43 protein-coding genes, 3 tRNA genes, 1 pseudogene and 1 riboswitch (1 of these 48 cut by a window edge) are annotated in these 50,234 nt (G+C 74.8%); of the genes and pseudogenes, 25 read left to right on the top strand and 22 right to left on the bottom strand.

From position 1 onward, the window contains the following. Window positions 1–459 precede the first annotated feature (459 nt). Window positions 460–1,752: pseudogene (locus ACWDBB_RS03955) on the bottom strand (SpoIIE family protein phosphatase); the annotation flags it as partial. 170 nt (window positions 1,753–1,922) lie between these two features. Beyond that, complete coding sequence (locus ACWDBB_RS03950) at window positions 1,923–3,296, bottom strand: NAD(P)/FAD-dependent oxidoreductase (RefSeq protein WP_449788108.1); 1,374 nt, start codon at window positions 3,294–3,296, stop codon at window positions 1,923–1,925. Window positions 3,297–3,849: 553 nt separating this feature from the next. Between ACWDBB_RS03950 and ACWDBB_RS03945 the strand changes: the two genes are divergently transcribed. Together ACWDBB_RS03945 and ACWDBB_RS03940 are read left to right on the top strand one after the other, a co-directional pair. Next, window positions 3,850–4,740, top strand: a complete 891-nt coding sequence (locus ACWDBB_RS03945) for a TetR/AcrR family transcriptional regulator (RefSeq protein WP_449788093.1) — start codon at window positions 3,850–3,852, stop codon at window positions 4,738–4,740. A 338-nt stretch (window positions 4,741–5,078) separates the two neighbouring features. Beyond that, on the top strand, window positions 5,079–7,349 hold the full coding sequence (locus tag ACWDBB_RS03940; RefSeq protein ID WP_449788092.1) for a sigma-70 family RNA polymerase sigma factor: 2,271 nt from the start codon (window positions 5,079–5,081) through the stop codon (window positions 7,347–7,349). 99 nt (window positions 7,350–7,448) lie between these two features. On the opposite strand, the gene ACWDBB_RS03935 is transcribed toward ACWDBB_RS03940, so the two are convergent. From ACWDBB_RS03935 to ACWDBB_RS03925, 3 genes are all read right to left on the bottom strand, one after another. Beyond that, window positions 7,449–8,153 (bottom strand): DsbA family oxidoreductase, encoded by a 705-nt coding sequence (locus ACWDBB_RS03935; protein WP_392881916.1) that lies wholly within the window; start codon window positions 8,151–8,153, stop codon window positions 7,449–7,451. A gap of 87 nt (window positions 8,154–8,240) precedes the next feature. Then, entirely contained in the window at window positions 8,241–8,762 is a 522-nt protein-coding gene (locus tag ACWDBB_RS03930; protein ID WP_449788091.1) for a universal stress protein, read from the bottom strand. 154 nt (window positions 8,763–8,916) lie between these two features. Then, a complete protein-coding gene (locus tag ACWDBB_RS03925; RefSeq protein WP_449788090.1) occupies window positions 8,917–11,070 on the bottom strand; it encodes an asparagine synthase-related protein in 2,154 nt (717 codons plus the stop codon). Window positions 11,071–11,898: 828 nt separating this feature from the next. On the opposite strand from ACWDBB_RS03925, the gene ACWDBB_RS03920 reads away from it, so the two are divergent. From ACWDBB_RS03920 to ACWDBB_RS03885, 8 genes are all read left to right on the top strand, one after another. After that, the gene (locus ACWDBB_RS03920; RefSeq protein WP_402415666.1) at window positions 11,899–13,326 is read left to right on the top strand and encodes an MFS transporter; all 1,428 of its coding nucleotides are present in this window, start codon (window positions 11,899–11,901) and stop codon (window positions 13,324–13,326) included. 180 nt (window positions 13,327–13,506) lie between these two features. After that, window positions 13,507–13,570, top strand: a tRNA-OTHER gene (locus ACWDBB_RS03915). 427 nt (window positions 13,571–13,997) lie between these two features. Next, entirely contained in the window at window positions 13,998–15,575 is a 1,578-nt protein-coding gene (locus tag ACWDBB_RS03910) for a TROVE domain-containing protein (RefSeq protein ID WP_449788089.1), read from the top strand. Window positions 15,576–15,807: 232 nt separating this feature from the next. Beyond that, entirely contained in the window at window positions 15,808–16,638 is an 831-nt protein-coding gene (trmB, locus tag ACWDBB_RS03905) for a tRNA (guanosine(46)-N7)-methyltransferase TrmB (RefSeq protein ID WP_449788088.1), read from the top strand. Between the two features lie 115 nt (window positions 16,639–16,753). Further along, the gene (locus tag ACWDBB_RS03900; protein ID WP_449788087.1) at window positions 16,754–18,082 is read left to right on the top strand and encodes a PrsW family intramembrane metalloprotease; all 1,329 of its coding nucleotides are present in this window, start codon (window positions 16,754–16,756) and stop codon (window positions 18,080–18,082) included. A gap of 50 nt (window positions 18,083–18,132) precedes the next feature. Then, window positions 18,133–18,206, top strand: a tRNA-Met gene (locus ACWDBB_RS03895). Window positions 18,207–18,402: 196 nt separating this feature from the next. Next, window positions 18,403–19,191 carry a hypothetical protein gene (locus ACWDBB_RS03890; RefSeq protein WP_449788086.1) on the top strand — a complete coding sequence of 263 codons (789 nt, stop codon included), beginning with the start codon at window positions 18,403–18,405 and terminating at the stop codon, window positions 19,189–19,191. A gap of 478 nt (window positions 19,192–19,669) precedes the next feature. After that, window positions 19,670–20,818, top strand: a complete 1,149-nt coding sequence (locus ACWDBB_RS03885; RefSeq protein ID WP_449788085.1) for a hypothetical protein — start codon at window positions 19,670–19,672, stop codon at window positions 20,816–20,818. Here ACWDBB_RS03885 and ACWDBB_RS03880 read toward each other — a convergent pair. The 3 genes from ACWDBB_RS03880 to ACWDBB_RS03870 all read right to left on the bottom strand — a co-directional run bounded on the left by ACWDBB_RS03880 (window position 20,815) and on the right by ACWDBB_RS03870 (window position 22,959). Next, complete coding sequence (locus ACWDBB_RS03880) at window positions 20,815–21,267, bottom strand: GNAT family N-acetyltransferase (RefSeq protein ID WP_449788084.1); 453 nt, start codon at window positions 21,265–21,267, stop codon at window positions 20,815–20,817. The genes ACWDBB_RS03885 and ACWDBB_RS03880 overlap by 4 nt on opposite strands. A gap of 250 nt (window positions 21,268–21,517) precedes the next feature. Continuing rightward, a complete protein-coding gene (locus tag ACWDBB_RS03875; RefSeq protein ID WP_449788083.1) occupies window positions 21,518–22,258 on the bottom strand; it encodes a sensor domain-containing protein in 741 nt (246 codons plus the stop codon). 113 nt (window positions 22,259–22,371) lie between these two features. Then, window positions 22,372–22,959 carry a GNAT family N-acetyltransferase gene (locus ACWDBB_RS03870; RefSeq protein WP_449788082.1) on the bottom strand — a complete coding sequence of 196 codons (588 nt, stop codon included), beginning with the start codon at window positions 22,957–22,959 and terminating at the stop codon, window positions 22,372–22,374. Between the two features lie 42 nt (window positions 22,960–23,001). On the opposite strand from ACWDBB_RS03870, the gene ACWDBB_RS03865 reads away from it, so the two are divergent. Then, window positions 23,002–23,877: a hypothetical protein gene (locus tag ACWDBB_RS03865; RefSeq protein ID WP_449788081.1), complete on the top strand. Its 876-nt coding sequence runs from the start codon at window positions 23,002–23,004 to the stop codon at window positions 23,875–23,877. A gap of 59 nt (window positions 23,878–23,936) precedes the next feature. Here ACWDBB_RS03865 and ACWDBB_RS03860 read toward each other — a convergent pair whose 3' ends face one another. Then, window positions 23,937–24,785 (bottom strand): M23 family metallopeptidase, encoded by an 849-nt coding sequence (locus ACWDBB_RS03860; protein ID WP_449788080.1) that lies wholly within the window; start codon window positions 24,783–24,785, stop codon window positions 23,937–23,939. A 12-nt stretch (window positions 24,786–24,797) separates the two neighbouring features. Then, window positions 24,798–24,956, bottom strand: a riboswitch (cyclic di-AMP (ydaO/yuaA leader). Window positions 24,957–25,151: 195 nt separating this feature from the next. On the opposite strand from ACWDBB_RS03860, the gene ACWDBB_RS03855 reads away from it, so the two are divergent. From ACWDBB_RS03855 to ACWDBB_RS03815, 9 genes are all read left to right on the top strand, one after another. Beyond that, on the top strand, window positions 25,152–25,442 hold the full coding sequence (locus tag ACWDBB_RS03855) for a YiaA/YiaB family inner membrane protein (RefSeq protein ID WP_449788079.1): 291 nt from the start codon (window positions 25,152–25,154) through the stop codon (window positions 25,440–25,442). Window positions 25,443–25,517: 75 nt separating this feature from the next. Then, window positions 25,518–26,399, top strand: coding sequence for an alpha/beta fold hydrolase (locus ACWDBB_RS03850; RefSeq protein ID WP_449788078.1), 882 nt, complete (start codon window positions 25,518–25,520; stop codon window positions 26,397–26,399). 126 nt (window positions 26,400–26,525) lie between these two features. After that, window positions 26,526–27,092: a TetR/AcrR family transcriptional regulator gene (locus ACWDBB_RS03845; protein ID WP_449788077.1), complete on the top strand. Its 567-nt coding sequence runs from the start codon at window positions 26,526–26,528 to the stop codon at window positions 27,090–27,092. Between the two features lie 305 nt (window positions 27,093–27,397). Further along, window positions 27,398–28,660, top strand: a complete 1,263-nt coding sequence (locus tag ACWDBB_RS03840) for an ATP-binding protein (protein WP_449788107.1) — start codon at window positions 27,398–27,400, stop codon at window positions 28,658–28,660. Further along, complete coding sequence (locus tag ACWDBB_RS03835) at window positions 28,644–29,057, top strand: roadblock/LC7 domain-containing protein (RefSeq protein WP_392881869.1); 414 nt, start codon at window positions 28,644–28,646, stop codon at window positions 29,055–29,057. The genes ACWDBB_RS03840 and ACWDBB_RS03835 overlap by 17 nt, the downstream gene beginning before the upstream one ends. Beyond that, entirely contained in the window at window positions 29,054–29,401 is a 348-nt protein-coding gene (locus ACWDBB_RS03830; protein WP_449788076.1) for a DUF742 domain-containing protein, read from the top strand. Before ACWDBB_RS03835 ends, ACWDBB_RS03830 begins: the two co-directional genes overlap by 4 nt. Then, window positions 29,379–30,014, top strand: a complete 636-nt coding sequence (locus tag ACWDBB_RS03825; protein ID WP_449788075.1) for a GTP-binding protein — start codon at window positions 29,379–29,381, stop codon at window positions 30,012–30,014. The genes ACWDBB_RS03830 and ACWDBB_RS03825 overlap by 23 nt, the downstream gene beginning before the upstream one ends. 1,321 nt (window positions 30,015–31,335) lie before the next feature. Further along, on the top strand, window positions 31,336–32,553 hold the full coding sequence (locus ACWDBB_RS03820; protein WP_449788074.1) for a cytochrome P450 family protein: 1,218 nt from the start codon (window positions 31,336–31,338) through the stop codon (window positions 32,551–32,553). A 43-nt stretch (window positions 32,554–32,596) separates the two neighbouring features. Beyond that, window positions 32,597–32,857 carry a hypothetical protein gene (locus tag ACWDBB_RS03815; RefSeq protein ID WP_449788073.1) on the top strand — a complete coding sequence of 87 codons (261 nt, stop codon included), beginning with the start codon at window positions 32,597–32,599 and terminating at the stop codon, window positions 32,855–32,857. 130 nt (window positions 32,858–32,987) lie between these two features. Here the strand turns inward: ACWDBB_RS03815 and ACWDBB_RS03810 are convergent, their stop codons facing one another. Together ACWDBB_RS03810 and ACWDBB_RS03805 are read right to left on the bottom strand one after the other, a co-directional pair. After that, entirely contained in the window at window positions 32,988–33,812 is an 825-nt protein-coding gene (locus tag ACWDBB_RS03810) for an isocitrate lyase/PEP mutase family protein (RefSeq protein WP_449788072.1), read from the bottom strand. Then, entirely contained in the window at window positions 33,809–34,309 is a 501-nt protein-coding gene (locus tag ACWDBB_RS03805) for a carboxymuconolactone decarboxylase family protein (RefSeq protein ID WP_449788071.1), read from the bottom strand. The genes ACWDBB_RS03810 and ACWDBB_RS03805 overlap by 4 nt, the downstream gene beginning before the upstream one ends. A 141-nt stretch (window positions 34,310–34,450) precedes the next feature. On the opposite strand from ACWDBB_RS03805, the gene ACWDBB_RS03800 reads away from it, so the two are divergent. From ACWDBB_RS03800 to ACWDBB_RS03790, 3 genes are all read left to right on the top strand, one after another. Then, complete coding sequence (locus ACWDBB_RS03800) at window positions 34,451–35,233, top strand: NRDE family protein (protein WP_449788070.1); 783 nt, start codon at window positions 34,451–34,453, stop codon at window positions 35,231–35,233. 108 nt (window positions 35,234–35,341) lie between these two features. Continuing rightward, the gene (locus ACWDBB_RS03795; protein ID WP_449788069.1) at window positions 35,342–35,557 is read left to right on the top strand and encodes a hypothetical protein; all 216 of its coding nucleotides are present in this window, start codon (window positions 35,342–35,344) and stop codon (window positions 35,555–35,557) included. 98 nt (window positions 35,558–35,655) lie between these two features. Then, window positions 35,656–36,573 (top strand): undecaprenyl-diphosphate phosphatase, encoded by a 918-nt coding sequence (locus tag ACWDBB_RS03790; RefSeq protein ID WP_449788068.1) that lies wholly within the window; start codon window positions 35,656–35,658, stop codon window positions 36,571–36,573. Here the strand turns inward: ACWDBB_RS03790 and ACWDBB_RS03785 are convergent. Further along, a complete protein-coding gene (locus tag ACWDBB_RS03785) occupies window positions 36,558–37,268 on the bottom strand; it encodes an alpha/beta fold hydrolase (protein WP_449788067.1) in 711 nt (236 codons plus the stop codon). The two genes, ACWDBB_RS03790 and ACWDBB_RS03785, sit on opposite strands and share 16 nt — an antisense overlap. Window positions 37,269–37,399: 131 nt before the next feature. Here ACWDBB_RS03785 and pdxR point away from each other — a divergent pair, with 131 nt between their 5' ends. Then, complete coding sequence (gene pdxR / locus ACWDBB_RS03780) at window positions 37,400–38,830, top strand: MocR-like pyridoxine biosynthesis transcription factor PdxR (protein ID WP_449788066.1); 1,431 nt, start codon at window positions 37,400–37,402, stop codon at window positions 38,828–38,830. A gap of 96 nt (window positions 38,831–38,926) precedes the next feature. On the opposite strand, the gene ACWDBB_RS03775 is transcribed toward pdxR, so the two are convergent. From ACWDBB_RS03775 to ACWDBB_RS03730, 10 genes are all read right to left on the bottom strand, one after another. Then, a complete protein-coding gene (locus ACWDBB_RS03775; protein WP_449788065.1) occupies window positions 38,927–39,109 on the bottom strand; it encodes a DUF6126 family protein in 183 nt (60 codons plus the stop codon). A gap of 32 nt (window positions 39,110–39,141) precedes the next feature. Beyond that, complete coding sequence (locus ACWDBB_RS03770) at window positions 39,142–39,777, bottom strand: helix-turn-helix domain-containing protein (RefSeq protein ID WP_449788064.1); 636 nt, start codon at window positions 39,775–39,777, stop codon at window positions 39,142–39,144. Between the two features lie 80 nt (window positions 39,778–39,857). Further along, complete coding sequence (locus ACWDBB_RS03765) at window positions 39,858–41,570, bottom strand: pyruvate dehydrogenase (protein WP_449788106.1); 1,713 nt, start codon at window positions 41,568–41,570, stop codon at window positions 39,858–39,860. A 136-nt stretch (window positions 41,571–41,706) separates the two neighbouring features. Further along, entirely contained in the window at window positions 41,707–44,112 is a 2,406-nt protein-coding gene (locus ACWDBB_RS03760) for a glycoside hydrolase family 65 protein (RefSeq protein ID WP_449788063.1), read from the bottom strand. Beyond that, a complete protein-coding gene (locus ACWDBB_RS03755) occupies window positions 44,109–44,855 on the bottom strand; it encodes an HAD family hydrolase (protein WP_449788062.1) in 747 nt (248 codons plus the stop codon). Before ACWDBB_RS03755 ends, ACWDBB_RS03760 begins: the two co-directional genes overlap by 4 nt. 144 nt (window positions 44,856–44,999) lie before the next feature. Then, entirely contained in the window at window positions 45,000–45,800 is an 801-nt protein-coding gene (locus ACWDBB_RS03750; RefSeq protein WP_449788061.1) for a VOC family protein, read from the bottom strand. Window positions 45,801–46,050: 250 nt separating this feature from the next. Further along, the gene (locus ACWDBB_RS03745; RefSeq protein ID WP_449788060.1) at window positions 46,051–46,560 is read right to left on the bottom strand and encodes an SRPBCC family protein; all 510 of its coding nucleotides are present in this window, start codon (window positions 46,558–46,560) and stop codon (window positions 46,051–46,053) included. A gap of 131 nt (window positions 46,561–46,691) precedes the next feature. Then, window positions 46,692–48,389, bottom strand: a complete 1,698-nt coding sequence (locus ACWDBB_RS03740; RefSeq protein WP_449788059.1) for an LCP family protein — start codon at window positions 48,387–48,389, stop codon at window positions 46,692–46,694. A gap of 534 nt (window positions 48,390–48,923) precedes the next feature. Next, window positions 48,924–48,999 (bottom strand) — tRNA-Lys (locus ACWDBB_RS03735). Window positions 49,000–49,046: 47 nt separating this feature from the next. Then, window positions 49,047–49,817 carry a nucleotidyltransferase domain-containing protein gene (locus ACWDBB_RS03730; RefSeq protein WP_449788058.1) on the bottom strand — a complete coding sequence of 257 codons (771 nt, stop codon included), beginning with the start codon at window positions 49,815–49,817 and terminating at the stop codon, window positions 49,047–49,049. 124 nt (window positions 49,818–49,941) lie between these two features. Here ACWDBB_RS03730 and ACWDBB_RS03725 point away from each other — a divergent pair, with 124 nt between their 5' ends. Beyond that, window positions 49,942–50,234, top strand: the 5' end (the start) of a protein-coding gene (locus ACWDBB_RS03725; RefSeq protein ID WP_449788057.1) for a DNA glycosylase AlkZ-like family protein. 1,015 nt of this gene lie beyond the right edge of the window; the window shows 293 of its 1,308 coding nt (coding positions 1–293); its start codon is at window positions 49,942–49,944; its stop codon lies off the right edge, out of view.

Genomic DNA, 50,234 nt, shown 5'->3' with positions numbered 1-50,234 from the left:
AGGCCGGGGATGTCAACATATCTGGCGTTGACTTTTGGCACGCTGTTGAGTTCTCAAGGAACGGACGCTTCCTTCGGACCGCCTTCCAGCGGGCCCTCCGGGCTTCGTTCTTTCGTGTTTCCAGCTTATCAGATGTTTTCCGCTCCGTTTCCGGGGCTTCGTCATCCAACTCGCCGGTGTCTTCCGGGGCTTGACGCCCTGTCCGACGTTTCAAACTCTAGCCGATCTCCGCTCCGAAAAGCGAATCCGGCCGCAACCCGATAAAACGAGCACGCCAAATAAGCGCTCAGCCGCGACGCGGAAATGCCGACGCGACCCAGCCCGAACCTGGGAAGTGGTGTTTCAGAGGATTGGCCGCCCCGGGACCGTCCGCGCCGATGCGTGTCCGGTGCTCCCTGCCAGGCAGCTCGAAGAACACTAGACCTCTGGACTCTCCGGGTCAAGTGGCGCAAGCGGATTTCCGGCTCTCTCTTCCGCCGGCAGCTGGAAGGCCAGGACGGCGACGTCGTCGTCGTGCTCGGAGGTCACGCCCATCGCCCGCAGCAGCCTGGCGCAGACCACCTCGGGGGCGCCGATCGCACCGGTCAGGGTGCGGGCCAGGAGATCGAGGCCCTCGTCGATGTCCTCGTCGCGGCGTTCGACCAGTCCGTCGGTATAGAGGACGCCGGTCGTGCCGGGGAGCAGGCGCAGGGTGTGGGAGACGTGCAGGCCGCCGCCGGTGCCGAGCGGCGGGCCGTTCTGTTCCTCGCTGCGCAGGATGGTGCCGTCGGGGCAGCGCAGCAGGACGGGCAGGTGTCCGGCGGAGGCGTAGGAGAGGGTGCGGCGCTGCGGGTCCCAGACGGCGTAGGTGCAGGTGGCGATCTGGTTGGCGTCGATCTCCATGGCGAGCCCGTCGAGCAGGCGCATCACCTCGTGCGGGGGCAGGTCGAGGCGGGCGTAGGCGCGGACGGCGGTGCGCAGCTGGCCCATGACGGCGGCGGCGCGCAGGCCGCGGCCCATGACGTCGCCGATGACGAGGGCCGTGCGCCCGCCGTCGATGGCGATGACGTCGTACCAGTCGCCGCCGACCGCGGCCTCGGCGCCGCCCGGTTGGTAGGTGGCGGCGACCCGCAGGCCGGCCGGCTGGTCGAGCTTCTGCGGGAGCAGGCTGCGCTGGAGGGTGACGGCGGCCTCGCGCTGGCGGCGTTCGGCTTCGCGCAGGCGGGCGGCGGCGAGGACCTGGTCGGTGACCTCGGCGGCGAAGATCAGCACTCCGGCGGGTTGGCCCTCCACGGGGGTGTCGCCGTTCTCCCCGGCGCCGAGCGGGACGCAGGAGACGTTGTAGTAGCGGTTGCCGGTGAGGCCGAGGATGCAGCGGGCCTTGACGCTGCGCGGGCGGCCGCCCCGGATGACCTGGTCCATCAGGGGCAGGACGCCCATGGTGGCGAGTTCGGGGAGCGCCTCCGCCGCCGGCAGGCCGGTGGGGCGTTCGCCGAAGAGTTCGCGGTACGCGCGGTTGGCGTAGCCGAGCTGGTGGAGCGGGCCGTAGGTGACGGCGACCGGGGCGGGGATGCGGTTGAGGACCTCGCGCAGGTTCTGCGGCTTGTGCGGGTCGAGGAGCTCGGCGGTGGCGGCGGGACCGGTCGGGTCTCGAGGGCTGGGCACGACGACGCCGTCGGGGCAGGGCGCACCGTCCTCGGTGCCGGTCCCGGTGGGCGGGAGGGCACGCCAGGGGACTCCGGCGAGCCGGGCGCTCCAGCGCATGAGGTTCAAACGACGGCCGCTTCCTCGTTTTCCAGGCATATCATCACTTTTTGTGTGCGCAGCACCACAAGGGGTAATGACCAGGTCGGGCTGATCCTGTCAGGCGGAGGCCCGGTTCCGGAAGTCGCACGCCCGGCGTGGCCGTCCGGACGACTGCCGGGCCGGGTCGGCGGGCGCGTTCACCGGGGAGCATCCGGGCCGGCGTCGGACCGCCGCCCGGACTTCGGGCCGAACCCTCCCTCGAAGGCCGAACGCGGGTGCTCCGTCGCTCCCAGCGAGACCACCTCGCGGGAGAACACCCCGCCGAGTACCCAGTCCATCAGCACCCGCACCCGGCGTTCGGCGCTCGGCAGCCGCCTCAGGTGCCGGGCCCGGTGCAGCCACCAGGCCCGGCGGCCGGTGAGCGTGCCGCCCCGCCGGGTGTGCGCGACGGCCCGGCGCGGGCCGAGCGAGGTCGAGCAGGCGGCGGGGCCCGGCCGGTAGTCGGCCAGGCGGGGGTCGTGCGGCCCGCCGTCCAGCGCCACCACGACGTTGCGGGCGAGCAACTCGGCTTGGGCGAACGCGTGCTGGGCGTTGGGGGCGCAGGGGGCGCCGTCCGCGTTCGGGTCGGGTACGGCGGCGCAGTCGCCGGCCGCCCAGACCCCGGGCAGGGCGCGTCCGTCCGGTCCGACGGCCTGCAGGGTCGCCAGGCACCGCACCCGGCCGAGGGTGTCCAGCGGCAGGTCGGTCTCGCGCAACAGCGGGGACGGCCGAACGCCCGCCGTCCAGACCAGGGTGCGGGCGCCGAAGCGGCTGCCGTCGGAGAGTGCCACGACCCGGTCGGCGGCGGACTCCAGGGTGGTGCGCAGCCGGATGTCGACGCCCCGCTCGCGCAGTTCGCCCAGGGTGTGTTCGGCGAGTTCGGGCGACTCCCCGGCGAGGATCCGGCCGGTCGCCTCGACCAGGACCCAGCGCAGGTCCTCGGCGCCGACGTTGTGGTAGCCGCGCACGGCGGTTCGGGCCATGTCCTCCAGCTCGGCGAGCGCGCCGACACCCGCGTAGCCGGCGCCGACGAAGACGAAGGTGAGCGCGGACTGGCGCAGCGCCGGGTCGCGGGTGGCGGAGGCCAGGTCGAGCTGCTCCAGGACGTGGTTGCGCAGGCCCACCGCCTCGCCGACGGTGGAGAAGCCGAGGCCGTGTTCGGCGAGTCCGGGCGCCGGAGCCGTGCGGGAGACCGAGCCGGGGGCCACCACGAGGATGTCGTAGGGCAGTTCGACCGGGGCGGGGGGTTCGCCGGGGCCGGCGGCGTCGGCCAGGGCGCGCCGGGCTGCGTGTTCGATCCGGGTGATCCGGGCGGTGAGCACCCGGCAGTCCGGCAGGACCCGACGCAGCGGCACGACCACGTGTCTCGGGTCGATCGAGCCGGCCGCCACCTCGGCCAGCAGCGGGTGGTAGGTGAAGTAGGCCTGGGGCTCGACGACGGTGATCTCCACCTCGCCGCGCCGCAGCCGTTCCCGCAGGGCGCGCTGGAGGTGGAGGGCGGCGGCCGTTCCGGCGCAGCCGCCGCCGGCGATCAGGATCCTGATGGTGCGCCTCCTGCCGATGCGACGTTTCGTCCCCGGCCGCCCCGCGGCCGGGTGTGTCCCCCCATCACGCCCCTATGAAGGACCGGCGGAGGCGGTCTTGTCCACAGTCCGTACGGGGCGGGTTGCGACACGAGTGACCGCCGTGGCCAGTTGTGCCTACTGGGCGACTTTCTGACGCACTTTCGGCCTCGGAGACTGGTGAACTATGGTCGGATTGTGTACCGGGGCGGCCGTCGCCATGACAATCGGCGGCGACGCACCGTGGAGCGGCCACTACGGCCAGTTCCAGCGTTGGCGTGTAAACCCGACTGGGGGCCGGTCATCCGGGGAAGGGTAGTTCCCGGACAGGGCCCCGGACGGTGCCGACGCGCCGAGCCGGACGTGGACCCGGCACGGCGGCACGAACCGTGGTCACCGGATCGGGACGGGCGGCACGAGCAATGGGTCATCGGGTCATTTCTGACGGGCTGAGCTGCACCGGGGGGTGCAGGGGCGGGCGACGACAGGGTCCGGTTTCGGACGCCTGCGGGGGAGAGTTGGGATGATGGATCAGGAGCAGGTGTTGGGGCGGGCGGTCGCACCGCAGGCCGGGCCGGGCGTGGTCCCCGAGCAACGCGGCCCGGTGGAGCTGCCGTCGCAGAGCGGGCTCGCGCAGGTCGGCATGGTCCAGGCGGCCGTCCCGTACCGGGCCGAGCCGGCGGCGGCCGCCGCGGCGGTGCCCGGGGCCAGGCTGCGGGTGGACGCCCGGCGGAACCTGGAGAGCGTGCTGCGGGCGGCCCGCGAGGTGTTCGGCGAGTTCGGCTACGGCGCGCCGATGGAGGAGGTCGCGCGCCGGGCCGGGGTCGGGGTCGGCACCGTCTACCGGCGCTTCCCGAGCAAGGAGGTGCTGGTCCAGCGGATCGCCGCCGAGGAGGTGGCGTGGCTGACCGCGCAGGCGCGGGAGTCGCTGTACGGCGGTGACGGCGCCTGGGACGCGCTGGCAGGCTACCTGGCCCGCGCGGTGAGCAGCGGTGCCGGGCGGCTGCTGCCGCCGGAGGCGTTCCGTTACGCGGAGGAGCTGGGCCGGGTGCCCGAGCAGCGGACGGCGGAGCAGCCCGCGGCGGTCCGCTTCGACCTGCGGGGCGAGGAGGCCCGCTCCGGCGGGGTGGTCGAGCCGTCGGCGGCCGACGCCGACCCCCGGCTGCTCCTCCAACTGCTGGCCGCCCTGGTGGCGCGGGCCGGTGCCGCGGGCGAACTGCGGCCGGGCGTCACGGTGTCGGACGTGGTGCTGGTGCTGACCGCCTCGGTGCCGGTGCACGCGGTCCGTCCGTCGCTCTCCGCGCCGGCCGCCGGCGGTTTCTCGCCGATTTCTTCGCAGACGGACGGTCAACCGGCGGCCGGGCCCTCGGACCGGCTGCTGCAGATACTGCTGGACGGCCTGCGGGAGCGCTGACGCCCGCCGGTCGGCCGGTCCGCCACGCCCGGCGGGCAGGGGAGTTGGAGGAAGGACCGGCGCGCGGCCCGGGTGCGCGCGCCGGGTGTGGGAGTCGCACACCCCACCGCCGCACGCTGGGCGAACACTCCCGCGACGGCCCCTCGGAGGGGTGGAAGGCGGTCGCTCCGGCTACCGCCCGCCCCTGCGCTATGCCATCCTTTGCCCGTGGTTGGAGCCAATGTCCCGATGCGCGCCGTTCGCGCGCCGTCGGCGCCGTACGCCGGGGAGCCGTGCGCCCGCGCACGCCCGCGCGCCCTGCCACGCTACGGGGGCTGTCGTGGAATCTGGGGTCCGTTGTGAGCGCCGAGGAACAGAACGACTACGGGTACGGTCTCGACTTCGGAGGCCTCTCCGGTGACGGCGCCGAGGGGTCCGTCACGGGCCCCTGCAGTCTCGGCAAGGCCGGCGGGGCGGCCCAAGTGCCGGGCTCCGCGCCGGGTGCGGCCGCCGGACACGTCCCCGACCAGGCCGGGATGCCCAGCCGCGAGACGCTCTCCGCCTCCGCCGCCGCGCTGCCCCCGGGCCGGGTGCCCGGGCAGGCCCCGGCGGGCCGCGGCGGTGTCTCCCCCGAGGCGTTCGTCGGGGAACCGTTCACCGGCGACGGCCGGACCGCCCGGCCGACCGTGCCCGCCCCCGCCGATCCGGTGGACGGCGAGCGCCCCGCCTCCGACGCCGAGTTGACCGCCCGGGTGCGGGCCGGCGACGACGCCGCGTACGAGGAGATCTACCGCCGGCACGCCGACTCGGTGCGCCGCTACGCGCGCACCTGCTGCCGGGACAGCTTCACCGCCGAGGACCTCGCGGGCGAGGTGTTCGCCCGCACCCTGCAGGCGCTGCGGGCGGGCAAGGGCCCCGAGTTCGCCGTCCGCGCGTACCTGCTGACCGCCGTGCGCAACGTCGCCGCCGCCTGGCACCGCAGCGAGCGGCGCGAGCAACTCGTCGACGACTTCGCCGTGTTCGCGCAGACCTCGGCCGCCGTGGTCGACGTCGACCTCGCCGACCCGGGCGCCGACGCCTGGGCGATGGCGATGGCCGACCAGCGGATGGTCATGCAGGCCTACGCCGAACTGCCCGAGGACGACCGGGTGGTGCTCTGGCACACCGAGGTCGAGCGGGAATCCCCCAAGACCGTCGCGGTGATGCTCGGCAAGACCGCCAACGCCACCGCCGTCCAGGCCCACCGGGCCCGGGACCGGCTCGCCGCCGCGTTCCTCCAGGCGCACGTCTCGGGCAGCCAGGACCGGGCATGCGAGGCGTACGCCAACCGGCTCGGGGCGTACGCGCGCGGCTCGCTGCGCAAGCGGGCCTCGGCGGAGGTCGGCCGGCACCTCCAGGAGTGCGACCGCTGCACGGCGGCCTGCCTCGAACTGACCGAGATCAACACCGGGCTGCGCGCCCTGCTGCCCGGCGGGGTGCTCGTCTGGATCGGCGTCGGCGGGTTCGGCGCCGCCGCGGCCGCCGTGGGCGGTGCCGCCGCCGTCGGCGGTGCGGCAGCGGCCGGGACGGCCACCGCGGCCTCCGGGTCCTCGGGGGCGGCGGCCGGTGCGGCCGCCGGTGCGGCCGCCGGTACGGCCGCCGCCGGCTCGACCGGGGCGGCCTCCGGCGGGGCCGGTGCCACCGCGGTCGGCGAGGGCCTGGGCACCGCGGCCAAGGCCGGGATCGTCGCCGCCATCGCGGTGGCCGCGGCCGCCGTCGCCGCGTACGCGTTCACCGGCTCGCCCGAACCGAAGCCCCCGGCGGCCGCTCCCCCGGCCCCCAGCGCGCCGACCGCCGCCACACCCGGGGCGCCCGCGGCCTCGCCCGCGCCCGCGCCCACGGCGGCTCCGGCCCCGGCGTCCAGCGCCGCCGCCGCGGCCCCGGAAGAGCCCGCGGTGAGCCCCGCGGCCAAGCCGACCACCAAGTCCACGCCGGTTCCGCCGGCCGCCACCGACCAGGCCCCGCAGCCCGGAACGCCCGCACCCGGCGGCCCGAAACCGCCGACGCCGAGCTTCACCCCCCCGGTCGTCACCGTGCCGACCCTGCCGCCGCTGCCCACGCCCGACGTGCCGGTCATCCCGACGCCGACCCTGCCGCCGCTGCCGACCCCGACCGTCAGCCCGCCGGTGCCGCCGGTGCTCAGCGACTTCTGGGGCGACTCGCTGCCCGTACTGAAGCCCGGCAACAACCGGGTGCCACCCCCCGAGCCGAGCATCCGGCAGAAGGGCAGCGACAACTTCTGGCAGCGTGACGGCGGCTGGATCGGCGGCGCCCACCACCCGCACGCGATCACCGTGCACGCCCCGGCGAGCACGGTGATCGACCTCAACCGCACCTGCACGTCCTTCGACGCGGTGGCCGGGGTGGACGACGCGACGCTCTCGCCGGGCCGGGTCGTCTTCACCGTCCACGGTTCCGACGGCAGCACCCTGTGGCGCTCCCGCGCGCTGGCCGTCGGCGACGACGCGGTGCCGGTACACGTGCCGCTGGCCGGGCAGAAGTCGATCAAGCTGACGGTCACGCCGGTGAACGGGATCTGGTCGGCGCTGAACGTCGCGGACTGGGCCCAGGCCCGCTTCCGGTGCTCGTGACCGCCCGGACGCGGTCCGGGCGGTCATGACCCGGGGCCCGCTCCAGGGCGTCCTGGAACGGGCCTCGGGCCGACGGTGACCGTCGGGTGGCCTTGACCGTCAGATGGCGCAGGAGCCGTCCGCGCAGGCCTCCCCGGCCGGGGCGACCTGCACCGGGGCGGGGCGGCGCTCGCCGATCTCGGTGGCGACCTGCTCCAGCACCTTGCGGAAGGTCGCCGCGTCCTGGCCGCCCTGGACGGCCCACTTGCCCTCGAAGACGAAGGTCGGCACGGCGCTGATGCCCAGCTCCCGGCCCTCGGCCAGCTGGGCGTCGACCTCGGCGGTGCCCTCGTCGCCCGCCAGGTAGGCGGCCACCCGGTCGCGGTCCAGGCCGGCCGAGACGGCGACGTCGGTCAGCGCGGCGCGGTCACCGACGTCGACGCCGTCGGTGAAGTGCGCCTTCAGCAGCGCCTCCTTCAGCCGGCCCTGGACGGCCGGTCCGTACTCGACCTCGGCGAGGTGCAGCAGGCGGTGGCCCAGGAAGGTGTTGGCGTGCAGCGCGGCGTCGAAGTCGTACGTGATGCCCTCGGCGAGGCCCAGCTCGGCCACCCGCGCGTCCATCGCCACCGACTGCGGGCCGTAGCGCTCGGCCAGCCAGGCGCGGTGCGGGCTCGCGGTTTCGGGGGCGTCCGGGACCAGCTGGTACGGACGGTAGACGACCTCGACCTGCTCCCGGCCCGGGAAGTCCGCCAGGGCCTGCTCGAAACGGCGCTTGCCGATGTAGCACCAGGGACAGGCGATGTCGGACCAGATCTCGACCTTCATGCGGGGGGCTCCAGGGGGCGTCTTGTCAGGTGTGGACAAGACGGGTGAACGGTGAACCATCTCGGTACATTCCCGGCACCCCGCCGATCAGGCCGCGGGCGGCGCCGGGACCACCAGCACCGGGCAGGCCGCGTGGTGCACGACCGCCGAACTCACCGAGCCCATCAGCAGCCGGGCGAAGCCTCCGTTGCCCCGGGTGCCGACCACCAGCGTGTGCTGCCGGGTCGCCGCCTCCAGCAGCACCTCGATCACGTTGCCCAGCACCACGTGCAGCGACAGCTCCCCCGCGTACGGCGCGGGGCGCTGGCGCTGAACGGCGGCCACCGAGCGGCGCAGCCCGTCCGCCATGCTCTCGACCAGCGTCTCCACGCTCTCCTGCACCAGCTCCGTCATGCCCGGCGGGTAGCCGGCCGGCGCCGGATTGACGACGGCGAGCACGTACAGCGGCAGCCCGAACAACTCGGCCTCCGTCATCGCCCGGTCCAGCGCCCACAGCGACCCGTCCGACCCGTCACACGCCGCCAACACCCCCGGCGGCCGCCCCGACGGCGGACGCCCCAGCACCGACAGCACGACCGGCACCTCCCGCCCCGCGCTCCCACCGGCCACCGCACGTCCTCCTCGCCCCGGACCCACACCCCCGCCATCATCACCGCCCCGTCCACCAGGGCCCGGCAACCGCGCCGCAGACCGGGGCCGACGGACGGGAGGGCCGGGGCCCGCAGGCGGCAGGCCGGGGGACCGGCGGGAGCAGCCGGTGGTGTCAGGACGTGAGCGCGGGTTGGCGGGGGGCGGGCAGGCCGGTCCAGCAGGCGCCGTGGCGGCGGGCGCGGACGCGGCGCAGCCACAGCTCGGTGGAGACGAGGTCCGCGAGGCCGGCGAGGGCGGCCGGGGAGAGCGGGGTGGCGGGGTCGGCGGAGCGGGCGAGGTCGGCCCGGACGGCGGGGAGGTCGATCAGGCCGGCTTCGGCGAGCAGCGGGGCGTCGAAGAGTTCGGCGAGTCCGTCGGCGGCGAGGCACAGGCCGGCGCGGGTGGGGGCGGTGCGGTCGGGGCGGGGGCTCCGGCCCCAGTCGGGGGGCAGGTCGGTGCGGCCGGCGCCGGTGAGGACGGCGTGCAGGAGGGCGTGCCGGGCGCCGGGTTGGAGGCGGACGTCGTCGGGCAGCAGCCGGGCGGCGCGCACCACCTGGTTGTCGAGGAAGGGCGCGTGCAGCCGCTGGCCGGGCTGTTCGGCGGCGTGCACGAGGGTGCGGAAGGAGCGCGCCTGCCGGTAGAGGGCGTGCCGGGCCCGGTGCGCGCCGGGGTGTTCCTCGGGCGCCGGTCTGCGCGCCGCCAGGCGCAGCCGCAGCGCGACCGAGGAGAGCGCCTCGTCGGAGAGCCAGCGGGCGGCCGGGCCGGGCACGCACCAGGCGAGGTCGACGGCCGAGCGGGCCCCCGCCGTGCCGTCGCCGTCCGGGACGTGGCGGGCGGTCAGCCTGGCGGCCGCCTCGTCCAGCGCCTCCGCGTAGCGGACCCGGGAGAGCCGGTGGGCGGCCCGGAGCACGGTGAGCGGGGTGCGCAGCGTGCCGGTGAGGACGCCCGCGGCCGCCCGGTCGGCGCCGGCCAGCGCGACGACCGGGGGCAGGAGTTCGCGTGGCCGGCCGGCCCGGATCAGGTCGGCGAGCCGGGCCGGGTGCCCGTCCAGGACCTGGCGGGCGCCGTAGCCGGTGAGGTGGTCGGTGCCGCCGGCGTCGAAGCGGGCCTCGGCCCGGGCGGCGGCGACGAGTTCGGGCCCCGGCTCGTCGGTGAGCCGGCCGGACCGCGGGTCGGCGTCCAGCCCGGCGTACGGGAGGGTGTCCGGGCCGGGGTCGAGCACGGTGTGCCGCAGCCGCGGGGTGTCGGGGGCGAGCACGAGGCCGGCCGGGGGCTCGGTCTCGCCGAGGGTGACGGCGGCCAACTGCTCGGGGGCGGCGGGTTCCCGGGCGGTGGCGCGGGCCCAGGAGCCCTTGACCGCGCCGCTCCTGGCCCCGGCGGTGGCGGCCCGGGCCGCCGGGACGGACGCCGTGGACGCGGCGGCCGTCGGCGCCGGCGGCAGCGGGACGGCGGCGGCGAGCAGCGCGACGGTCGCGGAGGCCGTCCCGTACGAGAGGTCGACGCCGAGCCGGGCCCGCCCGGCCGGATCGAGGGCCGGGGTGGTGGTGCGGACCCGGGAGCGGACGGACTCCAGCAGGGCGCGGGTGAGTTCGCGGACGGCGGGCGCCTCGTCGCGCGGCTGCTCGGCGCCGGCCGGGTCGTCGTAGCCGGACAGGTACGGGCGGCCGCCGCGGATGCCGAGCACGTGGCCGGGCGGCACCCGCTGGACGCCCAGGTACGGGGTGCCGGTGCCGAGCGCCTCGGGGGACTCGGGGCAGGCGAGCCGGGCGGCGAGGTGGCCGGTGTCCAGCGGGGCGCCGACCAGGTCGGCGAGCGGCAGGGCGGCGGTGGCGTACGCGGTGCCGCCGGCCCACGGGGTGTGGAAGACGGGCCGGGCGCCGGCGAGGTCGGTGAGCAGCAGGGTGGAGCGGGTGCCGGAGCGCAGCACGACGGTGTAGCTGCCGGGCCAGGCGGTCAGGTGGCGGACGGCGCCGCCGCGGGCGGCGGCGAGGCCGGCGGCGAGTTCGGCGTCGGTGGCGCCGCAGTGGCCGAGGACGGCGAGCCGGGAGGTGGCGGGGGTGTCCTCGACCTGGTCGGGGGCGGTGGGGCCGGTGCTGACCACGGCGGGGGCGCCGGGGCGGAGGGTGACCAGGCGGATCTCCCCGGGGCGCCAGTCGCCGACGGCCCAGAGCGGGTCGGGCCCGGCCCACAGGGGCCGCGCGGCGATCGGCTCGACCCTGCCGAGCGTCTCGTGCGCCGGGGTGCCCGCGCTCGGCGCGCCCGTGCACCAGCCCGTCAGCCACCGCATCGCGCCTCCACCGGACGAGGACCTGCATCCGTACGACGCGTTCGCCGCCGCCGGGCGGCCGGGTGGGGTGCCTGACCGGCCCGCGCCGTCCCGGCGTGCCCCGCAGCTCGACGCGCCGTCAGGAGACATCGTGCCACCGCGGGGCGCCGCCGTGGTCGGTGTTCCGGGTTCCGTTTCCGTTCGAACCGGCCGTTCGACGGCCGACGCGGCCACGACGGCGGACGGGGGTGGGCTCCCGGTCGCGCCCGCCGGACCGCTCCGGAGCCGGGGGGCTCCCACGCCGCCTCGACCGCTCCGGGTGAGCAAGTTCCGCGCGCCGGAGGCGAGTTCGATCCGTCCGGCATTCCCGGGGGCGGGCGGGCCGGGCCTCCCCCTCCCCGGCCCGGAACCACCCGCGAACACCTTTGACATGGGCATCGCGAGATGGCCGAAAGGTGTCGCCCGGCCCGGGAGGGCATCCGCATGCCCTCCCGGACTTCACCGCCACCCGCGGGGATTGAGGCGGCGGCTTCCCCCGGCCCGCCGGGTCCTCGACGGCAGGCCGACCCACGACCACCAGCGAATCGCCGACCTGCCGGTCGGGCCAGGGAGCACGGCCGGGCGCACGTGAACACGGGACCGGAGCACGAGGCTCCGGAGCGCCGCGCGGTCGGCCGGATCCGAGTGGTCCGGACCAACTCCGGTGCGGCACCGCCGAGTGCGCGATCCCGCCATCCGGAATGCGACCTCTTAACCGTCGGAACGCGTCCGACTACGCTAGGTACTGCAGCTACGACCCGGTGCCGCCCGGGCCCCGCGCACAAGGCCGCAGGAGGTGCAGCCGCCACCATGACCGTCAGCCCACGTGGACCGAACGAACGGCTCGGCACGCTCCTGACCCTCGCCCAGATCAGCAACGCCGGGCTGGCCCGCAGGGTCAACGACCTCGGCGCCCAACGCGGGTTGACCCTGCGGTACGACAAGACCTCGGTGGCCCGCTGGGTCAGCAAGGGCATGGTGCCGCAGGGGCCCGTCCCGCACCTGATCGCCACCGCGATCGGCGGCAAGCTCGGCCGGCCCGTCCCGCTGGAGGAGATCGGCCTGGGCGACACCGACCCGGCGCCCGAACTCGGCCTGGCCTTCCCGCGCGAGGTCGCCGACGCGGTCCGCTCCGCGACCGACCTGTGGCGGGTCGACCTCGACCTGCGCCGGGGCCCCGGCGGCGGCCGCTGGAGCGACAGCCTGGCCGGCACCTTCTCGGTCGCCGCCTACGCGACCCCCGTCTCCCGCTGGCTGATCAACCCGGCGGACGGCTCGGTGGCCCGCGAGGTCCCGCGCTCCCCCACCGACACCTCCTCCTACCGGGTCGGCCACTCGGACGCCGCCAAGCTCCGCGAGGCCGCCCAGGAGGCCCGCCGCTGGGACTCCAAGTACGGCGGCGGGGACTGGCGTTCGTCGATGGTGCCGGAGTGCCTGCGGGTGGAGGCGGCGCCGCTGCTGCTCGCCTCGTACAGCGACGCCGTCGGCCGGGCGCTGTTCGGCGCGACCGCCGAACTGACCAGACTGGCCGGTTGGATGGCCTTCGACACCGGGCAGCACGAGGCCGCCCAGCGCTACTACATCCAGGCGCTGCGGCTCGCCCGGGCCGCCGCCGACGTGCCGCTCGGCGGCTACGTGCTGGCGTCGATGAGCCTCCAGGCGGGCTACCGGGGTTTCGCCGAGGAGGCGGTGGACCTCGCCCAGGCCGCGCTGGAGCGCAACCGGGGCCTGGCCACCGCCCGCACCATGAGCTTCTTCCACCTGGTGGAGGCCAGGGCCCAGGCCAAGGCACGCAACGCGGCGGCGTGTGCGACGGCGCTCGGCGCGGCGGAGAGCGCTCTCGAACGGGCGCGCGCCGGGGACCCCGATCCCGCGTGGATCGACTTCTACGCCTACGACCGGCTCGCCGCCGACGCCGCCGAGTGCTTCCGCGACCTCGGAGTGCCCTCCAAGGTCCGGCAGTTCACCCGCGAGGCGCTGGCCACGCCCACCGAGGGCTTCGTCCGCTCGCACGGCCTGCGGCTGGTGGTCTCGGCGATGGCCGAGGCGGAGGCGGGCAACCTGGACGCCGCGGTCGCCGCCGGCGAACGCGCCGTCGAGGTGGCCGGCCGGATCTCCTCGCAGCGCAGCAGGGAGTACGTGGTGGAGATGCTGCGGCGGCTGGAGCCCTTCCAAGGTGAACGCCGGGTAAGGGAGTTGACCGAGCGGGCCCGGGCGGTGATCGTCGCTCCGGCCTGAGCGGCGTCCGCGCCCGGCCTGCGGGCCCGGTGTGCGGGCCTGGCGTGCGGGCCTCGCGTGCGGGCCCGGTGTACGGGCCTGGCGTGCGGGCCCGGGGCCACGATCCGGGCCCGCCGGTGGATCCCGACGGTAAATGGAGTGCGGCGGCGGGAGGGGCCTGGCTAGGGTTTCTCCCGTCCAGGTGCGCAGGCAGAGGTTACTTCCACTCCAAATGGGCAGGTCGCGGGTTCGAATCCCGTCATCGGTGCTCCGTGCCGGTGTAGCTCAGTCGGCCAGAGCAGCTTCGTCACCTCAGCCGCCTTCGATCTCTGGACACCTACACGTGAACAGATTCCGCACCTCCCGGTGCGACGGCAGCGGTTACTTCTTGGTGAGGCGTCCGCAGGACGCCGCGGTTCGAGCCCGCGAAACACCGCCGCCATCCTTGATCTCGGGAGGCAACGCGTTCCGGAGTGCCCGGTGCGCAGGCGGGGGTTACTTCGGATCTTGCGGTTCCGGGTTCGAGTCCCGGGCGTGCCGTGCGCGAGCGCGGCCGCCGGCTCAAATCTGACAGAGCACAAGGCATACACCTCCGCCGACGTCGGCCGCCCGCGGCCGGCACGAACTCGGGCACCCCTGGCCGCGGCATGCCTCCCTCCCCACTGACACCAGCAGGCCGAGGGGGCTGCCGCATGTCCAGGTTCAACTTCCGCAGGACCAAGGCGAGTCCGAGCTCGCCGGTGGCCACCACCGGCCTGCGCACCGTCAACCACAACGGCGGCACCGGATTCGTCCGGGACCGCAAGTCCGAGCTCTTCCTGCTCGCGGTGGCCAACATGGTCGGCCAGGACACCTTCCACGAGCGCGGCGGCGAACGCGACGACCGCTACACCGCGCTGGTGCGCGAACTCGCCGTCACCGAGCCGGAGTGGACCCTCGGGCTGCTGCGCTGGCTGCGCCACGGCGCCCAGATGCGCACCGCCGCCCTGGTCGGCGCCGCCGAGTTCACCCGGGCCCGGCTGGACGCGGGCGCCCACGGCCACTCCCGGCAGGCCGTCGCGGCGGTGCTGCGGCGCGCCGACGAGCCCGGCGAGCTGCTCGCCTACTGGACCTCGCGCTACGGCCGGGCGCTGCCCAAGCCGCTCAAGCGCGGCGTCGCCGACGCCGTCCGGCACCTGTACGACGCCCGCGCGCTGCTCAAGTACGACACCGCGGGCAAGGGCTACCGCTTCGGCGACGTGATCGAGCTGACCCACCCCTCGCCGGCCCCCGGGAAGGAGTGGCAGGGCGCCCTGTTCGCGTACGCGCTGGACCGCCGCCACCGGCCGGAGGAGGCCGTCCCGCCGGCCGCCGACCGGATGCTGACCGCCAACCGGGCGCTGCTCGCGCTGCCCGTCGAGGAACGCCGGGCGGCGGTGACCGCCGAGGGCGGCGCCGAGCGGCTGGCCGCCGCCGGGCTGACCTGGGAGGCGCTGGCGGGTTGGCTGCAGGGGCCGCTGGACGCCGCGGTCTGGGAGGCGGTCATCCCCTCGATGGGACCGATGGCGCTGGTGCGGAACCTGCGCAACTTCGACCGGGCCGGGATCTCGGACGCCGTCGCGGCCGAGGTGGCCCGGCGGATCTCCGACGGGGGCGAGGTGCGGCGCTCGCGCCAGTTCCCGTTCCGGTACCTGGCCGCGCACCGCAACGTGACCTCACTGCGCTGGGGGCACGCGCTGGAGACCGCGCTCGGCCACTCGCTGGCCAACGTGCCCGAACTGCCCGGCCGGACACTGGTCCTGGTGGACCGCTCCGGATCGATGTTCGACCGCTCCGGCGGGCCGACCGAGCTCAACCGGGCCGACTCGGCGGCGATCTTCGGCACCGCGCTGAAGGTCCGGGCCGCCGAGGCGGACCTGGTCGAGTTCGGCACCACCAGCCGGGTGGTCGAGGTGGGCCGGGGCGAGGCGGTGCTGCGGGTGCTGGACCGTTTCTCCGACCTCGGCGGCACCAACACCGCCGACGCCGTCCGCACCCACTACCGCGGCCACGACCGGGTGGTGATCGTCACCGACGAGCAGACCGGCCCGAACCACCGGGGCGGCGACCCGCTCGCCGCCGTCCCGGCCCACGTGCCCGTCTACACCTGGAACCTGGCGGGCTACGCCACCGGCCACGGCCCCAGCGGCGGCGCCCACCGGCACACCTTCGGCGGCCTGAGCGACGCGGCCTTCCGGCTGATCCCCCTCCTGGAGGCCGGGGCGAACGCCCGCTGGCCCTGGGAGGAGTAGCGGAACGCCGGGGAGAGGGGGGAGCCACCGAAGGGGACGGCTCCCCCTCTCTCCCGAGGCCGGAGCGGCGGCGGCCGGACCGGGCGACGGGAAGCGGCGGCCGGACCCGGCGACGGGAAGCAGCGGCCGGACCGGGCGACGGGAAGCAGCGGCCGGACCGGGCGCTCGGGCGGATGAGCCCGGTCACAGGCCCCGCCGGAGCGCCCCGACAGCCCCGTAGACTCGGGTGATTGTGACTGCCACCGCCCCGATCCCCCAGCCCTCGCCGTCCGCCCGGCTGTCCGCCGCGCCGGCCGCCTACCCCGCGCCGATGTACCCGCACAAGGCCACCGAGGCCCAGCACCGCGAGCGTCGCATCCGCAGCTTCCAGCCGCGCCGGGGCCGGATGACCAACGCCCAGGCGAGCGCCCTGGACCGGAGCTGGGAGACGTACGGCATACCCATCGACGGCACCCCGCTGGACCTGCCGGAGCTGTTCGGCGGCCTGCCGGTGACCCTGGAGATCGGCTTCGGCATGGGCGAGACCACCGCCGCGATGGCCGCCGCCGACCCGGACATGGGCATCCTCGCCGCCGACGTGCACACCCCCGGCCACGGCAACCTGCTCGGCCTGCTGGAGCGCGACGGTTCCCGGAACGTCCGGACGGCCGCCGGCGACGCGGTGATCCTGCTGCGCGACATGCTCCCGGACGCCTCGCTGGCCGGTCTGCGGGTCTACTTCGCCGACCCGTGGCCCAAGCCGAAGCACCACAAGCGCCGGCTGGTCCAGCCCGCCTTCCTCGACCTGGTGCTGCCCCGGCTCGCCCCGGGCGCCCTGGTGCACTGCGCCACCGACTGGGAGCCGTACGCCGAGCAGATGCTGGCCGTGCTGTCCGACTCCCCGGAGCTGGAGAACCTGCACCCCGAGGGTGACGGGACCGGCTGGCTGGAGCCCGCGGACCACCCGGACGGCAGCATCCCCGGCTACGCCCCGCGGCCGGACTGGCGTCCGGTCACCAAGTTCGAACGGGCCGGGATCGCCAAGGGCCACGTCGTCCACGACCTGCTGTTCCGCCGCCGCTGACCCACCGGCGCCGTTCGAACGGGCGCCCGTGCGGCGGCCGTTCGGGCCGGCCGGGGACGGCCGGCCCGGCCCGATTCCTCCCGACGGGCCGCCACCGTGGCCTACCCTGTGCCGCATGGGCAGCCCGTCCGGCGGCGGGTTCCGGACGAACGGCCGGACGACGGTCAGCGCCGCCGCCGACGCACCGGAGACGGTCCCGAGCACCGGCGGCACCCGGACCATCCCGGGGCCCCGGAGGCGCCGGGCCCACCGCCTGCTGTCCCGGCCGGGTGCCGCCGCCGGACCGGTCCCGGCCTTCGGCCCGGGGGAACGGCGCCGGAGGCCGGCCGGGGCCCCGCCGGGCCGCGGCCGCTCGATGGCGCTCTCCTCCGTCACCGCGACCACCGTGCTGACCCTGATCGGCTGCGGGGTACTGATCCTCCACCTGGTCCAGCGGCAGACCGGCACGGTCGGCCTGCTGGTCGGCCTGGGCCTGGCGATGGTGCCGCTGCCGTTCGTCCTCGGCGGCCTGGCCTGGCTCAACCTCACCGCGCGGGTGCCACTGCGGCACACCGTGTTCTGCCTCGGTTGGGGCGCCTGCGCGGCCACCACCGTCGCGATCCTCGCCAACAACTGGACGGCGAGCTACGTGACCCGGCACCGGGGCCCGTTCGGGGAGCTGCTCGGCGCCGGGATCGCCACCCCGGTGATCGAGGAGACCGCCAAGGCCACCGCCCTCCTGGTGCTCCTGCTCCCGCTCGGCCAGCGGCTGCGCTGCCGCGGCCGCCACACCGGGCGCCCCTGCGCGCCGCTGCTGCGCCGGTCGCCAGCGCCCCGGAGCCCGCGCCCGTACCCGCGCCACCCGGTCGGACCGCACGCCCGCGGCCGGCTGCGGCTGCGCCCGTACCTGCGGCCGCTGCCCTACCTGCGCCCCGCCCCGCCCGGCGGCGGGCCGCACCAGCGCTCCCGACCGCGCACCCTGGCCGCCGGGATGGTGCTCGGCGGGATGGCCGCCTGCGGCTTCGCCTTCACCGAGAACGCCCTCTACCTGGGCCGGGCCTTCACCAGCGACCAGCGCCAGCGGCTGGACAGCATCGGCCTCGGCGACCCGCCCAGCCTGCGCGACTTCGACAGCACCGTGCAGACCTTCGTGCTGCGCGCCCTGCTCTCCCCCTTCGCGCACCCGCTGTTCACCGCGCTCACCGGTATCGGCCTGGCCGTCGCCCTCACCACCGCGCGGCGCTGGCTGGCTCGGTTGGCGGCGCCGGCCGGGCTGCTGCTGGCGATGGCGCTGCACGGCACCTGGAACGCCGCCGCCGACCTCGGTACGGACGGCTTCCTGGTGGTGTACGGGGCCCTGATGGTGCCCTGCTTCGCCGCGCTGGTCTGCTTCGCGGCCTGGGCGAGATGCCGCACGGCCCGGCATCCGCTGCCCGGCCGGGTGCCGGGCAGCGGGGCGTCCTGAGGAACCGATTTCCCATCTCGGCGACTTCCCCGTATCGTTGTGTTCACCGACGCGGGGTGGAGCAGCTCGGTAGCTCGCTGGGCTCATAACCCAGAGGTCGCAGGTTCAAATCCTGTCCCCGCTACTCAGTAGCCGGAAGGCCCGGAGGATTCGTCCTCCGGGCCTTCCGCGTTTCCGGGTACGGGCAGAACACGGTCCTGCCACGAAGCTGTAACAGCGGCCGATCCCATGATCCGCTGTCGGAGGCCTGAACCATACTGATGAAAAATTCATCACATTTGGGGCGGGCTGTTCGGGCCGCCCCGGACAGGAATCACCTCATGCTGTCGAAGCGACTGGTCAGCACCGCCGCGATCTGCCTCGTCCTGGCCGCCGGCACCGCCGCGTGCGGTAGTGAGAAGAGCGACGGGAAGGGCGGCGACGCCAAGGCGGGCGCCTCGAAGAAGCTCGACACCGACAAGCTCAGCGCCCAGGACATCATGAAGCAGGCCAAGGACGCCCTGGCCTCCGCGACCTCCCTCAAGATGGCCGGCACCATCGACGCCGGCGAGGGCAAGATGGAGATGAACCTGTCGCTGGACAACAAGAGCCAGTGCACCGGCACCATGGCGATGCCGGGCATGGGCAAGTTCGAGATCATCAGCGACGGCAAGACCTCCTACGTCAAGCCGGACACCGCCTTCTGGACCAACGTGGGCGGCCCGAACGGCGCCAAGGCCGCCGAGCTGTTCAAGGGCCGCTACCTGACCGGCTTCGAGAACGACCCGTCGATGGGCTCCCTCACCAGCGTCTGCAACCTGGCCGAGTTCAGCAAGAAGATCACCGAGGACAAGAGCACCAACGAGAAGGCCGAGAAGGGCTCCGCCGGCGAGGTCAACGGCGTGAAGACCTTCAGCCTGAAGTCCACCGACCCCAAGGGCGGGGTCTCGACCATGCAGATCGCCACCGAGGGCAAGCCCTACCCGGTGCGGGTCGAGCACTCCGGCGGCGAGGACGGCAACGGCAAGATGGACTTCAGCGACTTCGACAAGCCGCTGACCATCCAGGTCCCGTCGCCCGACAACACGGTCGACTTCACCAAGTTCAAGGACCAGCTCAAGAGCGCCTGAGCGACGGCCGCGGCAACCCGCGAAATAAATCCGTTGCCCTCCGACCGGGGTGCTGCCTACGCTGGCAGCACACTGAAGGGAGGTGATCCTGAGTTGAGTTACATCAGGATGCGTGAGGTGGCTGCTCGCTAGAGCCGCCCCTGCCTGCGCAGGGTGAGGCCCTCGGCCTCCGGCAGGCGAAATCCAAGCAGTCACCCGGCCCGCGGGCTCACCGGTACATCCCCGGTGCCTCGGCGCCTGGCCAGTGCACGGGCCGGCGCGGAGGAGCAGCCCGCGGGCCGTCTGCGTTCCCGGGGAGCTTCCGGCATCGGTTCCGGAGGCTCCCCGCGGCGTGTCCGGGGTCAGCCCGGGGCGTGGCCGGCGGGGCTGCCCGGGATGCGGCCGGGAGCCACCAGGGGCGTGGCCGCGGCTGCGGCGCCGCGGCGCTAGAGTCGGCCCGGATTCCGGGGCGGAGCGGCGCGGACACAGGGGGTAGGCGATGGCGAAGGCGCGACGGCTGGGCGGCGGGGCGACCGTGCTGCGGAAGGCGCGGTGGGGCGCCGCCGGGGCGCTGGCCGGGACGGGGCTGGTCGGGCTGCTGCTGTTCGCGCTCGGCCGGGAGCACCTCTGGCAGGCGCTCGGCGGCGGGCTGGTGGTGATCGGGGCCTCGGTCGCGCTGGGCGGCGGGCTGGGCTTCCTGTTCGGGGTGCCCCGGGTGCGCGGCGGCGCCGGCTCCGAGGAACCGCCGGGCTCGTACGCGCCGAACACCAATTTGGAGCAGGTCTCGGACTGGCTGACCAAAGTGCTGCTGGGCGTCGGGCTGACCCAGCTCGGCTCGCTCGGCGAGCGGCTGCACGACCTCGGTACGGCGCTGGCGCCCGTGCTCGGCGGGGGCGAGGCGGCGGTGCCGTTCGCGGCGGCGCTGGTGCTGTACTTCCTGGTCTTCGGCTTCCTGGCCGGCTGGCTGGTGACCCGGCTGGCGCTTCCCCAGGCGCTGACCGAGACCGACCAGGCGCTGGACCTCTTCCTCGCCGGACAGGACCGCGACCGGCACGGCGACAAGGTGGGCGCGGACGACCTGCGGGTCCGCGCGATGCAGCAGCTCGGACTGCTGGGCGGTACCACGCAGCGCCCGGCCGCGCTGGCCGGGCAGCTGCCGCCCGCCTCCGGCACGCCGGCCGGCCCGGAGGGCGTGGTGGCGGAGGTCCGCTCGACCGCGCGGCGCTCGGCGCTGACCGCCGAGCAGGTGCGGGCCCTCTTCGCGGACGGCTCCGAGGGCCGGCGGATCCAGGCGCTCGCGCTGATGCAGGGCGATCCGGCGCTGGCGGACCTGCCGAGCGTGCTGGACGCGATCGAGCACCCGCGCTCCGACTTCGAGCAGTACCACGCGCTGCTGGCCGCCCGGGGACTGCTGTCCCGGCTGCCCGCCGCCGGGGCGCAGCGGCTGCGGGACGCGGTGGCGCGGCAGCTGGTCGACCCGCGGGGCATTCCGTACGGGTCGGACCGCAGCTGGCTGGCGGAGAAGATCCTGTCCCGGCTCCCGGCGGCGGCCGTCCTGCCGGAGCAGCAGTCGGCGCCGCCGGCCGCGCAGGCCGTACCGGCGGTGCCGGACCGGCCGGGCGGGCCGTCCGCCGAGGCCGCCTCCTAGGAGCCGACGGTGAAGCGCAGTTCGGGCCGGTCCCAGGTGATCCTCCCGCGCGCGGGGAAGGTGCCGACGCGTTCGGCGCCCACCCGCAGGTAGAAGTGCTCGGCGCGCGGATGGGAGACCACGCGCACGCTGGTGACCCCGGCCGCGCGGGCCTGCTCCAGCATGTGGGCGATCAGTTCGCGGCCGGTGCCGCGCCCCTGGGCCTCGTCGGCGACGAACATCAGGTCAAGTTCGGCCGGTTCGCGGATCAGCCCGTAGAAGCCGAGCAGCCGGTCGGTGGCCGGGTCGGTGGCGAGGAACACCTCGTGGCCGGCGATGTACTCGGGTGTCACCCGGTAGCCGTCGACCATCGGCGCGTACTCGCCGTGGTAGGCGGAGGAAGCCTGGATCAGGTCGGTGAGCCGGTCGGCGTCGGTCTCGTCGGCCCGCCGGATCGTCGTCTCGGTCATGCGGGCGAGTATAGGGGCGCTCCGCATTGATGACTATTACATAACCTGGTCGTCGGGCCGCCCGGCGGCGGTGGTCGGCAGCCCGGCTCGCGCGCCTCGGCGGCCAGGACGTCCGAGGGAGCGGGGGGAATGCCGGCGGCGGCCACCCGGTCATCCGGACACGCGGCGGCCCCGGCCGCCTCCGGAAGCGTCCGGGGTGCGGGCGGGGCCTGGGCGGGTGTGGCCGGGGAACCGGGCGGGGCCTGGGCGGTCAGCGGCCGAGCAGGCCCTGGGCGGCGGCCCGGTTGACGTTGGTCAGGCCGCGGACCAGCTGGGTGGTGAGGAAGACCAGCACCAGCCCGAGGACCGCGAGCCCGGCGATCTGCCACGGCGCCTGGACCTCGTACACGTGCCGGACGCCCTCGTCGTCGGTGAAGTCGAACAGCCGGTACCCGTTCCAGGGGGTGTAGGTCGGGAAGACCCAGTGGTACAGCGGGTAGAGCGTCAGGGCCCAGCCGAGCACCAGGAACACCAGCGTCATCGAGAAGCTGAACACCGCCCAGGGGAACATCACCACCTGGTACAGCACGGCCTTCCAGCCGGCCCGGTCCGCCAGCCGCGCGGTGACGGCGCCCCAGCCGCCCGGGCGGACCTGGCGCACCGGCTCCGGGCCGGGGACGTCCAGGGCCAGCATGCCGCGCACCCGGGCCCGTTCCAGCCGGCCGAAGCCGCGGGCGAGGCCGGTCAGCGCGCCCAGGACGGGCAGGCCGATGACGGTGGCGAAGGTGCCGAGGCCGAGGCACAGCAGGGTGATCGAGGAGGCGAACCCGGCGATCGCCAACGGCAGGCCGCTGAGCGCGAAGCCGACCTCGCGGTAGTAGTAGGCCGAGAACGGCGCCCGCCACAGGGCCGGCCGCCGCTCGGTCCACCGGGCCCGGAGGGGGCGCGGGTCGTCACCGTAACCGCCCGGGACGTCCCAACCCCGGTCCTCCATGCTGCGGCTGCTGCTCATGCTCCCGGCCCCCGGCCCCTCGTACTGTCGGTCGTTCGTCCCGCTGACGAGGTCCAGTCTGGTGGACGCGCCGGCCGGCTGGGATCCGGAGGCCTGGCGGATCCGGGGTGGGGTTAACCCCCCTCCGTCCGGACGGCCGGGCCGCGCCACTCGTCGGCGAGCAGCGAGTAGAGGTAGGAGTCGGACCAGACGCCGTCCTCGAACACGTCGTGCCGCAGCCGCCCCTCCAGTCGGAAGCCCAGCCCGGTGAGCACCTTGACGGAGGCCGTGTTGGCCACGGCGACCCGGGCGGCCAGCCGGTGCAGGCCCAGCGGGCCGAAGGCGAGGTCGCAGAGCAGGCCGACGGTCTCGCCCGCGTAGCCGAGGCCCCAGCACCCGCGGGCCAGCACGCACCCGAGCCAGGCGGCGCGGTGCCCTTCGAGGGTGAGCGAGGCCTGCCCGATCGGCGTCGCGTCGTCCGGCTCCTCGGCGTCGGCGAGCCTGGTGACGGCGAGCCGGTAGGTGTCCCGCTCCTCGGCCATCGCCTCCTCCAGGTAGAGCTCGACCTGGTCGGCGCAGTCCTCCCGGTCGCTCGGCCCGAAGGGCAGGTACCGGGTGACCTCCGGGTCGCCGAACAGCGCGTGCAGCGCGTCCACGTCGCCCTCGGTGTGGTGGTACTCGCGGACGGCCAGTCGCGGGCCGGTGAGTCGTACGGGGACCATGGCTGCCGACCCTATCCCCGCCCGGCGGCTACCGTTCGGACTATGAACGACGAAGACCTGCGGCTCGCCCCGCGCACCAAGGCCGCCGACCTGCTCGCCTGGGCGGCCGAGCAGGACCGCGCGCCGGTGGCCGAGGGGCCGCTGCGCGCGGTGCTGGCGCTGCTGGAGCTGGGCGAGGGCAGGATGCACGACGGCTGGCCCGAACTGACCTCCGACGCGGTGGAGCACCTGCTCCACGAGCGGCTCCACCTGTACGTCCAACCCGCGCCCGAGGAGGACCCGCTCGCCTACGGCGACGCCGTCCGGCTGCTGGTCGACCACCAGCGGGCGGCCCGCCGGCTGAACGCCAAGCGCCAGGAGCGGCTGCACGAGGAGGCCGAGTGGCAGGGGGAGGTCGCGGCCGGGCTGCTGCGCCGCGCCGACCTGGTGACCTGGCCCCGGCTGTACGCGCTGCTGCTGCACGCGCACGGGGCGGACGTCACGGACCCGGAGGCGGTGCGGGAGTGGCTGGCCGGCTTCGGGGAGTTCGCCGAGGAGGAGCGGCTGGCGGCGTTCGAGGCGCTGGCGTCGGCCGGCTGGCTGGACGAGCCGGACGAGCGGGGCTGGGGCCCGGGCCGGGTGCTCTCGGTGGGCATGGCCACGGACGGCGCGCGTCGGCTGCTGGAGCAGGGCCTGATGCGGCGCAGCTACCGCAACCTGGCGCGGCTGACCGCGCTGGGCCGGCCGATGCCGGACGAGTTGGCCGGGGACTTCGGGAGGTTCGAGGAGGCGGCGGTGGACGCGGCGCTCGACCTGTTCGGCGCCTGGACGGTGCCGGGGCTGCCGCGGCTGCTGGTGACGGAGTTCCCGGAGCTGGCGCCGGAGCCGGGCCCGGAGGAGATCGACGCGTACCTGGCGCAGCTGCCCGTCGAGGAGTGAGGCGCGGCGCGGGAGGCCCCGGTCCAGGGCCCTCCCGCGGGTGCGTCGGTGGGCGTGCGTCAGGGGTTGAGGCCGCGCTGCTGGAGCCAGGGCTCCGGGTCGACCGGGGCGCCGCCGCCGGGGCGGACCTCCATGTGCAGGTGGGGGCCGGTGACGTTGCCGGTCGCGCCGACCTTGCCGATCTGCTGGCCGGTGGCGACGTTGCCGGAGCCCTTGGTGATCGAGGAGAGGTGGCAGTACCAGATCTCGGTGCCGTCGGGCAGGGTCTCGACGATCCGGTAGCCGTACGAGCCGGCCCAGCCGGCCGAGGTGATGGTGCCCTGGCCGAGCGCGTGGACGGGGGTGCCGGTGTCGGCGGCGAAGTCCAGGCCGGTGTGCAGGTTGGCCCAGTAGCGGGCGCTCTGGCCGTAGTGGGCGGAGAGCCGGTAGTCGTTCACCGGGAGGGTGAGGGCGGCGGCCTTGGCCCGCTCGGCCTCCTCTGCGGCGCGCTTGGCCTCGGCCTCCTTGGCGGCGGCCTTGGCTTCCGCCTCCTGGGCGGCCTGCAGCCGGGCGGTCTCCTCGGCGGCGGTGCGCTGGCTGTCGGCCTGGTGCTGGATGCGGGCGGCGAGCGCGAGGCCGGGGTCGGCGGAGAGGGCGACCGGGGTCTCGTCCGGGACCTCGACGGCGGGGGCGGCGGCCGGGGTCGCCGAGGCGAAGCCGGTGGCGCCCAGCGTGGCGGCGACGGCGGTGACGCCGAGCAGCGGGGAGGCCCCGCGGGTCTGACGCGGCATCCGGTGGCGGTTGGTGTCGGCCTCCGCGGCGAACGCCTCCGGGCCGAAGGCCTCGGGGCCGTCCGGGCCGGGGTGGTCGAGGAGCTGGGTACCGGCTGCGGGGCCGGCCGGGTGTGCCGGGGTGTGCGTCGACGCCACGGAGGCGCGCTCCTTTCCTTCCTTCGCGCCTACCGGGTTAGCTGACGGGTTCGGAGCAGGAAGGTCTCCTACGGCCGGGCCGGAGCCCCGCCGATTCACCCCAAGGAACGTGGTTCCCCGGCTCCCTGACCTGCCCGGGGGCGGGTCGGCGGGATTAGGCGACGGCGCACGGTGCCGTCTGGGTACGGCGTTGACAACCGCGCTGCGTTATCAAACGTTAATCCTAGGAGGCTCTGATTCCAAGCCATCCGTTTCGGGCCGCCCGATCCCAGGTGAACGGACGTCAACGAACGACCCCTCACGCACGGCCCCATCTGAGTACCCCTACTCATGTGCGGCCCGGCCGGGCGGCCGCATCCTGACGCCATGAGCGCACCGATGCAGACCCGCACCACGGCCGCGTACCACATCCAGGCCGTCCTCTCCTTCGCCCTGTCGGGCATCGCCCTCGCCGCCGGGATCGCCTACTTGCCGGTCGGCGGGTGGACCCGGGCCTTCCTCGGGATCGGCCTCCTCTACACCGTCACCTCCGCGTTCACGCTGGCGAAGGTGGTCCGGGACCGGCAGGAGTCCAACGAGATGGTCACCCGGGTGGACCAGGCCCGGCTGGAGAAGCTGCTCAGCGAGCACGACCCGTTCAAGGTGGAAGGGGTCTGACCGCACCCGTCCGACCGCGCCCCTTCCCCCCGGCCCGCCGACCGCTTGACGGCTAAGGCTATTAGCCTTAGCTTTATGGCTATCGGCAGTACCGCCGATGCCCAGCACCCGCGGCCCGAGGAGGACCCCGTGAACGGCACCATCACTCCGAGCACCCAGTACCTGAGCGTTCCCGGCGGCCGGATCGCCTTCGACGACACCCGGCAGGGCGACGGCACCCCCGTCGTCCTGCTCCCGGGCATGCTCGACAGCCGGGCCGCGTACCGGCACCTGCGCCCGCTGCTGGTCGCCGCCGGCCACCGCGTCGTCACCATGGACCTGCGGGGCTTCGGCGAATCCTCGATCAGCTGGGACGACTACAGCCCGGCCGCCATCGCCGACGACGTCCTCGCCCTGCTCGACCACCTCGGCATCGAGCGCGCCGTCCTCGCCGGCAACTCGTACACCGGGGCGACGGTCGTGAAGGCCGCCGGGGACGCGCCCGAGCGGGTCGCCGGGATCGTCCTGATCGACGCCTTCGTCGAGAGCCCGCCGCCGGGCGCCCTGATGCGCGGCGTCATGGCCCTGATGGGCCCCGCCCTCGTCCACTGGCCGGCCTCCTGGGGCTTCTACCTGCGCCGGATGGCCTTCCCCGGCGCCAAGCCCGCCGACTTCGACGCGTACGTGGACGGGCTGGTCGCCGCGCTGCGCACGCCGGGACGGAAGACCGCCACCCGCGGGTACGTCCACGGCGACTCGGCGCCGGTCGGCTGGACGGCCGCGGTGCGGTGCCCGGCGCTGGTGGTCATGGGCGACAAGGATCCCGACTTCCCGAAGCCGGAACTCGTCGCCGACCGGCAGGCCGCCGCGCTCGGCGCGCGGAAGGCGATGATCGAGGGGTCCGGGCACTACCCGATGGCCGACAACCCGGCGGCCACCGCGGACGCCCTGCTGCCGTTCCTCGCCGAACTCGGCTGAGCGCCGCCGCCGGCCCCCGCCCGACCCTGCCCCTGCCTGCCCCTGCCCGCCCCGCCGACGTCACCGGCACCCGCCCGGCAGCGCCCGACGTCACCCGACTTCGACCCGTACGGAGAGCCCGAACCCATGCCCCGCGTAGGACTGACCCCCGACCAGGTCGTCGACCACGCCCTCGCCCTCATCGACGAGCAGGGCGCCGAGGCCCTCACCCTGGCCTCCGTCGCCGCCCGGGCCGGGGTCGCCACCCCCTCGCTGTACAAGCACGTCAGCGGCGGCCTCGCCGAACTGCGGCGGCTGATCGCCGTCCGGGTCACCGGGGAACTGGCCGACCGACTGGCCGAGGCGGCCGTCGGACGCAGCGGGGACGACGCCGTCGCCGCCGTGCTGCGCGCCTACCACGCGTACGCCACCGAGTACCCGCACCGCTACACCGCCCTCCCCCAGGCCCCGCAGCCGGACGACGACCTGGCCCGCGCGGCGGCCCGGCTCGTCGGCGTGATCGTCGCCGTCCTGCGGGAGTACGGCCTCGACGGCTCCGAGGCGATCCACGCCGCCCGCACCGTCCGCTCCCTCGCCCACGGCTTCGCCTCGCTCACCACCGCCGGTGCCTTCCAGCTCGCCGAGGACCTCACCACCACCCACGACCGCCTCGTCGCCACCCTCACCACCGGCCTGCGCGCCTGGCCCGCGTAGCGGCCCGGCACCGTAGCGGCCCGGCACCGCAGCGGACCGGCACCGAATCGGCCCGGCCGCGCCCCTTCCGAACAGCGTGAGCACAGACCCCACACATCGTGGAACGCGATCCGGCCACCCGGCTCGATTCCGACGCTGCCCGCCGGTGCCGGTCGGGCAGGTCCGGGCCCTCGTCAGGCGGTGGGATCGGGGTCGAACGAGTGCCGATTGCCGCCGAATTGACTCGATATTGACGAGATCCGGTCACTTGGCGAGATCCGTTCACACCTTCGTAGGATCATCACCCTAGAATTCGCCGCGTGACGATGACTCAGTGGTCCGTAACGGCAACCGGCGTGCTCGCCGTCCTCGCCCTCGTGGCCGCCGCGCGCTACCGCGCCGTGTCCGTCACCCAGCGCGGCCGCGCCGACCGTCTGCAGGGCGAACTCGCCGCCGTCCAGGAACAGCTGGCCGCCGAGCTCTCCCGCCGCGGCGCCGACCTCGCCGCCGTCCAGCAGGAGCAGGAGCACACCGCCTCCACCCAGCGGGCCTTCCTCAGCGTCGCCCGCCGGATCCTGGTGATGGCCCACGACCAGCAGGCGCTGCTGGACGAGATGGAGCGCACCCACGACGACCCGGCGCTGCTGGAGGGCCTGCTCAAGGCCGACCACGCGGCCGCCCAACAGGCCCGGCTGGCCCAGACCCTGGCCGTGCTGTGCGGCGCGCGGGCCGGCCGGCACTGGCCGGAACCGGTCTCCCTGGAGGACGTCGTCCGCGGCGCCCAGTCGCGCATCCTGCCGTTCCAGCGCGTGGTGGTGCGCAGCCGGATCGAGACCGCGGTGGTCGGCGCCGCCGCCGAGGCGCTGATCCACGCGATCGCCGAGCTGCTGGACAACGCCACCCGCTACTCCCCGCCCAGCACCCAGGTGTTCGTCACCCTGGTGCCCGTGCACAACGGCGCCGTCATCGAGATCGACGACGGCGGCGTCGGCATGCCGGAACAGGCCGTCGCCAAGGCCGCCGCCGCACTGGCCGGCGGCAGCACCCTGGAGGTCTCCCGGCTCGGCGAGGTGCCGCAGCTGGGCCTGGCCGCGGTCGGCCGGCTCGCCGAGCAGTACGGCTTCCGGGTCACGCTCAGCTCGGCGCCCTCGCCGTACGGCGGCGTGCGCGTCGTCCTGCTGCTCCCGAACGCGCTGCTCACCGAGCCGCTGCCGCCCACCGTCCCCGGCCTCGGGCCGGACGACCGCGCGTTCAACCCCGGCCCCCCGCCGGCCTCTCCCTCCGGCCACCCCCTGGTGGAGACCCCACCGACCGGCCGGCACGCCGCCGACGGCACCCCTCCCCCGCTGCCCCGCCGGAGCCACCGGCGCGACCGCAACAGCCGCCCGGCCCAGCACGCCGCTCCCCCTCCGCCGCCCGCGCCGCCCTACCGCTCGGCCCGGGACGCGCAGGCGTTCATGGCGATGTTCCAGGCCGGAACCGCCAGCGGCCGGTCCGCCGCCCGGGCCCAGGCCCAGTTCGACCCTTCCCCGCCCGTTTCCCCCCGACTTCCCCAGCGCTCCGGAGAGTTCCATGACCACCACCCCTGATCTCGGCTGGCTGCTCGCCGACATCATCGCCGTCCCGCAGGTCCAGCACGCCGTCGTCGTCTCCAACGACGGCCTGGAGATCGGCCGCAGCGAGGGCATCGGGCGCGACGACGCCGAACGGCTCGCCGCCGCCTGCTCCGGACTGCAGTCGCTGGCCCGCGGCGTCGCGACGGGCTTCGGCGGACCGGGCAGCGCCACCCGACAGATCATCATCGAGTACGGCGGCGGCTACCTCTTCGTCGTCGCCGCCGGTGCCGGCGCCCACCTGGCCGTGGTGACCAGCGAGGCGGTCGACGCCGGCCTGGTCGCCTACCAGATGCAGGTCCTGGTCGAACGGATCGGCACCCACCTCACCAGCCCGCCGCGCGTCGACCACGCGGCGGGGGGCCACCGGTGAGCGGGCCGGTCCGGCCGTACGTCATCACCGGTGGCCGCAGCCGCTCCACCCGGGCCGAGCTGGCCGTGGAGAGCCTGGTCAGCGCGTCACCCGAACCACCGGACCTGCCCGAGCACGAGCTGCTGAACCGCGAACACCGGCGCATCCTCGACCTCTGCCACAGCCTGCTGTCCATCGCCGAGGTGGCGGCCCACCTGAGGCTGCCGCTCGGCGTCGTCAAGGTGCTGGTCGGGGACCTGTGGGACCTCGGTGCCGTGCAGGTGCTCCCTCCCGTCCCGCAGGCCGAACGCCTGCCCGCAACCCTCCTGGAAGAGGTGCTCGTTGGCCTCCGCCAACTCCGCTGAAGCCGTCCCCGGGGCCGCCGGGTCCACCGACGGGCCGCAGTACCTGCCCTCCTCGGTGCAGGGCGCGGTCAAGATCCTGGTCACCGGTCCTTTCGGGGTCGGCAAGACCACCCTGGTCGGTTCGCTGAGCGAGATCACCCCGCTGCGCACCGAGGAGACCATGACCGCCGCCAGCGCCGGCGTGGACGACCTCACCGGGCGCCCCGGCAAGACCACCACCACGGTGGCGCTGGACTTCGGCCGGATCACGCTCAACTCCCGGCTCGCGCTGTACCTGTTCGGCACGCCCGGGCAGCAGCGGTTCTGGCCGCTCTGGGACGACCTGTCGCGCGGCGCGCTCGGCGCCATCGCCATGGTCGACCTGCGCCGCCCGGACGAGAGCTTCGACGTGCTCGGCCGGCTGGAGGAGCAGCGCATCCCGTTCGCGGTCGCGGTCAACACCTTCCCGAACACGCCGAGTTACCCGGAGGAGGAGCTGCGCTCCGCGCTGGACCTGCTGCCGGAGGTACCGATCCTGCACTGCGACGCGCGCGACCGCCGGCAGTCCTACGACCTGCTGATCGACTTCGTCGACCACCTGCACCGCAGCTCGATCCTGGAGCTCCAGCGATGACCGCTCCCGAACACCCCGTGCCCCCCGGCACCTCCGGCGGGTGCCCCGTCGCCCACGGCGGCAGCCTGCCCGGCGGGCTGCCCGTGGGCGTGCCGCTGACCCCGCTGTACGGCCCGGCCCTCGCCGAGGACCCGCACGGCCTGTACGCCCGGCTGCGCGAGCGCTACGGGCCGGTCGCACCGATCGAGCTGGAGCCCGGGGTCGAGGCCTGGCTCGTCATCGGCTACCCCGAGCTGCTCGAACTCACCCGCAACGAGGCGCTGTTCTCCAAGGACTCGCGGCGCTGGCGGGTGCCCGCCGAGGGCCGGCTGGCGCCCGACTCCCGGCTCCAGCCGATGACCGCCTGGCGCCCCACCGTGCTCAACCTGGACGGCGCCGAGCACCAGCGGCTGCGCACCGCCGTCGCCGACACCCTCGCCCAGATCGACCACCGGCAGCTGCGCGGCACCACCGAGGCCGCCGCCAACGGGCTGATCGACAGCTGGGGCCCGGACGGCACCGCCGACCTGGTCACCCAGTACGCGAACCGGCTGCCGCTGCTGGTCTTCACCCAGCTGCTCGGCCTGCCCACCGACGCCGGTCCGCACCTGATCCGGCTGATCAACGACATCTCCGACAGCGGCGCCGAATCGGTGCGCGCCAACGAGGAGTTCCACGCGATCCTGGTCGACCTGGTGCGCCGCCGCCGGACCGAGCCCAGCGCCGACCTCACCTCCTGGCTGCTGGCCCACCCGGCCGCGCTGACCGACGAGGAGGCGGTGCACCACCTGGTGGTGATGATGGTCGCCGGGAACGAGACCACCATCGGCTGGACCGGCAACACGCTGCGGCTGCTGCTCACCGACCGGCGCTTCCGGGCCACCCTCACCGGCGGGCGGCTGACCGTCTCCGACGCGCTGGAGGAGGTGCTCTGGCGCGACCCGCCGACGCAGAACTTCCCCGGCCGCTGGGCCACCAGCGACACCGTCCTCGGCGGTCAGTACATCAGCGCCGGCGACCTGCTCGTGCTCGGTCTGGCCGCGGCCAACGCCGACCCGGCCGCACAGGGCGCCTCGGCCGCCGCGCAGGGTTCGCTGGGCGGCAACCGGGCCCACCTCGCCTGGGGCGCGGGCAAGCACGTCTGCCCGGCCCAGCAGCCGGCCAGGATCATCGTCGAGACCGCCGTCGAGACCCTGCTGCACCGCCTCCCCGACCTCCAACTGGCCGTACCGGCCGGTGACCTGACCTGGCGCCCGTCCCCGTGGGCGCGGGCCCTGAACGCCCTTCCGGTGCTCTACAGCGCCTTCACCCCACCCCGTCCGCCAGCCCCCGAGAGGCCCGCATGGACACCACCGACGACGGAACCCGCGCCGAGCCCGTCAGGCTCGACCCCTTCGGCCGCGACCAGCACGGCGAGAACGCCCGGCTCCGCGCGGCCGGCCCCGCGGTCCTGGTGGAGCTCCCTGGCGGGGTGGTGGTCTGGGCGGTAACCCACCACGACACCCTCCAGGCTCTGCTGGCCGATCCCAGGGTCGGCAAGGACGCCCGGCTCTGGAACACCTTCCGGGAGGGACGGCTGCCGGAGGGCTGGCCGCTGCTCAACTTCATCGCCGTCCCCGGCATGGTCACCGCCGACGGCGAGGACCACCGGCGGCTGCGCGGACTGGTCTCCCAGGCCTTCACCCCGCGCCGGATAGCCGGCCTGGCCCCCGCCATCGAGGCCCGGACGATCGCGCTGCTGGACGAGGTCGCGAAGCTGGAGGGCGAGTTCGACCTGCGGCGGCACTTCGCCTACCCGCTGCCGATGCAGGTGATCGGCGAGCTGCTCGGCCTCGCGCTGGAGCAGCAGGACGAGCTGCACGAGCTGTCCGACACCATGGTCTCCAGCTCGGCCACCCCGGCGGCGGCCGTCGCCGCGCAGCGGGGCCTGAACGCGCTGCTGGCCAAGGTCGTGGCGGCCAAGCGGGCCGAGCCCGGCGACGACCTGACCTCCGACCTGATCGCCGTCCGGGATGAGGGCGACCGCCTCAGCGAGGCCGAGCTGGTCGGCACCCTGCTGCTGATGCTGGTCGCCGGGCACGAGACCACGCTCAACCTGATCACCAACGCCGTCCGCGCCCTGCTCGCGCACCCGGACCAGCTGCGGCTCGTCCTGGACGGGGAGCAGCCGTGGTCGGCGGTGGTCGAGGAGACGCTGCGCTACGACTCCCCGGTCGGGCAGTTCCCGCTGCGCTACGCGATCGAGGACATCGAGGTCGGCGACGTGGTGATCCGACGCGGCGAGGCGCTGCTGGCCTCGTACGCGGCGGCCGGGCGGGACTCCGGGCACCACCCGGACGCGGACCGCTTCGACCTCACCCGGCAGCCCGCCAGGCACCTGTCGCTCGGCCACGGCCCGCACTTCTGCCTCGGCTCCGGGCTCGCCCGCCTGGAGGCCGAGACGGCGCTGCGGCACCTGTTCGCCCGCTTCCCGGGGCTGGCCCCGGCGGAGGGCAGGACCGACGAGCCGATCGCCTCGTTCGTCAGCAACAGCGTGCGCACCCTGTGGGTGACGGTCTGATCCCGCCGGTTACCTGAGGGCGGTCCGGGTCGTTCGGCAGGGCATGAAGAAACTCGCCACCCTGGCCGCCCTCACCATGGCGGGCCTCGCCCTCGCCGTCCCGGCGGCCTCCGCCACGACCCAGACCGCCGCCTCGCCGGACGTCACCGGCGGGCTCACCGACGGGCTCTCCCTCTCCCCGGCCGACCTCGCCCTGAAGACCGCCGGCAAGCTCCCGGTGGTCGGAAAGGCCGCCAACGAGATCGAGGCGATCGGGGACAACCAGATGGAACACCCGGGGCTCAGCGGGCACGTCCTGAACTGACGGCCGCTCGGGTGCTCGACCCGTGGGCGGCCGGCCGACCCCCGAACGGCCGGCCGCCCACGGCCGTCGGGCCGCTTCCTTCGGCCCACGGTGCCGGGCCCCCGCGGCGGACGGCCACGGTGGTCGGCACTCAGCCCGCGGACAGCCGGTTGAGCTCCGGGTAGCTCAGCCCCTCGGCGAGCGCGGTGAACGTGCCGCTCCCGTACACCTCCTCGGCGGCCCGGCGGACCGCCGCGTACGCCACCTCGGCGAGGCCGGGGCCCAGGCTGATCCGGGCCACCCCGAGCTTCGCCAGCTCGGCGACCGCAGGGGCGCCGGGACCGGCCAGCACGTTCAGCGGCGCCGGGACGGCCTCGACCAGGGCGGCGATGGTCTCCGGATCGGACACCCCGGGGGCGAACACCCCGTCCGCACCCGCCTCGACGTACGCCCGCAACCGGCGGACCGCCTCGTCCAGCCGGCCCTCCGGGGCGCCGATCCCGCGCAGGAACACGTCGGTGCGCGCGTTGACGAAGAGCGGCACACCGGCCGCGTCCGCCGCGGCCCGGGCGGCCGCGATCCGTTCGGCGGCCTCCTCCAGGGGGCGGCCCTCGTCCTCCAGGTTCACCCCGACGGCGCCGGTGGCGAGCAGCCCGGCGACCGTCTCGCCGACCCCGGCGGCGCTGTCCGCGTAGCCGCCCTCCAGGTCCGCGGTGACCGGCAGGTCGACCGCCCGGACGATCTGGGCCGTCCGGGCCAGCACCTGCTCTCGGTCCGCGCCGCCGCCGTCCGCGCTGCCGAGCGACCAGGACACGCTCGCGCTGGCCGTCGCCACCGCGCGCGCCCCTGCGCCGGCCACCAGCCGGGCGCTCGGCACGTCCCAGGCGTTCGCCAGCACCAGCGGCTCGCCCGGGCGGTGCAGCTCGCGCAGCAGCCCGGCCTTCTCCCGCCGGACGCTCCGATCGGCGGCGCTCACTTCGCCGCCGGGCTCATGCGGGTGGCGATGCTGAGCCGGTTCCAGACGTTGATCGTGGCGATCAGCGCGATCAGCTGGGCCAGCTCGGTCTCGTCGAACTGCGCGGCGGCCTCGGCGTAGACGTCGTCCGGCACGTGGGTCTGGGCCACCAGGGTGATCGACTCGGTGAGGGCCAGGGCGGCGCGCTCGCGGGCGGTGAACCACGGGGTCTCGCGCCAGGCAGGGAGGGAGAGCAGACGGTGGTCCAGCTCGCCGACCTTCTCGGCCTCGGTGGAGTGCATGTCGATGCAGAACGCACAGCCGTTGATCATCGAGGCGTGCACCTTGACCAGGTGGGCGAGCAGCGGGTCGAGACCCTGCCGGGAGGCCCGCTCCACGGCGATCATCGCCTGGTAGTAGGCGGGGGCCAGCTTGAACATCTCCAGCCGCTGCTCGGGGGCGGGCACCGGGCCCTGGTTCGTACGCGTCGTCTCGTCCGTCGTCTCGTCCGTCGTCATGGCCGCCAGCCTAGGAGCGCGGCGGCCCGCCGTCCTGGTGCGATCGGCCATCCGTTCCTTGGGCCACTTCCGGCGTACGAACGGCCGTGCGAGGATCGCTGGCAGGAGATCGCCGACAGGACGAGGTCAGGGGGCACGGCCGTGTGCACGGCGTTCGTCAGCATCGAGCCGGAAGCGGCCGTCCCGGTGCTGCTGCTGTCCGTCCGGGACGAGTACCTGGGCCGGGCCTGGCTGCCGCCGGACCACCACTGGCCGGACCGGCCCGAACTGCTCGGCGGCCTGGACCTCGCGGCCGGCGGCACCTGGCTGGCCGTCGACCCCGACCGGCGCACCGCCGCCTGCCTGCTGAACGGCTTCGGCCCGCTCGCCCCCGCCGACGCCCGGCGCACCCGCGGCCGACTGCCGCTCACCGCCGTCCGGGAGAACGGGATCGGCCACCTGGACCTCACCCCGTACGACCCGTTCCACCTCGTCCTGGTCCGGGCCGACGGCGCCCGGGTGTCCAGCTGGAACGGCGGACGGATGGAGGAGCGCGAACTGCCGACCGGCCTGAGCGTGGTGCTCAACGACGGGCTGGAGGGCCTGGCCGCCGGCCGGACCGCCTCCGCGCGGATCCGCGCCCTGATGGCCGCGCGGGCCGCCCACTTCCGCGCCCGCCTCACCGCCGAGCCCCGGCCGGAGCCGACCGCCGACGGGCCGGCCGCGACGGCCTGGGGCGACTGGCTGCCGGTCGTCGCCGGGGACGGGCTGGCGCCGGACGCGGACGCCGCGCTGGTCCAGCGGCGGGACTTCGGCGACGGGCGGATCTGGGGCTCCTCGTCAATCTCGCTGCTCGCGCTCGGACCGGACCTGCTGCGCTACGACTTCGCGGCCGCGCCGGTGCGCGCGGACGGGCCGGGCTGGCGGCGGGTCGCGGCGGGCTGACGGCGGGTGGTGGCGGACCGACGGCGGGTGGCGGCGGAGAAAAGGACTTGAACCTGACGTCGCGGTAGGCGGCATCGTGGCGCGGGTCGAGCCCGAAGGAGCCCCGCCGTGACCCGTCCGGACCGCCCGCACCGCCACCGCCACCTGCTCTCCGTACTCACCGTCGCCCTGCCGCTGGCGGGCACACCGGCCGCGGTCACCGCCGTCGTGCTGCTCGGCGACGCGGCGCACCGGGCCGTCCCGTCCGCCACCGTCCTGGCCACCGTGGCAGCGGTGTTGCTCGGACACCTCGGCCACGGTGTCCCGCAGCCGTACGGTCGGTGAACTTCCGACGGCGGGGTTGGCGAACGTCTACATGCGCGTAGTAGCTTCGCGAGGGCCCCGGATCCGGCCGGCCACCGACCCCCGAGCGAAGGTGCGCGATGTCGACCCTGACCTACCCGGAAGCGATAGGCGTCGGCCTGCTCCAGGGCGTGACGGAACTCTTCCCGGTCTCCAGCCTCGGCCACAGCATCCTGCTGCCCGCCCTGGTCGGCGGGAGGATCCAGCACGACCTCGACATGACCGCCGAGGGCTCCTCGTACCTCGCCGCCCTGGTCGCCCTGCACCTGGCCACCGCGCTCGCGCTGGTGGTCCACTTCCGCAAGGACTGGGTTCGGGTCCTCGAGGGGCTGGTCGGCTCGGTCCGGCACCGCCGGGTGAAGAGCCGCAACGAGAAGCTCGCCTGGCTGCTCGTCCTCTCCACCATCCCGGTCGGCGTGGCCGGCCTCGCGCTGGAGAAGGCGCTGCGCAACGCCCTCGGCAAGCCCGTCCCCGCCGCGGTCTTCCTCGCCCTCAACGGGCTCGTGCTGCTCGGCGCCGAGCGGCTCAAGCGCGGCGGCACCGGCCGCCGCCGGGCCGGGCACGCGGCGTCCGCCGACGAGCCGGGCGTGGACCCGGCGATCGCCTCCGACCGCCGGCTGACCAGGCTGGGCTACGGGCAGGGCGCCTGGATCGGCGCCGCGCAGATCCTCGCGCTGTTCCCGGGCATCAGCCGCTCCGGCGTCACCATGAGCGCCGGCATCCTGCGCGGACTGCACCACGAGGACGCCGCCCGGTTCTCCTTCCTGCTCGCCACCCCGGTCATCCTGGCCGCCTCGGTGCTGAAGGTGCCCGAGCTGTTCAAGCCGGAGAACTCCGGCGCGCTCGGCCCGGTCCTCGCGGGCAGCGTCGCCGCCTTCGCGGCCGGCTACGTCTCGGTGCGGTTCCTCACCAGGTACTTCGAGACCCGCAGCCTGACGCCGTTCGCGCTCTACTGCTTCGTGGCGGGCGTCGGCAGCGCGGTCTACCTGTCGCTCTGAACCCGGCTCCCGGCCCCGGCCAGGATCCGCGCGAGTTCGGCCGGACGGGAGAACATCGGCCAGTGCCCGGTGTCCAGCTCCACCAGCCGCCAGTGGCCCGCCGCGATCAGCTCGGCGGCCACCGGCGGCGGCTCCGGCCAGTCCAGCAGGCACTTCACGTACACCGTCGGGAGCGCGCTCAACGGGCCCGCCAGGACGGCGGGTTCGGTCAGCGACGGGCCCGGGTGCGGGGTCGCCCCGGCGACCATCCGGTTGATCTGCCCGACCGTCAGCCCCTGCCCGGCGAACTCGGCCGGCGGCAGCGGCGGCCACCAGCCCCCGTGCGCGGCGAGGTCCGCCCGCAGCGCGGCCGGCTCCGGCATCTGGTCGGCGAAGGACTCCCCCGCCACCGGCACGTTGGCGTCCACCAGGACCAGCCCGGCCAGCCGGTCTCCGATCCGCTCGGCGGCCTGGCCCACCGGGATGCCCGAGTAGCTGTGCCCGACCAGCACCACGTCGCGCAGGTCCAGCCGCTCCACCTCGGCGACGACGTCCGCCACGTGCGCCTGCTGCCCGGCGGGCGTGCCGCGCCTCTCGGCGAGCCCGGAGAGCGTCAGCGGGTACGCCCCGTGCCCGGCCGCGCGCAGCTCCGCCACGACCCCGTCCCACGCCCAGGCCCCGAGCCAGGCCCCCGCCACCAGCACAAAGTTCGCCATGGGCGGCACGGTAGCGCGCGGGTACGACAGCGGCCCCGGACGCACCGGGAAACACCCCGTGGAGGAAGTGTGACGGCCGCCCCGGACTCCGTGATGCCGAGGCCTCCGGACGGCCGGGCGAGAATGGGGCCGTGAGCACCTCCTGGACCACCTTCGGCGGCGACCTGCACCTGGACCTCACCGAACGGCGGGCCGCCGGCACCGGACTGCGGGCCGCCCTGGAGGACGCGCTGCGCGAGGCCGTCCAGGACGGACGGCTCGCCCCCGGCACCCGGCTGCCGTCCTCCCGGGCGCTCGGCGAGGACCTCGGCATCGCCCGCAACACCGTCGTCGAGGCGTACGGACAGCTCACCGCGGAGGGCTGGCTCAGCTCCCGGCAGGGCTCAGGCACCACCGTCGCCCGGCAGGCGGTGCCCGAACCGGCCCCCGGGCGGCGGCCCGCCGCCCGGTCGGCACAGCAACGGCCCACCGCCCGCCACGACCTGATGTCCGGCCGGCCCGACCTCTCGCTCTTCCCCCGCACCGCCTGGCTCGCCGCCGCCCGCCGCGCCCTCGCCACCGCACCGCACGAGGCCCTCGACTACGGCAGCCCGCTCGGCCGGATCGAACTGCGGCAGGCACTCACCCACTACCTGGCCCGCGTGCGCGGTGTGCGCACCGACCCCGACCACCTGCTCGTCTGCACCGGCGTCACCCAGGGCCTCGCCCTGCTCTGCGCCGCCCTGCGGGAGCGCGGCGCCCGCACGCTGGCCGTCGAGGAGTACGGGCTGCCGCCGCAGCACGCGACCGTCCGGGCCGCCGGACTCACCACCGCCCCGGTGCCGTTGGACCGGGACGGCGCCCTGGTCGACCGGCTCGACGCCGGGGCCGGCGCCGTCCTGCTCACCCCCGCCCACCAGTACCCCACCGGCGCGGCGCTGTCCGCCGACCGGCGGGCGGAGGCGGTGCGGTGGGCGCGGGAGCAGGACCGGTACGTCATCGAGGACGACTACGACGGCGAGTTCCGCTACGACCGGCAGCCGCTCGGCGCGATGCAGGCGCTGGACCCGGAGCGGGTGGTGTACGCCGGGACGACCGCCAAGAGCCTCGCGCCGGGCCTGCGCATCGCCTGGCTGGCCCTGCCGGACGCGCTGGTCGAACCGGTCGCCCGGCTGAAGGCGTTGGCCGACACGATGTCCCCGGTGCTGGACCAGCTGACACTGGCGGAGCTGATCACCTCCGGCACGTACGACCGCCACGTGCGGCGCTGCCGGCTGCACTACCGGCGCCGACGCGACCACCTGGTCGCGGCGCTCGCCGAACACGCCCCGCACGTCCGGGTCACCGGCATCGCGGCCGGCCTGCACGCCGTCCTCCAGCTGCCGCCCGGCTCCACCCCCGAACCCGAGCTCCTCGCCCGCGCCCGGCAGGCCGGCCTCTCCCTCAACGGCCTCACCTGGCACCGCGCCACCCCGCCCACCACCGAGGCCCCGCCCGCCCTGGTCATCGGCTACGGCACCCCGCCGGAGCACGCCTTCCCGGCGGCGGTCCGGGCCCTCTGCGAGCTGCTGCGCGGGGCGTAGGGGGGAACGCCGCCGGGGCCTGCCGGGGGGCTGGTTCGGGAACGGCGGTCCGCCCGCCTCCCTCGGGGGTGGGGGCGGGCGGACGTCGGGGGCGAACTACTTGTTGCGGCTGCCGAGTTCGAACAGGAGGATGATGAAGCCGGCGAAGAGGTGGCCCCCGGCGGTGTAGATCAGCAGGCGGAGGTAGATCCGCTTGTTGGCCCACTTGCCGGCGTCCATGGTCTTCGGGCCGGCGGCGGTGTCGGGGGCGACGGTGGTGGTGGTGGCGGGATCGGCCATGGTGATCTCCTCCGGGGTGTTCTGACGGCGGGTCAGTGCAGGGCGGCGGGGCCGCCGCCGAGGCAGAGTTCGCCGCCGGGGCTCTGCAGCAGGGTGTGGACGAAGAGCAGTTCGACGCCGCTGTCCGACTCCGCGGCGATGCAGTGCGGGGTCAGCGAGTCGTAGTGGGCCGAGTCGCCCACCGCGAGGTGGTGGACGCGGTCCCCGAGGGTGACCCGGAGCGCGCCCCTGAGGACGTACAGCCACTCCTCGCCGGGGTGGACCCGGACCACCGCGTCCTGCACGCCCGGCGGGACGTGCACCCGCAGGGCCTGCATGGCGCGGCCGGGGGCGCCGGCCCGGCGGTAGCCCCAGCCTCCGGCCCGGCCGGGCTCGATGGCGCCGCCGCGGACGATCGGGTCGGGCTCCGCCAGCGTCTCGCCGAGCAGGCCGGAGACCGAGGTCCCGTACGCGCGGGCGAGGCCGAGGAGGACGGGCAGCGAGGGCTGCCGGCGGCCGGTCTCCAGCCGGGACAGATAGGCTGGGGAGAGTCCGACCCTCCCGGCGGCCACCTCCAGGGTGAGGCGGCTGCTGAGCCGGTGCTCACGAAGGCGGGCGGCGAGGCCGGCGACCTCCTGGTCGTCGAGCTGTTCGCCCGTGGCGGCGGCACCGGTGGAGCTGCTGGTCATGTGTCCAGTGGACACCCGCCGTGCCGTAGGGGCAAGAATTTTGCCCCGGAGGCAAACCGTAGCCCCCGGCGGCCCCGCGCTCACGGCCGCGGGATGTTCCGCAGGTTGCTCCGCGCCAGGTCGATCATGCGCCCGACGCCGCCCGAGAGCACCGTCCTGCTCGCCGCCAGCGCGAAGCCCTTCAGCTGGGCGGCGGTGATGTGCGGCGGGATGGACAGCGCGTTGGGGTCGGTGACCACGTCCACCAGGGCGGGGCCCGGCCGTTCCAGCGCCTCCGCCAGCACCTCCCGGACCCGGGCCGGCTCGGTGACCCGCTTGGCCTGGATGCCCATCGCCCTGGCGATCCCGGCGTAGTCCACGTCCCCGTTGTCGATCTCGGACTCCGGGTAGCCGGAGACCACCATCTCCAGCTTGATCATGCCGAGCGCCCCGTTGTTGAAGACCACCGTCTTCACCGGCAGCCGGTGCTTGGCCACCGTGAGCAGCTCGCCGAGCAGCATGCCGATCCCGCCGTCGCCCGCCATCGCGACCACCTGCCGCCCGGGGCAGGCGAGCTGGGCGCCGATCGCGTGCGGGAGGGCGTTGGCCATCGAGCCGTGCAGGAAGGAGCCGATCACCCGGCGGCGGCCGTTGGGCTGGAGGTACCGGGCGGCCCAGACGTTGTTCATGCCGGTGTCCACGGTGAACACGGCGTCCTCGGCGGCCACCTCGTCGAGCACCGAGGCGACGTACTCGGGGTGGATCGGCAGGTGCTTCTCGATGTCCCGGGTGTACGCCCCGATCACGCCCTCCAGCGCCCGGACGTGCTTGCGCAGCATCCCGTCCAGGAAGGCCCGGTCGGACTTGGCGTCCAGCAGCGGCAGCACCGCCCGCAGGGTGGCGGCCACGTCGCCGTGGACGGCCAGGTCGAGGGCGGTGCGGCGGCCGAGCCGGGTGGCGTCGTGGTCGACCTGGACGGTGTGCGCCTGCGGCAGGAAGGAGTCGTACGGGAAGTCGGTGCCGAGCAGCACCACCAGGTCGGCGGAGTGCAGCGCCTCGTGGCAGGCCCCGTAACCGAGCAGGCCGCTCATGCCGACGTCGTACGGGTTGTCGAACTGGATCCACTCCTTGCCGCGCAGGGAGTGGCCGATCGGCGCGTTCAGGGCCTGCGCGGCCGCCGTCACCTCGGCGTGCGCGTCGCGCACCCCGGCGCCGCAGAACAGCACCACCTTGCGGGCCGCGTTGAGCAGCCGGGCCAGTTCCTGCACCTGGGACCAGGGCGGCGCGGCGACGGCCTGCTCGGTGAGGAAGTGGCTGGTGCCGGTGGGCGCGGCGGCGGGGAGCGCGGCGACGTCCCCGGGGAAGGAGAGCACCGAGACGCCGTGCGAGCCGAGCGCGTGCTGGATGGCGACCCGCAGCAGGCGGGGCAGCTGGGCGGGGGTGGAGAGCATCTCGCACCAGGCGCTGCAGTCGGTGAACACCCGCTCGGGGTGGGTCTCCTGGAAGAAGCCGGTGCCGATCTGCCCGGACGGGATGTGCGAGGCGAGCGCCAGCACGGGCAGGCCGCTGCGCTGGGCGTCGTAGAGGCCCTGGACGAGGTGGGTGTTGCCGGGGCCGCAGGAGCCGGCGCAGACCGCGAGCCGGCCGGAGAGCTCGGCCTCGGCGGCGGCCGCGAAGGCGCCGGCCTCCTCGTTGCGCACGTGCACCCAGCCGATGCCGTCGGCCCGGCGGATCGCGTCCACCACGGGGTTGAGGCTGTCGCCGACGACCCCGTAGACCCGCTCCACCCCGGCCTGCCGGAGCACCTCCACCATCTGTTCGGCCACGCTGGGCACGGCTGCACTCCTTCGGTCGCCACGGGACACCTGCACCCTCCGCCGGGGAGGTCGGGGGCGCAGCCGGGGCGGGCCGAAGGAGTGACCGGGGTGGAAGGGACGGCCGGGGCGCGGGCTACTCGGCCGCCAGGTGGTCCTGTTGGCCGAGCTTGCCCGCCGCGAGGCCGGCCTGGGGCTGGCGGCGGGCGGGTTCCCGGCCCGGGGGCTGGGCGACCCGCTCCTGGGCGGGCGGGACGGTGGTCGGCACGGTGACCGGGGCGCCGGTCTTGACCTGCACCGCCTCGCCGTCGTGCCACAGGTGGAGGACCTCCCCGCGGCGCAGGGTGTACGTCGTCGCCTCGTGGGTGATCTCGATGCCGAGCAGGTGGCCGCGCACCAGCAGCGAGAAGCTCAGTCGCATCAGCCCGGAGGGCAGCCGGGGCCGGAACGAGAGCGTCTCGCTGTGGTCGCGCAGTCCGCCGAAGCCGGCCACCAGGGCGATGCAGGCCCCGGCGAGCGAGGCCATGTGCAGGCCGTCGCGGGTGTTGCCGCCGAGGTCGTGCAGGTCCATCAGGGCGGCTTCGGCGGTGTAGTCGTAGGCGAGGTCGAGCTGGCCGACCTCGGCGGCGATGACCGCCTGGGTGCAGGCGGAGAGCGAGGAGTCCCGGACGGTCAGCCGCTCGTAGTAGGCGAAGTTGCGGGCCTTCTGCTCGTCGGTGAAGGCGTCGCCGCGGACCTGCATGGCGAGCACCAGGTCGGCCTGCTTGACCACCTGCTTGCGGTACAGGTCGAAGTACGGGTAGTGCAGCAGCAGCGGGTAGTTCTCCGGCGGGGTGTGCTCGAAGTCCCAGACCTGGTGGTGGGTGAAGCCGTCGGCCTGCGGGTGGACGCCGAGGTCCTCGTCGTACGGGATGTACATCGCGGCGGCCGCGTCGCGCCAGGCGGCGGTCTCCTCGGTGTCCACGCCGAGCAGGGCCGCCTCGTGCGGGTGGCGGACGGCGGCCTCGGCGGCGGCGCGCAGGTTGCTCTGCGCCATCAGGTTGGTGAAGACGTTGTTGTCCGCGACGGCGCTGTACTCGTCGGGGCCGGTGACGCCCTCGATGCGGAACCTCCCGGCCACGTCGTGGTGACCGAGCGAGCGCCACATCCGGGCGGTCTCGACGAGCAGTTCGAGCCCGTACTCGCGCTCGAACTCCGCGTCCCCGGTGGCCCGGACGTAGCGGGCGACGGCGGCGGCGATGTCGGCGCCGATGTGGAAGGCCGCGGTGCCGGCCGGCCAGTACCCGGAGCACTCCTCGCCGCGGATCGTCCGCCACGGGAACACCGCGCCGGACAGACCGAGTTGGATCGCCCGCTCACGGGCCAGCGGCAGGGTGCTGTGCCGCCAGCGCAGGGCCTGGTTGACGGCGGTTGGCAGGCAGTAGGTGAGCACCGGCAGGACGAAGGTCTCGGTGTCCCAGAAGCTGTGCCCGTCGTAGCCGGGGCCGGTCAGCCCCTTGGCCGGGATGGCCCGCTCCTCGCTGCGCGCGCCGGCCTGCAGGACGTGGAAGACGGCGAACCGGACGGCCTGCTGGAGTTCGACGTCGCCCTCGATCTCGATGTCGCTGGTCTCCCAGAACTCCCTGAGGAACTCGGCCTGTTCGGCGACCAGCCCGTCCCAGCCGGTGTACCGGGCGGCGGTCAGGGCCGCCTCCACCTGGTCCCGGAGGGCGGGCAGCGAGCGGGTGCCGGACCACCCGTAGGAGACGAGCTTGGCCAGCCGCAGCCGCTGTCCGGGCTCGAGCACGGTGGTGACGCTGATCCGGCAGTGGTCGGCCTCGGCCTCGGCGACGGTGTCGGACTTCTCCGGGCCCTCGATGACGTGGTCCATCCCGGCCGCGACCCGGATGCCGCTGTAGCGGGTGCGGTGCACCAGGACGGCCTTGGTGGCGCTGGCGTGGTGCGCCTCGGGCTGCAGCGGCGCCTCCAGCACGGCGGCGGCCCGCGGGTCCCCCTCGGGGCCGCCGGGCAGCTGCTCGTTGGCGACCAGCTCGGACTGGAGCACGATCCGCACCGGGCCGTCCACCGCCTCGACGCTGTACTCGACGGCGGCGATGGCCCGCTGGGTGAGCGAGACCAGCCGGGAGGAGCGCACCCTGATCGTCCGCCCGGCCGGGGAGGTCCACTCGGCCTCGCGGTGCAGCAGGCCCTCCCGGAAGTCCAACCAGCGTTTGTGGCTGATCAGTTCGCCGTAGCGCAGGTCGAAGGGCTCGTCGTCCACCAGCAGTCGGATGATCTTGCCATTGGTCACGTTGATGACGCTCTGGCTGGACTCCGGGTAGCCGTAGCCGCCCTCGCCGTACGGCAGCGGGCGCAGTTCGAAGACGCCGTTGAGGTAGGTGCCGGGCAGGCCGTGCGGCTCGCCCTCGTCCAGGTTGGCGCGCAGGCCGATGTGCCCGTTGGAGAGCGCGAAGACGGACTCGGCGCGGGCCATCGAGGCCAGGTCCAGGCCCTGTTCGGTGATCTGCCAGGGATCGATCGTGAAGTTGGCCTCCGGGCTCACGACTCACCACCCAGGAGTTCGGAGAGGTCCCGGACGACCACGGTGGCGCCGTCCCGGCGCAGTTCGGCGGCCTGGCCGGTGCGGTCCACCCCGACCACCGCGCCGAAGCCGCCGGCCCGGCCGGAGGCGACCCCGGCGAGCGCGTCCTCGAAGACCGCGGCGTGGGCGGGTTCGACGCCGAGGGCGCGGGCGGCGTACAGGTAGGTGTCGGGGGCGGGCTTGCCGGGCAGGCCCTCGGCCTTGGCGACGTTGCCGTCGACGATCACCTCGAACAGCTCCTCGATGCCGGCCGCCCGCAGCACGTCGCGGCAGTTGGCGCTGGAGGAGACCACGGCGCTGGGCAGCCCGGCCGCGCGCAGCCGGTGCACGTAGTCGACCGAGCCCTGGTACGGCCGGACGCCCCGCTCCCTGATCAGCCGCAGCACGGTGTCGTTCTTGGCCCGGCTGATCCCTTGCACGGTACGGGAGTTGGGCGGGTCCTCCGGGGTGCCCTCGGGCAGTTCGATCCCCCGGCTGAGCAGGAACGCGCGGGTGCCGTCCAGGCGTGGGCGGCCGTCCACGTAGGTGTCGTAGTCGGTGACGGCGTCGAAGGGGACGAACTGCCCGCCGCCGCGGGCGGCTTCGGCGCGCAGGAAGGCGTCGAAGGTGTCCTTCCAGGCCGCGGCGTGCACCTTCGCGGTCTGGGTGAGCACCCCGTCGAGGTCGAAGAGGAAAGCGCGGATGTCGTCCGGTAGCCCCAGCATGGGTGCAGTCTTACCCGGGAAAGCGGGGGAAGCCGCCCATTTCCCGGCGGCGCGTCGCGGGAAGGGCGGCTTCCGGCCGCGGGCCCGTCGGTCGGCGGGCCCGGGTCGATCGACCGGCCGGGGCGGGGCGGGCCACGGCGGCCGTTACGGGGAGTCGGGCATCTGGGCCTCGGGCGCCTCGATGACCGCGAAGGCCGCGCCCTGCGGGTCCTGGACCACCGCCATCCGCCCGGACTGCATGTCGAAGGCCGGCTGGATCACCGAGCCGCCGGCCTTGACCAGGGCGTCCACCGTGGAGTCGGTGCTGTCCACCGAGAAGTAGGTCATCCAGTGCGAGGGCGTGCCGGGCGCCAGGTAGTCGGGGATCCCCTGCATGCCGCCCACCGTGCGGTCGCCGACGTTGAGCGAGAAGCAGCCCTCCATGCCCTGGATGGTGGCCGGGCGCAGCCCGAGGGCCGGCTGGTAGAAGCGGCCGGCCGCGCCGGTGTCGGAGGTGTTGAGCTCGTTCCAGACCAGCGCGCCGGGCTCGTTGACCACGCCCGCGCCGATGAAGTCCATCGCCTGCCAGACGCCGAACACCGCGCCGGTCGGGTCGGCGGCGACCAGCATCCGGCCGATCGTGCCGACGTCCATCGGGTCGTAGAGGATCGTGCCGCCTGCCTCGGCGATGGACGTCCTGGCCGCGTCGGCGTCGTCCGAGGCGAGGTAGGTGGTCCAGGCGACGGGCGGCACCGGCTGCCCCTCGGGCGCCATCTGCGCCATGATCCCGGCGACCGGCCGGCCGTTGAGCGTGCACACGGCGTAGCCGCCGAACTCGGCCGGGCCGACCTCGCCCTGCCAGCCGAACAGGTCGCGGTAGAAGTCGAGCGCGGCCTGCTGGTCGCTCGCCATCAGGTCGACCCAGCACGGGGTGCCGGGCGTGTACGGATCGGTGACTACGGGCATTGCTGGGCCTCCCGGAGGCGGTGGTGGCCGGCTGTGGTGGTCGGGGCGGTCGGGGTGGCCTGAGCCGTCCGGCCGTCTGGGCTGTCGGGGTGGTCGGGCCGTCCGTCCCGACCGGGCCGGGTGGGGGTGCGGCCCGGCCGGGAGGACGGCGGTACACCGCCACCTTCGGCCCGCCGCCGCGATCCCGCCACCGGACGGCGCCCTGGCGGGCGACCGGCGGCCGGTCCGTCACGGGGCGTCCGCGGTGTGTTCACGGGGCGTCGTGGCGGTGCGCGGTGACGAAGTAGGGCTGCACCTTGCCGCTCTGCGCGTAGTCCTTGAGCCGGACCAGCAGTTCGGCCCAGGTGCCGGCCACCGCCGGGACGCCGCCCTCGCTGCCCGGCTGCCAGCCGCCGTGCCGGAACAGCAGCCGGGTGCGCTCGGGGCCGGCGGGCTGCCCCTCGGGCGCGGCGGGCTGCCCCTCGGGCGCGGCGGGCTGGTCGGGCGCCGCGGGCTGGTCGGCCAGCTCCCAGCTGATCCAGGTGCCGGCCCAGTGCGGCGGGAAGGAGCCTGCGTTGGTCCACACCACCCGGTCCCGGTCGGCGCGCTCCACCCGCAGCCGGAACGGCTCGGGGACGTCGGGGAAGTCGAACAGCAGGACGTCGCCGTCCCGGTCCGCCCCGGTGGTCCACCAGGCGGTCAGCCCGTCGTGCGTGGTGAGCGCGGCGAGCACCACGTCCCGGGGCGCGGCGATGTCGAGCTGGAGGGCGATCTCGGGCATGGGGTCCGCCTTTCGCGGTGGCCGCTGGGTCCCCGCCCTGGGCCCACCATGGCACGACCCCCGGGCCCGCGCGCCCCGGAGGGCGCCGGCCCGGGGGTCGTCCCCGTGGTCGCATGTTCCGGCCGGGCCGGTCAGCCGCCGCTGCCGTACGACGTGTTCGCGCAGATGTCGTCGTCCGCCGAGCGGGCTTCGTTGGTGATGGTGGTCGGGAGCGGCGGCGGGGGCGTCGGGACGCCCGGGGCGGCCGACGGCGCGCCGCCCGCGGGGGCACCCGAGGCCATCCCCATCGCGGCCGCGAAGTCCTGGCCGACGATCACCGAGATGCCCCGGGCACTGCTGGGCTCCAGGCCGGCCCCCGGGAACAGCTCGGCGACCTTCTCGGCGTTCGCCTTCTGCCCGGAGCCGTACTCGATCGTGGTGGCCTTGTACTTGGTGCTCGCCGCCTGGCCCGCCGTGCTGGCGGCGAACTTGGCGCCCTTCAGCTGCTCGGTCGCCTTGCCGGCCAGGCCGTTGAAGGTCGTTCCGTTGTAGACGGCCACCCTGATCGCCGAGTTGGCGGTGTCCCCGGCCGGGGCGGCCGTGGTGGTGGGCGCGGCGGGCGGCTGCGGGGCCGGGCTGGTGCCCTCGGCCGGGGCGTCCGGCTGCTGGCCGGTGGCGTTCTGGCCGTCGATGGTCTGGTCGGCCTTGAGGGTCGCCCAGAGCTTGCTGGCGTCCGCCTGGACGATGTCGAGGTCCTGGTCCTGGGTGCGGTAACGCCAGGGCACCGTCACGAACTTCAGGTCGTGCATGTCGATGTTCTTCAGCGACAGGCCGAAGGAGAGCAGCTTGTCGGCGGAGTCCAGGCCCGGATCGACGACCAGGGACTTGGTGGCGGCGTCAGCCAGCGGAAGGAGGGTGGTGGGATTCATCCCCTCCTTCTTGATCTTGGTGGCGAGCGAGCCGAGGAACGCCTGCTGGCGCTTCATCCGGCCGATGTCCGAGCCGTCGCCGATGCCGTGGCGCAGCCGGACGTAGTCGAGCGCCTTCTGGCCCTCCACGGTCTGCTTGCCCTGCGGCAGGACGACCGAGCCCTTCTTGGGCAGCTTGGGGTTGATGTCGCCCTCGTAGATCGGCTTCGGCAGGCAGATGTCCACGCCGTTGACGGCCGAGGTCATCGAGGCGAAACCGTTGAAGTCGACCACGAGGGTGTGGTCGACGCGGATGCCGGTGAGCTTCTCCACCGTGTTCTGGGTGCAGGCCGGGTTGCCGTCGTCGCTGCCGCCCATCGAGAACGCGGCGTTGAACAGGTCGGTGTTGCCGCCCTTGGTCCACTTGCCGTTGGGCAGCTTGCAGGAGGGCAGCTCGACCTTGGCGTTGCGGGGTATCGAGATCCCCACGGCGTGCTTGTGGTCGGCGTAGACGTGCAGCAGGATCGTGGTGTCGGAGCGGGCGCCGCCGTCCTCGCCGCCGCCGAGGTCGGAGTTGTTCTTGCCGCGGCTGTCGGAGCCGATCAGCAGCACGTTGACCGGCTTGTTGCCGTCCGCGTCGGCCTGCGCCTCCGGCGGGCGGTTGCGGGCTATCGCGTCGGCGTCGAAGGACTTGATGTTGGCGTTCAGCTTGAAGTAGATCGCGCCGCCGACACCGGCGATGACCACCAGCACGCCCGCCGTCGACCAGGCGACGATCTTCTTCACGTTCTTCTTGGGCTTGGCGCTCTTGCGCGCCGCGGCCCGGCCCCCGCCCGCGGCCGCCGGAGCACCACCCTTGCCCTGGGCGGCACGGCGGGCTTCCGCCCGGCCGCCGCCGCGCGGTCCGGGTACGGAGCCCGTGGCGTCTTCCGTCTTGGGCACGTCACCACCCCGAGCCGGGCTCTCGCCCCTCCGACCTGACATGCGCGTACCTTTCACCGACGGAAGCGACGCCCCTGACGATCCGGCGCACCGCACACAGAGAGACGGCCCGAACCGTTCCCAGGTTGCACATACGACCGTCACCACTAACCGACGATCGTGGCTTCCGATCATATTTAGGCCCGACGCGATCACCGACGCTCGCCCCTCGAACAACCCCACCAATCGGTAGGCAACATCCATACAGAACGGCTGAAACCGCCCCATTTCGACGTGACCCATGCCACTCCACCGGACTCCACCGGCGCCGGGCCGACGCCGAAATCCGGCCACGGGCACGCCCCGTGGGCGTCGTGGCGGCGGCACCCCCGCGGCCCCCGTCCTTTCCGCGGCGGCACCGGAGCGGCCCGCGGCGCACCGGGATCCGCAAGGCCGCGGCGGGGAAAGGGAGTTGGGCACGGTCCGCAGGCGGAGCGAACCGCGCCGGAGAACGGAGGAGGCCGGATCGGAGATCGCCCGATCCGGCCTCGCGCGTGGTGGGCCACCAGGGGCTCGAACCCTGAACCTACGGATTAAAAGTCCGCAGCTCTGCCAATTGAGCTAGTGGCCCGCGGCCCTTGCGCGCCCGGAGTTCCGGGCGGGAGGACCACGGCGATCCTACCCGGTGGGGCCCAGGGCTCCGCCAGTGGATTGCCCGGGCGTGCCGGGGTTGTGGAGCGGTTCCCGGGGCGGGGTGTAGTGGGCGGCGCGGACCCGGCGGAGCCAGGACTCGGCGGGACGCGGGTCGGGCGCGGCGGGCAGCACGCCGGGGCGGGCGAGGCGATCGGCGGCCCCGGCGAGCAGACCCTCGGCGAGGGCGGGGCGGTCGGCGATGCGTTCGCCGAGCTCGCGGACGCGTTCGGGGTCGGGCAGCCGGATCAGGTTGCGGCCGGTCTCGTGCAGGCGGACGGCCTGCTCGACCAGCCGGACCAGGTGCCGGGCGTGCTTGGCGGCCCGGTGGCGGGTGGCCGGGTCGGTGGTGTCGCGGCTCAGCAGTTTGCGGAACTGCTGGTCGGCGTAGCCGAGGTAGGCCTTCCGTACGGCGGGCGCGCTGAGGAACGACGCACGCAGGCCGACCAGTTCGTCGCCGAGCGGGGTGCGGACCTCGTACAGCTCCTGCGGCAGCCAGACCAGTTCGGAGGCGGTCGGGTTGCAGCTCAGCGCCAGCCGGCACCACTTGGCGGCCTCGTGCAGGGTGAGGTCGGGCGCGGTGCCGACATGGGACTCGGCGGGGCGCGCCAGGCCGTGCAACTCCTCGGTGGGGGTGGCGAACAGGCCCAGCCGGTCGATGTCGGAGCCGGCGTGGGCGAAGCCGTACGCGGTGGAACCGACGATGCCGGAGAGCAGCACCGTGCCGGGGACATCGGGGGCGGCGGGGGCAGGGGGCATCGGCGGGCTCCTCTCGGACGGACGGGCGGGCAGCGCATCCTCGTTCCGGCATCCTCGTCGCAGCGGGCCGCGCCCGGGAAACGAATTCCCGTCCGGGGCCGGTCCGGCCGCCGATACTGGGCCCATGAAGCACGACCCGCTCACCGAAGGACCCCCGGAAGCCGCCGAAACCGCCAAGCTGCGCGCCTGGTGGTCGCACCGGCAGTGGCTGGACCGCCCGCACCCCGGCGCCGGTGTCGCCGAGGTGCTGGCTGCCACCGGGTGGGCCCGCTCGGTGGGCGGCGCGGCGCCGTACCTGGGCCTGTTCGCCCGGGCCGGGCTCGGGCGAGCGGCGGTGGACGCGGCGGTGGCCCGGCTGGAGGTGCACGAGCTGCCGTCCGCGCGCGGCTGCACCTACGTGCTGCCGGCCGCCGACTT

It is taken from the genome of Kitasatospora sp. NPDC001095 (assembly GCF_053598615.1).
The sequence above is the reverse complement of the archived record's forward strand: the minus strand, read 5'-3'. Positions and strand labels throughout refer to the sequence as shown.

What these genes read in the sequence shown, in the direction of transcription:
- ACWDBB_RS03855 (WP_449788079.1), top strand. Translation starts at nt 25,152, where the DNA reads ATGAGCGCACCGATGCAGACCCGCACCACGGCCGCGTACCACATCCAG.
- ACWDBB_RS03900 (WP_449788087.1), top strand. Translation starts at nt 16,754, where the DNA reads ATGGGCAGCCCGTCCGGCGGCGGGTTCCGGACGAACGGCCGGACGACG.
- ACWDBB_RS03850 (WP_449788078.1), top strand. Translation starts at nt 25,518, where the DNA reads ATGGCTATCGGCAGTACCGCCGATGCCCAGCACCCGCGGCCCGAGGAG.
- ACWDBB_RS03885 (WP_449788085.1), top strand. Translation starts at nt 19,670, where the DNA reads ATGGCGAAGGCGCGACGGCTGGGCGGCGGGGCGACCGTGCTGCGGAAG.
- ACWDBB_RS03910 (WP_449788089.1), top strand. Translation starts at nt 13,998, where the DNA reads ATGTCCAGGTTCAACTTCCGCAGGACCAAGGCGAGTCCGAGCTCGCCG.
- ACWDBB_RS03785 (WP_449788067.1), bottom strand. Translation starts at nt 37,268, where the DNA reads ATGGCGAACTTTGTGCTGGTGGCGGGGGCCTGGCTCGGGGCCTGGGCG.
- ACWDBB_RS03875 (WP_449788083.1), bottom strand. Translation starts at nt 22,258, where the DNA reads ATGAGCAGCAGCCGCAGCATGGAGGACCGGGGTTGGGACGTCCCGGGC.
- ACWDBB_RS03750 (WP_449788061.1), bottom strand. Translation starts at nt 45,800, where the DNA reads ATGCCCGTAGTCACCGATCCGTACACGCCCGGCACCCCGTGCTGGGTC.
- ACWDBB_RS03925 (WP_449788090.1), bottom strand. Translation starts at nt 11,070, where the DNA reads ATGCGGTGGCTGACGGGCTGGTGCACGGGCGCGCCGAGCGCGGGCACC.
- ACWDBB_RS03805 (WP_449788071.1), bottom strand. Translation starts at nt 34,309, where the DNA reads ATGACGACGGACGAGACGACGGACGAGACGACGCGTACGAACCAGGGC.
- ACWDBB_RS03755 (WP_449788062.1), bottom strand. Translation starts at nt 44,855, where the DNA reads ATGCTGGGGCTACCGGACGACATCCGCGCTTTCCTCTTCGACCTCGAC.
- ACWDBB_RS03880 (WP_449788084.1), bottom strand. Translation starts at nt 21,267, where the DNA reads ATGACCGAGACGACGATCCGGCGGGCCGACGAGACCGACGCCGACCGG.
- ACWDBB_RS03790 (WP_449788068.1), top strand. Translation starts at nt 35,656, where the DNA reads ATGTCGACCCTGACCTACCCGGAAGCGATAGGCGTCGGCCTGCTCCAG.
- ACWDBB_RS03870 (WP_449788082.1), bottom strand. Translation starts at nt 22,959, where the DNA reads ATGGTCCCCGTACGACTCACCGGCCCGCGACTGGCCGTCCGCGAGTAC.
- ACWDBB_RS03835 (WP_392881869.1), top strand. Translation starts at nt 28,644, where the DNA reads ATGACCACCACCCCTGATCTCGGCTGGCTGCTCGCCGACATCATCGCC.
- ACWDBB_RS03820 (WP_449788074.1), top strand. Translation starts at nt 31,336, where the DNA reads ATGGACACCACCGACGACGGAACCCGCGCCGAGCCCGTCAGGCTCGAC.
- ACWDBB_RS03920 (WP_402415666.1), top strand. Translation starts at nt 11,899, where the DNA reads ATGACCGTCAGCCCACGTGGACCGAACGAACGGCTCGGCACGCTCCTG.
- ACWDBB_RS03935 (WP_392881916.1), bottom strand. Translation starts at nt 8,153, where the DNA reads ATGAAGGTCGAGATCTGGTCCGACATCGCCTGTCCCTGGTGCTACATC.
- ACWDBB_RS03775 (WP_449788065.1), bottom strand. Translation starts at nt 39,109, where the DNA reads ATGGCCGATCCCGCCACCACCACCACCGTCGCCCCCGACACCGCCGCC.
- ACWDBB_RS03745 (WP_449788060.1), bottom strand. Translation starts at nt 46,560, where the DNA reads ATGCCCGAGATCGCCCTCCAGCTCGACATCGCCGCGCCCCGGGACGTG.
- ACWDBB_RS03890 (WP_449788086.1), top strand. Translation starts at nt 18,403, where the DNA reads ATGCTGTCGAAGCGACTGGTCAGCACCGCCGCGATCTGCCTCGTCCTG.
- ACWDBB_RS03730 (WP_449788058.1), bottom strand. Translation starts at nt 49,817, where the DNA reads ATGCCCCCTGCCCCCGCCGCCCCCGATGTCCCCGGCACGGTGCTGCTC.
- ACWDBB_RS03765 (WP_449788106.1), bottom strand. Translation starts at nt 41,570, where the DNA reads ATGGTGGAGGTGCTCCGGCAGGCCGGGGTGGAGCGGGTCTACGGGGTC.
- ACWDBB_RS03840 (WP_449788107.1), top strand. Translation starts at nt 27,398, where the DNA reads ATGACTCAGTGGTCCGTAACGGCAACCGGCGTGCTCGCCGTCCTCGCC.
- ACWDBB_RS03865 (WP_449788081.1), top strand. Translation starts at nt 23,002, where the DNA reads ATGAACGACGAAGACCTGCGGCTCGCCCCGCGCACCAAGGCCGCCGAC.
- ACWDBB_RS03815 (WP_449788073.1), top strand. Translation starts at nt 32,597, where the DNA reads ATGAAGAAACTCGCCACCCTGGCCGCCCTCACCATGGCGGGCCTCGCC.
- ACWDBB_RS03945 (WP_449788093.1), top strand. Translation starts at nt 3,850, where the DNA reads ATGATGGATCAGGAGCAGGTGTTGGGGCGGGCGGTCGCACCGCAGGCC.
- ACWDBB_RS03770 (WP_449788064.1), bottom strand. Translation starts at nt 39,777, where the DNA reads ATGACCAGCAGCTCCACCGGTGCCGCCGCCACGGGCGAACAGCTCGAC.
- ACWDBB_RS03845 (WP_449788077.1), top strand. Translation starts at nt 26,526, where the DNA reads ATGCCCCGCGTAGGACTGACCCCCGACCAGGTCGTCGACCACGCCCTC.